Origin of the sequence: Paenibacillus monticola (assembly GCF_009664975.1) — a bacterium.
GTDB lineage: Bacteria > Bacillota > Bacilli > Paenibacillales > Paenibacillaceae > Paenibacillus_AQ > Paenibacillus_AQ monticola.
Window position 1 is genome coordinate 747,849 of the sequence record NZ_WJXB01000001.1, and the last position, 57,069, is coordinate 804,917.

At 46.3% G+C, this 57,069-nt stretch carries 59 protein-coding genes, 1 tRNA gene and 2 pseudogenes (2 of these 62 running past the window's edge); 46 read left to right on the top strand and 16 right to left on the bottom strand.

Annotated features, from left to right (window positions below; genetic code table 11):
* A protein-coding gene (locus GJB61_RS03190; RefSeq protein WP_154116999.1) for a hypothetical protein crosses the window boundary here: on the top strand, window positions 1–729 show its 3' portion. The gene continues 9 nt to the left of window position 1, outside the view; 729 of the gene's 738 nt are visible here — the last part of the coding sequence; the start codon falls outside the window, past its left edge; it ends in the stop codon at window positions 727–729.
* A 26-nt stretch (window positions 730–755) separates the two neighbouring features.
* Window positions 756–974: a hypothetical protein gene (locus GJB61_RS03195; protein ID WP_154117000.1), complete on the top strand. Its 219-nt coding sequence runs from the start codon at window positions 756–758 to the stop codon at window positions 972–974.
* A 35-nt stretch (window positions 975–1,009) separates the two neighbouring features.
* Here the strand turns inward: GJB61_RS03195 and GJB61_RS03200 are convergent, their stop codons facing one another.
* Window positions 1,010–1,837, bottom strand: coding sequence for a TIR domain-containing protein (locus GJB61_RS03200; protein ID WP_154117001.1), 828 nt, complete (start codon window positions 1,835–1,837; stop codon window positions 1,010–1,012).
* A gap of 202 nt (window positions 1,838–2,039) precedes the next feature.
* Between GJB61_RS03200 and GJB61_RS03205 the strand changes: the two genes are divergently transcribed.
* The 4 genes from GJB61_RS03205 to GJB61_RS03220 all read left to right on the top strand — a co-directional run bounded on the left by GJB61_RS03205 (window position 2,040) and on the right by GJB61_RS03220 (window position 3,516).
* Window positions 2,040–2,231 carry a hypothetical protein gene (locus GJB61_RS03205; RefSeq protein WP_229521423.1) on the top strand — a complete coding sequence of 64 codons (192 nt, stop codon included), beginning with the start codon at window positions 2,040–2,042 and terminating at the stop codon, window positions 2,229–2,231.
* A gap of 28 nt (window positions 2,232–2,259) precedes the next feature.
* Entirely contained in the window at window positions 2,260–2,532 is a 273-nt protein-coding gene (locus GJB61_RS03210; RefSeq protein WP_229521424.1) for a hypothetical protein, read from the top strand.
* Between the two features lie 13 nt (window positions 2,533–2,545).
* A complete protein-coding gene (locus GJB61_RS03215; RefSeq protein ID WP_154117004.1) occupies window positions 2,546–2,872 on the top strand; it encodes a YolD-like family protein in 327 nt (108 codons plus the stop codon).
* A gap of 107 nt (window positions 2,873–2,979) precedes the next feature.
* On the top strand, window positions 2,980–3,516 hold the full coding sequence (locus tag GJB61_RS03220; RefSeq protein ID WP_154117005.1) for a hypothetical protein: 537 nt from the start codon (window positions 2,980–2,982) through the stop codon (window positions 3,514–3,516).
* A 149-nt stretch (window positions 3,517–3,665) separates the two neighbouring features.
* Here GJB61_RS03220 and GJB61_RS03225 read toward each other — a convergent pair whose 3' ends face one another.
* The 3 genes from GJB61_RS03225 to GJB61_RS32120 form a co-directional block, all read right to left on the bottom strand.
* Entirely contained in the window at window positions 3,666–3,872 is a 207-nt protein-coding gene (locus GJB61_RS03225) for a hypothetical protein (RefSeq protein WP_154117006.1), read from the bottom strand.
* Window positions 3,869–4,180 carry a DUF7667 family protein gene (locus tag GJB61_RS03230; RefSeq protein WP_195724216.1) on the bottom strand — a complete coding sequence of 104 codons (312 nt, stop codon included), beginning with the start codon at window positions 4,178–4,180 and terminating at the stop codon, window positions 3,869–3,871. The genes GJB61_RS03225 and GJB61_RS03230 overlap by 4 nt, the downstream gene beginning before the upstream one ends.
* A 120-nt stretch (window positions 4,181–4,300) precedes the next feature.
* Window positions 4,301–4,426 carry a hypothetical protein gene (locus GJB61_RS32120; protein ID WP_267490770.1) on the bottom strand — a complete coding sequence of 42 codons (126 nt, stop codon included), beginning with the start codon at window positions 4,424–4,426 and terminating at the stop codon, window positions 4,301–4,303.
* Between the two features lie 116 nt (window positions 4,427–4,542).
* Between GJB61_RS32120 and GJB61_RS03235 the strand changes: the two genes are divergently transcribed.
* Window positions 4,543–4,761, top strand: a complete 219-nt coding sequence (locus GJB61_RS03235; RefSeq protein WP_154117008.1) for a helix-turn-helix domain-containing protein — start codon at window positions 4,543–4,545, stop codon at window positions 4,759–4,761.
* A 119-nt stretch (window positions 4,762–4,880) separates the two neighbouring features.
* Window positions 4,881–4,968: transfer RNA gene (locus GJB61_RS03240), tRNA-Ser, on the top strand.
* A gap of 51 nt (window positions 4,969–5,019) precedes the next feature.
* Here the strand turns inward: GJB61_RS03240 and GJB61_RS03245 are convergent.
* The 3 genes from GJB61_RS03245 to GJB61_RS03255 form a co-directional block, all read right to left on the bottom strand.
* A complete protein-coding gene (locus GJB61_RS03245) occupies window positions 5,020–5,349 on the bottom strand; it encodes a GRAM domain-containing protein (protein WP_195724217.1) in 330 nt (109 codons plus the stop codon).
* Between the two features lie 99 nt (window positions 5,350–5,448).
* A complete protein-coding gene (locus tag GJB61_RS03250; protein WP_154117010.1) occupies window positions 5,449–6,804 on the bottom strand; it encodes a dipeptidase in 1,356 nt (451 codons plus the stop codon).
* Between the two features lie 105 nt (window positions 6,805–6,909).
* The gene (locus GJB61_RS03255; protein WP_154117011.1) at window positions 6,910–7,590 is read right to left on the bottom strand and encodes an SDR family NAD(P)-dependent oxidoreductase; all 681 of its coding nucleotides are present in this window, start codon (window positions 7,588–7,590) and stop codon (window positions 6,910–6,912) included.
* 116 nt (window positions 7,591–7,706) lie between these two features.
* Here GJB61_RS03255 and GJB61_RS03260 point away from each other — a divergent pair, with 116 nt between their 5' ends.
* The 4 genes from GJB61_RS03260 to GJB61_RS31060 all read left to right on the top strand — a co-directional run bounded on the left by GJB61_RS03260 (window position 7,707) and on the right by GJB61_RS31060 (window position 10,112).
* Complete coding sequence (locus GJB61_RS03260; RefSeq protein WP_154117012.1) at window positions 7,707–8,108, top strand: winged helix-turn-helix transcriptional regulator; 402 nt, start codon at window positions 7,707–7,709, stop codon at window positions 8,106–8,108.
* 121 nt (window positions 8,109–8,229) lie between these two features.
* A complete protein-coding gene (locus tag GJB61_RS03265) occupies window positions 8,230–9,108 on the top strand; it encodes a TRM11 family SAM-dependent methyltransferase (protein WP_154117297.1) in 879 nt (292 codons plus the stop codon).
* 31 nt (window positions 9,109–9,139) lie between these two features.
* The gene (locus GJB61_RS03270; RefSeq protein WP_154117013.1) at window positions 9,140–9,757 is read left to right on the top strand and encodes an NUDIX hydrolase; all 618 of its coding nucleotides are present in this window, start codon (window positions 9,140–9,142) and stop codon (window positions 9,755–9,757) included.
* Between the two features lie 202 nt (window positions 9,758–9,959).
* Window positions 9,960–10,112: a hypothetical protein gene (locus GJB61_RS31060; RefSeq protein WP_195724240.1), complete on the top strand. Its 153-nt coding sequence runs from the start codon at window positions 9,960–9,962 to the stop codon at window positions 10,110–10,112.
* Between the two features lie 90 nt (window positions 10,113–10,202).
* Here GJB61_RS31060 and abc-f read toward each other — a convergent pair whose 3' ends face one another.
* The gene (gene abc-f, locus GJB61_RS03275) at window positions 10,203–12,191 is read right to left on the bottom strand and encodes a ribosomal protection-like ABC-F family protein (protein WP_154117014.1); all 1,989 of its coding nucleotides are present in this window, start codon (window positions 12,189–12,191) and stop codon (window positions 10,203–10,205) included.
* Between the two features lie 130 nt (window positions 12,192–12,321).
* Window positions 12,322–12,486 (bottom strand): hypothetical protein, encoded by a 165-nt coding sequence (locus GJB61_RS31065; protein WP_195724218.1) that lies wholly within the window; start codon window positions 12,484–12,486, stop codon window positions 12,322–12,324.
* 200 nt (window positions 12,487–12,686) lie between these two features.
* Here GJB61_RS31065 and GJB61_RS03280 point away from each other — a divergent pair, with 200 nt between their 5' ends.
* Window positions 12,687–13,064, top strand: coding sequence for a PH domain-containing protein (locus GJB61_RS03280; protein WP_154117015.1), 378 nt, complete (start codon window positions 12,687–12,689; stop codon window positions 13,062–13,064).
* Here GJB61_RS03280 and GJB61_RS03285 read toward each other — a convergent pair whose 3' ends face one another.
* Entirely contained in the window at window positions 13,065–13,604 is a 540-nt protein-coding gene (locus GJB61_RS03285) for a chromate efflux transporter ChrA (protein WP_154117016.1), read from the bottom strand.
* A complete protein-coding gene (locus GJB61_RS03290) occupies window positions 13,605–14,183 on the bottom strand; it encodes a chromate efflux transporter ChrB (RefSeq protein ID WP_154117017.1) in 579 nt (192 codons plus the stop codon). It abuts the gene before it with no gap.
* 204 nt (window positions 14,184–14,387) lie between these two features.
* Here GJB61_RS03290 and ggt point away from each other — a divergent pair, with 204 nt between their 5' ends.
* The 17 genes from ggt (at window position 14,388) to GJB61_RS03375 (ending at window position 36,577) form a co-directional block, all read left to right on the top strand.
* A complete protein-coding gene (gene ggt, locus GJB61_RS03295) occupies window positions 14,388–15,965 on the top strand; it encodes a gamma-glutamyltransferase (RefSeq protein ID WP_154117018.1) in 1,578 nt (525 codons plus the stop codon).
* 68 nt (window positions 15,966–16,033) lie between these two features.
* A complete protein-coding gene (locus tag GJB61_RS03300) occupies window positions 16,034–17,203 on the top strand; it encodes an amidase (RefSeq protein ID WP_154117019.1) in 1,170 nt (389 codons plus the stop codon).
* 251 nt (window positions 17,204–17,454) lie between these two features.
* Window positions 17,455–19,029 carry a PucR family transcriptional regulator gene (locus GJB61_RS03305; RefSeq protein ID WP_154117020.1) on the top strand — a complete coding sequence of 525 codons (1,575 nt, stop codon included), beginning with the start codon at window positions 17,455–17,457 and terminating at the stop codon, window positions 19,027–19,029.
* A 66-nt stretch (window positions 19,030–19,095) separates the two neighbouring features.
* Entirely contained in the window at window positions 19,096–19,719 is a 624-nt protein-coding gene (locus GJB61_RS03310; protein ID WP_154117021.1) for an NTP transferase domain-containing protein, read from the top strand.
* Window positions 19,720–19,938: 219 nt separating this feature from the next.
* The gene (locus GJB61_RS03315; protein WP_154117022.1) at window positions 19,939–21,111 is read left to right on the top strand and encodes a BMP family ABC transporter substrate-binding protein; all 1,173 of its coding nucleotides are present in this window, start codon (window positions 19,939–19,941) and stop codon (window positions 21,109–21,111) included.
* Window positions 21,112–21,220: 109 nt separating this feature from the next.
* Window positions 21,221–22,753, top strand: a complete 1,533-nt coding sequence (locus tag GJB61_RS03320; RefSeq protein ID WP_154117023.1) for an ABC transporter ATP-binding protein — start codon at window positions 21,221–21,223, stop codon at window positions 22,751–22,753.
* Window positions 22,750–23,865, top strand: coding sequence for an ABC transporter permease (locus GJB61_RS03325; protein ID WP_154117024.1), 1,116 nt, complete (start codon window positions 22,750–22,752; stop codon window positions 23,863–23,865). Before GJB61_RS03320 ends, GJB61_RS03325 begins: the two co-directional genes overlap by 4 nt.
* Before the next feature lie 28 nt (window positions 23,866–23,893).
* Window positions 23,894–24,823: an ABC transporter permease gene (locus GJB61_RS03330; RefSeq protein ID WP_154117025.1), complete on the top strand. Its 930-nt coding sequence runs from the start codon at window positions 23,894–23,896 to the stop codon at window positions 24,821–24,823.
* Window positions 24,824–24,992: 169 nt separating this feature from the next.
* Window positions 24,993–25,523: a 2-oxo-4-hydroxy-4-carboxy-5-ureidoimidazoline decarboxylase gene (gene uraD / locus GJB61_RS03335; protein ID WP_154117026.1), complete on the top strand. Its 531-nt coding sequence runs from the start codon at window positions 24,993–24,995 to the stop codon at window positions 25,521–25,523.
* Window positions 25,520–25,915, top strand: coding sequence for a hydroxyisourate hydrolase (uraH, locus tag GJB61_RS03340; RefSeq protein WP_154117027.1), 396 nt, complete (start codon window positions 25,520–25,522; stop codon window positions 25,913–25,915). Before uraD ends, uraH begins: the two co-directional genes overlap by 4 nt.
* Window positions 25,916–25,946: 31 nt before the next feature.
* Window positions 25,947–27,335, top strand: coding sequence for an allantoinase AllB (gene allB, locus GJB61_RS03345; RefSeq protein ID WP_154117028.1), 1,389 nt, complete (start codon window positions 25,947–25,949; stop codon window positions 27,333–27,335).
* Window positions 27,336–27,338: 3 nt separating this feature from the next.
* Window positions 27,339–28,613, top strand: coding sequence for a Zn-dependent hydrolase (locus GJB61_RS03350; protein WP_154117029.1), 1,275 nt, complete (start codon window positions 27,339–27,341; stop codon window positions 28,611–28,613).
* Between the two features lie 14 nt (window positions 28,614–28,627).
* Window positions 28,628–29,860 (top strand): pyridoxal-phosphate-dependent aminotransferase family protein, encoded by a 1,233-nt coding sequence (locus GJB61_RS03355; protein WP_154117030.1) that lies wholly within the window; start codon window positions 28,628–28,630, stop codon window positions 29,858–29,860.
* Between the two features lie 179 nt (window positions 29,861–30,039).
* Window positions 30,040–31,866: an adenine deaminase gene (locus GJB61_RS03360; RefSeq protein ID WP_420819723.1), complete on the top strand. Its 1,827-nt coding sequence runs from the start codon at window positions 30,040–30,042 to the stop codon at window positions 31,864–31,866.
* Between the two features lie 340 nt (window positions 31,867–32,206).
* Complete coding sequence (locus GJB61_RS03365; protein ID WP_154117032.1) at window positions 32,207–32,662, top strand: IDEAL domain-containing protein; 456 nt, start codon at window positions 32,207–32,209, stop codon at window positions 32,660–32,662.
* Between the two features lie 518 nt (window positions 32,663–33,180).
* Window positions 33,181–35,430, top strand: coding sequence for an FMN-binding protein (locus GJB61_RS03370; protein ID WP_154117033.1), 2,250 nt, complete (start codon window positions 33,181–33,183; stop codon window positions 35,428–35,430).
* Window positions 35,431–35,620: 190 nt separating this feature from the next.
* Window positions 35,621–36,577 (top strand): 3'-5' exoribonuclease YhaM family protein, encoded by a 957-nt coding sequence (locus tag GJB61_RS03375; protein WP_154117034.1) that lies wholly within the window; start codon window positions 35,621–35,623, stop codon window positions 36,575–36,577.
* Between the two features lie 282 nt (window positions 36,578–36,859).
* Here GJB61_RS03375 and GJB61_RS03380 read toward each other — a convergent pair whose 3' ends face one another.
* A complete protein-coding gene (locus GJB61_RS03380; protein ID WP_154117035.1) occupies window positions 36,860–37,534 on the bottom strand; it encodes a 3'-5' exonuclease in 675 nt (224 codons plus the stop codon).
* A 90-nt stretch (window positions 37,535–37,624) separates the two neighbouring features.
* Here GJB61_RS03380 and GJB61_RS31500 point away from each other — a divergent pair.
* Window positions 37,625–38,140, top strand: a pseudogene (locus tag GJB61_RS31500) (TerD family protein); the annotation flags it as partial.
* A gap of 108 nt (window positions 38,141–38,248) precedes the next feature.
* Window positions 38,249–38,920 (top strand): vWA domain-containing protein, encoded by a 672-nt coding sequence (locus GJB61_RS31505; RefSeq protein ID WP_229521471.1) that lies wholly within the window; start codon window positions 38,249–38,251, stop codon window positions 38,918–38,920.
* 111 nt (window positions 38,921–39,031) lie between these two features.
* Here the strand turns inward: GJB61_RS31505 and GJB61_RS03390 are convergent, their stop codons facing one another.
* The 4 genes from GJB61_RS03390 to GJB61_RS31070 form a co-directional block, all read right to left on the bottom strand.
* Window positions 39,032–39,901: a DUF308 domain-containing protein gene (locus tag GJB61_RS03390; RefSeq protein ID WP_154117037.1), complete on the bottom strand. Its 870-nt coding sequence runs from the start codon at window positions 39,899–39,901 to the stop codon at window positions 39,032–39,034.
* Window positions 39,902–40,092: 191 nt separating this feature from the next.
* Complete coding sequence (locus GJB61_RS03395; protein ID WP_154117038.1) at window positions 40,093–40,803, bottom strand: PspA/IM30 family protein; 711 nt, start codon at window positions 40,801–40,803, stop codon at window positions 40,093–40,095.
* A gap of 22 nt (window positions 40,804–40,825) precedes the next feature.
* On the bottom strand, window positions 40,826–41,044 hold the full coding sequence (locus GJB61_RS03400; RefSeq protein WP_154117298.1) for a PspC domain-containing protein: 219 nt from the start codon (window positions 41,042–41,044) through the stop codon (window positions 40,826–40,828).
* 380 nt (window positions 41,045–41,424) lie between these two features.
* Window positions 41,425–41,562 carry an NADPH-dependent FMN reductase family protein gene (locus GJB61_RS31070; protein ID WP_229521426.1) on the bottom strand — a complete coding sequence of 46 codons (138 nt, stop codon included), beginning with the start codon at window positions 41,560–41,562 and terminating at the stop codon, window positions 41,425–41,427.
* 24 nt (window positions 41,563–41,586) lie between these two features.
* Between GJB61_RS31070 and GJB61_RS03405 the strand changes: the two are divergent.
* The 14 genes and pseudogenes from GJB61_RS03405 to GJB61_RS03470 all read left to right on the top strand — a co-directional run.
* Window positions 41,587–41,862: pseudogene (locus GJB61_RS03405) on the top strand (winged helix-turn-helix transcriptional regulator); the annotation flags it as partial.
* 155 nt (window positions 41,863–42,017) lie between these two features.
* The gene (locus tag GJB61_RS03410) at window positions 42,018–43,007 is read left to right on the top strand and encodes a LacI family DNA-binding transcriptional regulator (RefSeq protein ID WP_154117039.1); all 990 of its coding nucleotides are present in this window, start codon (window positions 42,018–42,020) and stop codon (window positions 43,005–43,007) included.
* 275 nt (window positions 43,008–43,282) lie between these two features.
* Window positions 43,283–43,591, top strand: coding sequence for a substrate-binding domain-containing protein (locus tag GJB61_RS31510; RefSeq protein WP_229521472.1), 309 nt, complete (start codon window positions 43,283–43,285; stop codon window positions 43,589–43,591).
* Window positions 43,592–43,647: 56 nt separating this feature from the next.
* Window positions 43,648–44,580, top strand: a complete 933-nt coding sequence (locus GJB61_RS03420) for an alpha/beta hydrolase (protein WP_154117040.1) — start codon at window positions 43,648–43,650, stop codon at window positions 44,578–44,580.
* 129 nt (window positions 44,581–44,709) lie between these two features.
* Window positions 44,710–45,666 carry a carbohydrate kinase family protein gene (locus GJB61_RS03425; protein WP_338115651.1) on the top strand — a complete coding sequence of 319 codons (957 nt, stop codon included), beginning with the start codon at window positions 44,710–44,712 and terminating at the stop codon, window positions 45,664–45,666.
* Between the two features lie 10 nt (window positions 45,667–45,676).
* Window positions 45,677–47,146 carry a sucrose phosphorylase gene (gtfA, locus tag GJB61_RS03430; RefSeq protein ID WP_154117041.1) on the top strand — a complete coding sequence of 490 codons (1,470 nt, stop codon included), beginning with the start codon at window positions 45,677–45,679 and terminating at the stop codon, window positions 47,144–47,146.
* 18 nt (window positions 47,147–47,164) lie between these two features.
* Window positions 47,165–47,980, top strand: a complete 816-nt coding sequence (locus GJB61_RS03435; RefSeq protein WP_338115652.1) for an alpha/beta hydrolase — start codon at window positions 47,165–47,167, stop codon at window positions 47,978–47,980.
* Window positions 47,981–48,092: 112 nt separating this feature from the next.
* Entirely contained in the window at window positions 48,093–49,796 is a 1,704-nt protein-coding gene (locus GJB61_RS03440) for a sensor histidine kinase (protein ID WP_154117043.1), read from the top strand.
* A gap of 10 nt (window positions 49,797–49,806) precedes the next feature.
* Complete coding sequence (locus GJB61_RS03445; RefSeq protein WP_154117044.1) at window positions 49,807–51,402, top strand: helix-turn-helix domain-containing protein; 1,596 nt, start codon at window positions 49,807–49,809, stop codon at window positions 51,400–51,402.
* 139 nt (window positions 51,403–51,541) lie between these two features.
* On the top strand, window positions 51,542–53,077 hold the full coding sequence (locus tag GJB61_RS03450; RefSeq protein WP_154117045.1) for an ABC transporter substrate-binding protein: 1,536 nt from the start codon (window positions 51,542–51,544) through the stop codon (window positions 53,075–53,077).
* A 72-nt stretch (window positions 53,078–53,149) separates the two neighbouring features.
* Entirely contained in the window at window positions 53,150–54,073 is a 924-nt protein-coding gene (locus GJB61_RS03455; protein WP_154117046.1) for an ABC transporter permease, read from the top strand.
* Window positions 54,074–54,086: 13 nt separating this feature from the next.
* Window positions 54,087–54,980, top strand: a complete 894-nt coding sequence (locus GJB61_RS03460) for a carbohydrate ABC transporter permease (RefSeq protein WP_154117047.1) — start codon at window positions 54,087–54,089, stop codon at window positions 54,978–54,980.
* Window positions 54,981–55,007: 27 nt separating this feature from the next.
* The gene (locus GJB61_RS03465; protein ID WP_154117048.1) at window positions 55,008–55,814 is read left to right on the top strand and encodes a Nif3-like dinuclear metal center hexameric protein; all 807 of its coding nucleotides are present in this window, start codon (window positions 55,008–55,010) and stop codon (window positions 55,812–55,814) included.
* 263 nt (window positions 55,815–56,077) lie between these two features.
* Window positions 56,078–57,069 carry the 5' portion of an ABC transporter substrate-binding protein gene (locus tag GJB61_RS03470; protein ID WP_154117049.1) on the top strand. Its footprint extends 337 nt past the window's final position, so the window shows 992 of its 1,329 coding nt (coding positions 1–992); the start codon lies at window positions 56,078–56,080; its stop codon lies off the right edge, out of view.

Consider the following 57,069-nt stretch of genomic DNA (forward strand, 5'->3'; position numbering starts at 1 on the left):
CTGCTAGGGTATATAACTGGAGATAATATCAAATGGTTATTAGGTGTAATTATACCAATGACTGTTACAGTAACTGGTTGGATTTATGTATATAAATTAGGTCAGAAAAATGTAACTAGGGATAAGCGAATAATTACATATATTAGTGCATTTAATTTTATAAAAGATCCACTTTATAATGCCATTAGAAAAAATTCTGATTTTAGTACTTATCTATTTATTACGAAAACTTATTTGGAAAGATTAGATAAGGAATCGATATTATATAGAGCAGATCTCAATCACTTGTTAAATTCACTTAATGATAAAGAATTTGAAAAATTAAAAAATGTCGCAAGTAGCTCCTATTTAGAGTTTTCATACGCATGGGAACAATATGAGATTGTGTTTCTACCACTTGTAAAGCAAAGACACGCTTTACAAGAAGAATTCAAAGAAATAATCTCAGTTATTAGTGATACTTACATTCAATACACTACGTTCCATTACACCCTTAATCAAGGAATAGAATTTAAAGTGGAACAAAGATCTAAGCTTGTAGAATCTATGAAAAATACACATGACCGATTGCTAGATTTCTTCACATGTTTGATGGACGTGAACGTTAATATGCAAAATTTCGTTTTTAAGGATCTGTTGAATCGGAGCATAGAAGAACGGAAAGTTTTAGATGAGAGATACCTCACGATAAATAAATTGATAGAAAAGCATAATGTCGGCAATCAATAGATAATTATATTTAAGGAGATATATTAGTGGGCACTGGTTATAAAATACTGAAAACTGATATTGATTTTCTTGTGGCGGCTATTTCACAATCCAAGGTATCCGTCTGGTTCCTTTTAGAGGATGATCCTGAAGGTCACCTTATGGACTATGGCGGACTGGTTGAAGGCTATTCCTCAGAGACCATTAAGATCGCAGGGGGCCGGTTCATTCGAGAACGTTTTGAGTTTAGAGCATACATAAAATGACCCGCCAAGCTTATGCCTGACGGGTCTGTTTTTGCTTATACAATACCTTCACGTTTTAAAACTCGTCCAAGATCATAGAAAGTTTGTTCTACTTCATCGTCAGAAAAGCCGATATATTGTAGACCATCAACATTTGAGAAGTCATCTAGCCCGTTTTGTCTTAACAATATTGCTTTTTTAAAGCCGAGCCTCCCTTGAAAAAGACCTGCTTCATGGACTACATTTTGTCGTGCTCTTATCTTTCCTTCTGCTGTTTCATCTTCAGCAGTCAAAATTATAATTGCAAATGATGCTCTATCTAGAAAGCTATCTAAAATTGAGACGATTGATTCTCCAACATGTGTTTCGGATTCAAATGAAAAAGATGTTATTCCATAGTCATCTTGTAGGAAGGTTTTTACTCTGGCCCATAACTTACTACGACCGTGCCCAATAAATACAGACACTGGTTTAACTTCCTTATGTATCTGGGGTAAAGGAGGTACGGACTGCTCATCTTCGGGAATAAGCTCTAATCTTTCAATTATTGATTCAAGCGTGCTTATCTTATAATTTAATTTATCCAATGTTAGTTGGAAACGATCCATCCAATCACCTGGAAGGAGGTATGAAGTTAATCTGGTATATTCTTTCAACAATTCCTCAGTTGTGAAAATACTTTTCACTAACATTCTGTTGAAATCGTCCCACTTGTTAAATCGCTCCAAGAAGCTTTCATACATCTGCTCACTATTGAGTTGAACTGCTTTCAATACCTTACCTTCCTGAATTCTTGTTCTAAGACGTTTTTCTGCATCTTCTTTGGAAGTTTTCAAAAGTAAAGGTTCATCTGGTGATTTTCCGCTGTTCTTTCGCTGCGCCATCTTAATAACTCCTCATTTTTAAAATTTTTGTAACAATATATTGGTAATTATATTAGAAATATACAACAATAGATAGTAACAAAAAGAAGAACCTTAAGTAAGATTCACCTAATATTAAGGTGTTTTTCCCATTGCTTAAAAATCAAAATTCGGCGTATAATACAAACAAACGTTCCTATTTTGGAGGCGATCGGTAATGAAAATGAATATCGGCCAAACCATTGAAATTGTATGCCAAGAGAAAGCGGGGAAGATCACGCAACGGAAGGTTGAGATTGAGGGTATTCGAGACGGTCGAATAAGAGCAACCTGTGCAACTACCGATGCGCCGCGTGTGTTCCTGTCAAGTAGCATACTCGCCTGGCAGCTGGTGCGTGAGAAGCGCCATGCTTAATGATACCGCACGAAAGCTACTAATGATCATGACGCACTCATCTGGCCATCATGGACATATGCCAACGCTGCAGGAGTTGGAGACAAAGAGTGGACGGACACCGGAAAAGATTAGAGTTGGATTGCAGGAACTCGTTGAGAAAAATTATATTGAATGGAAGCCAGGTACTCCAACGGAGAGCACCTTAATTTTGGAGGGATGGGAAAGGGATGATCCCGCAGGCAAGGTATCACAGGCAGGAACACAGAAGCCTCAGCAAATAACTACACCGGGGAATATGGATTACTGGCAGTATTACTAGGAGGGCAGACATCATGACTAAGAAACTAGAAAACATATGGGAATGTAGCAGGCTTGTGTTGCCAGAGCATAAGCAACTCATAATTAATGAGGAGCGTGAGCAGGGTCGGCGTACTCGTCCTGTTCTGGACCCACAGAAAGTGGAGCTGATCGAACGAGCTTTATATAAGTCTATGGAGGACCATAGCGCTATCACGCTCACCTTGTACGATCCATTTGAGCACAGGGTAGCCAAGGGCATCATGATGAAGGTAGACCGGCAGCTGGGTATTAAATTCCGGTGGTCAGAGGATGAATGGGATTGGATTAAAATAGATGATGTTACTTCGGCGACTATATGACATATTCGCAAGCGCTTGGGAATTTGCTCTGCTGACTTCGGTTGGTAGGGCTTTTTTCTTTTATTCCCCCATGGTAAACTTTAGGTAAATTATCAAGGGGGATAAATATGCGACGAAGTATACTAGCTCTATTATTTTTGATTTTATTAACTGCGTGCGGATCGTCAAAGAGCGGTCTTACCGCTGATGATCTTGCTATTGTAAAGGTTGATAATGATAAAGAAATTGTTCGGTATGGGATGAGTCGAGCAAGTGTGGAAAAGGTTCTTGGAGAAGGAGAAAAAAGCGATGTGATTAATATTGTGAGCTATGAGAATGACGTATCCGTTCTATATAGAGACAATGCCGTCGTTGCTATCTTATTAAGCGAAGAATCTAACGGTATTTTCAAAACTTTACAAGGTGCGGAAATTAATATGAACAAAGAAGATCTGGAAAAAATATACGGACATGACAATGTTATAGAGAAAGCTAAAAATTTGGATTACATATATGATTCTATTGAGGGGAAATATTTATCGGATATGCCTGTTGACCCAAAAGATAGAACAAAGATTTATCACGTTTCAGTTATGTTCAATGACAATGGAGAAGCCGAAAATATATCTTTGTTAGACAATAACGCAGCTACACTCGCAAAATAAAGGCAACTACACTTGTTGTCTGTTTTTAATATGTCAAAAGAACATTATATGTGAAGGCCAGCTTTGCAAAGCCAGCTCGGAGCGGGTTCCCACGACACTACCCCAAATATCTAGGGATAGTGTTTCGGCCGGTTCCCATACGGCCATCATCAGGCGGGTAAATCATCTTTATTAAGTCCTTCCGGTTCAAGTACTACAGGCAACACTTCCCCAATGTCCACCAGTGCAGCTATACGCTTGCTGATACCCTCAAATGTTCCGATTGCTTCTACTTTCCCGCGACGCTCACCAAATCCGCTTGTATGGTCTTTTACAATCCGGACGGACATCCATGGTTTTAATTCTTCCCATTTCATAATTTAGGCGCCCTCCCGGTGAGTCGCAGCGCGTCAATTCGTATCCGCAGCTCATCAAACCAGGTATCATCATTCAGCAGAATGGCTATGCCAGATAGCTGCTCCAGCTTAACCACATCCCAGCAATATTGTGCATTGACCTGAAGGCACTGCAGCAGCTCCGGGCCGTGTGCGTGTGTGAGTTTGCCAGCCTTATGCATGTGGAAAAACTCTGCGAGTCTCAGGTGTACAGGCAGCATTAGCGCCGCCCCCGTGTTTTGAATAGCGCGATCACCGAAACAATCAGAGCTGCCCCGATTACAATCCATGTGATTACATTCAGCATTTCAAATCCCTCCCGCGTATGCTCGCCAGCTGATTTATTTTAAAAAGAGTTTATGTTATGATTGGGTGGAGAGCAGGGGGTGTGACCCCTACTCTCCGGGAACCTATTTACGTTTGCCGCCGTGGCTGCGTTTGGTTCCTTTTTTGTTGTCTTCCTGAGTTTTCTTTAGTAGCAAGTATGCCGTGTAACACTGGATACTTGCTGTCAGGAGTATCACCCAATCTTTCATTGTCTTGTTCACCTCCTCTCTACTTCTTTATTATACAACGAATATAGTTGAATGTCAACGATATTCGTTGAACTTAATTATAGTTTATAGTATAGTAATGGTGAGGTGAAAGGGACATGCTGAGACTGAAAATTCAAGAACTAAGAGAATTAGGCAATCTGAGTGTACGCCAATTGAGTGAAGCCACCGGCATACGTTGGAATACTCTAAGTGATATGGAGAGGAACATTGCCAAGCATTGGCCTCCTGAACACTTGGACAAGCTTATGAGTTTTTTTAAGCTGAATGAGATTTCACAACTGATTGAGTATGAAGAAGAGCCGCCTCAGGAGTAATCCTGGACGGCTCTTCTTATGGGGCAAGATGGGGCGAAAATGGGGCATTTATATTCGTACCAATATGATTATGGTTGCTGAATTATAATAGATGATATTTTCAAAATCCCTTTTGTAGAGCGGATTTGAATAGATTCTATAGGTGCTTACAAACCCCCGTATCAGCCTTCCAAGCTGATAGCGTGGGTTCGATTCCCATCACCCGCTTATCCTTTATAATGTGTTGAGACCCTTGTGATGCAAGGGTTTTTTCTTTGTTTATTTTTGGAGTGTAGCAACAATGTTAATTCTATATTTTTCTAGAATATGCTCTCTGTCGAACAGCTTAAACTTATATTCCTGATTAGAATGTAAAGTTATTTTTAATCCATCGGGCACATAACGAAAAGAGTTGAAGGTCTCAACATTTTTAATTTCATTATTCAGGACTTCAATATAGTCCCCTTTCTTGTTGCGAAGCCATTTAGGTGCAAAAATAGTGCGTTGATTGGTCACATGCAAGTCGCCGAAAACCCGATAACTCATGCTTAAATAATAGGTTGCCTGCCTTTTGGTCAGCAAAATTTCATTATTATTTAACTGTAACAAGTGATGTCCCCCCTCCATGATTTTCGAAAATAAGCCAGGCTGCCCAGAAATACTGGGATGCCTGGCTATTATTGTACAACCTAATTCTACGAAAGCTTCCTACACGGTTTTTAGAAACTCAACAATGGTAAGTAATCCCTTATCGAAATTCTCCAGGTTGAAGTGTTCATCCGGGGCATGCAGGTTCTCGTCATTAAGGCCAAAGCCCATCAGAACAACCGGTGCTTTCAGAACGCGGGAAAAGCTTTCCATAATCGGAATGGAGCCACCGTCTTTAGTGAAGAGGGCACGAGAGCCATATACTTTACCGTAAGCATCAGCCGCAGTCTGTAAAATTGGATTCGACGGGTCAATGTTGAAGGCGCGTGCTTTCTCCATCTGTTTAACATGCAGTTGTACTCCGGCTTGAACATTAGCTTTCAGATGAGCTTCGATAACATCAAGAGTATGCTGTGGGTCTTGATCTCCAACCAAACGGCAGGTAATCTTAGCGTGTGCTTCCTTCGGGATAACAGTCTTGCTGCCTTCACCTTGGAATCCGCCATATACACCATTTAGCTCCAGTGTTGGACGTGCACCAACGCGTTCTACGAAGGAATAGCCTTCTTCTCCGTATAAAGCACCAAGTCCCAAGCTCTTACGAATATTCTCTTCATTTACGCCTTGCTTCAAAAATTCTTCGCGCAGCAGTGGAGACAGTTCAGGTACACCCTCATAGAAGCCTTCTACCGCTACACGGCCCTTGTCGTCATGTAAGGAAGCTAACAGAGAAACAAGTGCATGCAGTGCATTCGGAACTCCACCGCCGTAAGATCCGGAGTGAAGGTCAGTTAAAGCGGTATTTATGCTTACTTCAAGGGAACATAGTCCGCGCAGACCGGTACAGATGGCCGGGCGGCCGCGCTCCAGCAGAGAAGTATCCGAGACAAGTACTGCATCTGCAGCCAGTTGCTCCTTGTGAGCTTCCAGGAATGGGGGCAGATTCACACTGCCGATCTCTTCCTCGCCTTCAATACATAGCTTGATGTTGACCGGGAGTGTGCCTTCCTGTTTCAGAATCGCTTCGATAGCCTTGATATGCAGGAATACCTGTCCCTTATCATCTGTTGCTCCACGCGCGTAGAGCTTGCCATCACGTATTTCTGGTTCGAAGGGTGGAGTCGTCCACAGATTCAATGGGTCAACTGGCTGTACATCATAGTGGCCATAGACTAGAATGGTCGGTTTTCCTGGAGCATGAAGATAATCGGCATATATTACGGGATGTCCCGCTGTCGGATAAAGTTCAATGTTCTCCAGACCGGCACGCTTCAGAGTGTCCAGCAGCCAATGCGCTGCTCCTTGGATATCATCCTTGTGAGCGGACAAGGCAGAAATACTGGGAATAGTGAGCCATTGTTTCAGTTCCTCTAATTGTGCTTCCCGTTGCTCCTGAAAATAAGTTTCATATGACATAGTGAGTATGTACCTCCTTGGAGTTTTGCTAAAGCAATTTAGCAATCTATACGCACCATTATACTGGAGAACTCACTATGGATCAAAATGATTAGCGAAGGAGCTTTACCACACGATTGTTTGCGGTGTTACTCCGGCTGGAAAGGTACCCTCAAGTGTACTCTTGCTCAAGTACATGTCATACCAAACATCAGCAATGAGTCCCGGATCTGTCGAGGTACCTGGTTTGATGAATACTCCCAGGGCCAGATGGCCGATATAGATGCCTTTTGGAGCTAGATCGCTATGCAGGTTGTGGGCATAGTTTCTTAATCCGCTGAGTGCAATACCAATATTGCCCATCATGGGTATGGGATAAATGGAGGAAAGGCCGGTTGTGAATAAAATAGCTCCACTATTCTGTTCCAACATCTCTGGTAATACTTGCTCGACGCTTCTGATAGCCGCTACAACCAGACCTTGAAAAGCGTCCAGGGCATGCTCTTCAGTGACTTGTGAGGCGGGAGTGGGCGGGTAATTCCCACTGGTCGGGCTGAATTCAAGCACATCGATAAAGCCATATTTCTCTTTAATCGCATGAAAGGCAGCAACCACTGCTTCTTTATTGTACAAGTCGGCTGGAAAGGCAGCGGCTTCAATATTCAGACCCTGTAGCTCCTCCACCAGAATATTTAATTTCTCTGCATTACGGGAGATTAAAGCGACCTGAAAGCCGTTCGCACCAAATTTTTTGGCGATGGAGAGTCCTAGACCTGGGCCAGCCCCTACAATTACAAGAGTTTTCATTATTTATCAGTTCCCTTCAGGTTGTTGATTACGATCAGTAACCATGATAGACTACAGTGAACTAAAGCAGCAAGAAGGCACTATTACATGCTCAAGTTACTTGGAGGTAACCTCATTTGGACAAAACTTTAGAACAATCGTACGGGCAGCTGTCAATTCTTGAGGATTGTACAATCACCCGCCAGATTCTGGATAGGGTTGGGGATAAGTGGAGCGTGCTTATTATTGTGAATCTGGGTGTGAAGAGTTTACGCTTTAAGGAGCTGCAACGCCGTTCGGGTGGTATTTCACAACGTATGCTGACCCAGACCCTTCGCCATTTGGAGCGGGACGGGTTAGTCTGGCGTAAAGCGACACCGACAGTGCCATTAACCGTCGAATATGGCCTCACAGCACTCGGGGAATCTCTGCTTCATCCGCTACAGGCGCTGGTTGAGTGGGTTAACGGAAATCGAGCAGCAATCGCTGAAGCGCGTACCGGCTATGATAGTAAGCATGAACCGGTAGGAACGGAATAAAGGGCAGCAGCATAGAACATTTTACAAGGATAAGGATGAGATCAAATTGCTTACTGAAGTTATAAAACCCGCATTTATATATACCTACGCCTGTTCGGCGGATGAAGTATCTTTATGTCAGATGGAGCTGCGTTGTCTGTTTGGTCAGGAGGTCTCGTCTTCCATTTTTATTAGTGAGCAAGAGATAGATGTCAGCCGCAGCCCCTTTATCAAGGAACGGATTGACGTGTGGTATACAGGAGATAACCTGTCCGAGATTTATACGCAAGTGGAGCAGGTGGAAGTGAACGGCATGACGTTCAAGGCTATTTTTGTGAAGACAAATGACCTGAGCCCTGCAGATAAAATAGAATATGATGAGCGCAGAGTGATTGAGCGGGAAATTGGCCTGCATATCGAAGGGGCTGCTGATGTGAACCATCCGCAGCTTGTCTATGGTATTGTAACGCTGGGTGGCCGTTGGTACTTCGGAGCTTATCACAAGAATAAGGCGACCTGGTTCAGACATATGAAAAAACCGCGCAGCTACTCCATCGCACTTAGTACACGTGTTGCGCGGGCTGCCGCCAATATTGCCATTCCCCGGGCAATGGGTATTCGGGCTATTGATCCCTGCTGCGGAATTGGGACAGTGATGGTAGAAGCGCTTTCGATGGAGATGGATATAGTGGGTCGTGATATCAATCCACAGATTGCCGCCGGGGCGCGGACGAATATCGAGCATTTTGGGTTCACAGCCGAGGTAACGCTTGGTGATATTGCCGACATCACGGAGCATTATGACGCAGCAATTGTGGATATGCCCTATAATTTATACTCCCGAATTACACCTGAGGAGCAGCTCTCTATTCTAGTTAATGCCCGCCGGATTACGGATCGGATTGTAATTGTGGCGATTGAAGCTATAGATGAGATGATTGCAGAAGCGGGATTTACGATTATTGACCGCTGTGTGGCCAAGAAAGGCTTATTCTCACGTCATTTAATGCTTTGCCAGTAGACCTTAGGATATTTAATAGAGGGGTGCAGTTATGGAGCAGAAATGGTTATCTTGGGCCAAAGAGATTCAGGCGATTGCGCAGACTGGGCTTGCCTATGCCAAGGATGTATATGATATAGAGCGTTACCAGGCTTTGCGCGAGCTGAGTGTGGATATCCTGGCGAATTATACGTTTGAAAGCAAGGAGAAAATCAGACTAGCTTTTGCAGGTGAAGAGGGTTATGCCACTCCTAAGGTAGACGTTCGCGGAGTTGTTTTTCAGGGTGACAAGATTCTGTTGGTACGTGAGAAATTAGATGGAAAATGGGCGCTCCCGGGTGGCTGGGGGGATATCGGGCTTTCGCCGAGTGAGGTGGTCGTAAAGGAAATTACCGAGGAATCCGGGTTTCAGACGGAGGCTATTCGCCTGCTCGCCTTGCTAGATAAGAAATTCCATAATCATCCTCCAGAGCCCTATCATATCTACAAGCTCTTCATTCTATGCCGGATTGTGGGTGGAGCGGCTATGGAAGGTGTGGAGACGAGCGCAGTTTCTTTTTTTGCAGAGGATGAACTGCCTGAGCTTTCGGAGGAGCGAAACACGAAGGAGCAATTACTTACAATGTTTCACTATTTACACAATCCTGATAAATCGGTTATATTGGACTAGAGATAGTACATATAATATATGACTTCTCTAAGTGAATTGTTTCTATTGATACAGAATATGGTTAAATAGTAAAACGAAAGCACTTACATCAATAACCGCTGAGCCTTTATATCTAAAAAAATATTAATTTCTATTTTTTTTGGGTCAGGCGGTCTACATTTTTTCCTCTAAAGTGTCGATACATATTTTAGGAGGGGATCGCATGGAACAAGAAGAGTTGAGACTTCCATTACAAAAGGAAGGTGTAGTGCGTCCTGCAGAGGGCAATATTGCCACTGGGCTGGTATGGGGCATCTTAATCAGCATTCCCTTATGGATCTCGTTAATAGGTTGGGTTATGGGTATTTGGCGCTAAACTACCGAATAATACTATAAATTATGAACAGAATTATAAAATAAAGCTGCCTCTTCGTATAGAAGAAGCAGCTTTTGCGTTATTTCACCTTCATTCCTCATTCTCGCTGGCGATTAACCAGCTTGTGTAAAGCTCATCAAGCTTTGCCTGCGCCGCATCGCGCTGCTGCTGAAGTTGGATCAGCCCTTCAGCATCGCTGCTAATTAGGGGATCAAGCATATTAGCATCAATCATTCCCAGAAGCTGCTCGGCTTCTGCGATATCCTGCTCCCAAGAGGTCTGGGAGCGTGACTTGCGGGATGCAGGGGAAGAGGCTCGTGCAGAACTACTTCTCTGTGCTCGCTCCCTACGTGCAGAGTTATCGGCCTGAGCTATAAGTTGACTCGCCGACTGAGAAGCAGTCTTGCTATATCCAGCTTCTTTTAGATATTCGGAAGCTGCAGCTTTCTCTGCTTGTTTTTCCTTATAATACTCATAATTCCCAGAGAACGCGGTAAACTTACCTTCTTCAATGGACCAGAGCTTATGGAAAAGACGATTAATGAAATAACGGTCATGGGACACAGCCAGCACGGTGCCGGGGAAATCCTCCAATGCTTCCTCAAGCGCCTCTCGAGAATCAATATCCAAATGGTTAGTCGGCTCATCAAGGATCAGCAGATTTGGGCGGCGATGCATCAATATTGCAAAGCGCAGCCGGGTCCATTCTCCACCGGAGAGATTCGTAATATCTTTGAATACATCACTGCCATAGAAGAGAAACCGAGCTAGCTGTCCCCGGGCTTCACCCTCTTCAAGTCCTGCTTCCTCGCGGAAATAGCGCAATACGGATTGTCCGCTATCGTCCGGAACAGCTTCTTGAGCGAGATAACCAATGACGGCTCGTGAACCAAGTGTGCAGGTCCCATTGTCCGGAGTTTCCTGACCAAGAATAATGCGCAGCAGTGTACTCTTGCCAGCACCGTTTCCGCCAATGAGCGCAGTTGTCTCCCCGTATCGCAGCACTTCACTAGCTCCCTGAAACAGGCAACGATCACCATAAGATTTAGCAATTCGATCTAATATAACAGCCTGATTGCCGGAACGGTCCTTCTGCTCCAGCTGCAAATCCATGGATTTGCGCTCCAGAATAGGACGCTTGACCTTGACCATCCGGTCTAGTGCCTTCTGCATCGATGCGGCTCGGCGATGGAAGGATGGGTTGGGCGGATTGGAACGGTTTCCCCATTCAATCAGCCGTTTGATGCTCTCCTGCATTTGCTTAATTTTCTTCTGCTGCTCTTGATAGTCAGCGAACTGCAGCAGCAACCGGGTTTCCTTCTCGACTTGATAACCGCTGTAATTCGTATGAAAAGTAATAGCCTCTCCGTCTTCAATCTCGATGATTTTTTTGACTACTGCATCCAGAAAGTAGCGGTCATGGGAGATGGCCAGCACGGTACCCTCATAGCTCTGCAGAAATTGCTCCAGCCATTCGATAGCGTTCATATCGAGATGATTGGTTGGTTCATCCAACAGTAGGACATCTGGCTTGCGCAGCAGCAGCTCTGCAAGTCCTACTTTCGTCTTCTCACCGCCGGAGAGGGAGGCGAAGCTGCGGCCGTACTGCCCGCTTCCAATCCCGAGACCTGCAGATATACGCTGGATGGAGGATTCAATCTCATAACCTCCGGCAGTTTCGAATTTATCCTGTAGGCTGCCGTATTCCTGCAATAGCTTGTTCCAGATTTGTTGGTCATTTTCCACATTCGAGACGGACATTTCTTGCTCTAGCTCCCGCAGACGGCTTTGCCATTGCAGGGGTTCAGCGAAGCTACGCTGTAAGACACTATATACAGTTTCTTGCCCACTAACCTCCTGGATCTGCGACAGCAGTCCGATTACACTACCCCGGCGTAGCGAGATTTGTCCTTGATCAGGTCGTTCTTCCCCATTCAGCAGATGGAAGAGGGTAGTTTTGCCGCAGCCGTTGCGGCCGATGAGACCGATTTTTTCGCCTTGGCGAATATCGAAGGTAATATCGTTCAGTACGAGCTGGGCTCCGTGGTATTTTTGTACATTTTGACATTGAATAATCATTAGGATTCTCCTTTAGGAATACCCTTTCACCGCTGACTGTTCCTCATAGTAGAAATATTGCTCTATCCCGTAATTGAATATAAAAAAGACCGTAGGGAAATTTCCCCACGGCCTGATCATTCTCCGGTTATTAGATCCGTCGAGGTGAAGGCAGGAAAGGCATTTCACAATTGTTTAGTATTATTGGGTTCTTGAAAATGGACAGATTTCTCCCGTTAACGCCATTTACATGAACGATGCCAGCCATAGCAATAGGCAGCCGGCTAATAACACTGTTGGTCCAATTATGATCCATTCCTCCACACCTCCTTCTTAGTAAATTTATATTCATATTATTCAATTATTACAGAATAAGCAAGGGGCAAAGCTGGAAATGGCTTAGTTCCTTGTGTAAATAATGATGATTTTCATTGCATATTCTAATATTATTACAATAATATGGTTCTATGGCGGAGGACAACCCGCTAAATCTATTATACGAAAAGAGGATAACTTATGGCACTTTTTGACGGGTTGCTCGGTAACGCTTCTCAGGTGGATATTGCTGCTGTACAACAGGAATATGCACAGATTCTTGCCCCTCAGGAGAAGATTGAACGAGCTTATAAGCTGATTAGAGATATGTTTATTTTTACGGATAAGCGGCTTATTCTAGTAGATAAACAAGGAATAACCGGGAAGAAGACGGAGTATCATTCCATCCCTTACAAAAGTATCTCGCACTATTCAGTCGAGACTGCCGGGCACTTTGACCTGGATGCAGAGTTATGTCTCTATATTTCCAGCAGTGCAGTGCCGGTAAAGAAGACGTTCAACAAATCTGTGAATATCTATGAGGTACAGGCTGTGCTATCGCATTATATATTGAAATAATTATACAGTATAACGGAGCACAAGCCCGCCATAGGCAAAAGCAGCAAGGATCACTATGGCAGGGTGAAGCTTGAGATGCTTCATGGCCCAAAAAGCAATCGCAGCGATAATCAGGGTCTGCCAAATTCCGATGGAGTCCGCGGGACCCTTGGCCATTTTCCAAGTTAGCACAGCCATCATCACGGCAATAACGGGTTGTACCAGCAATGTCATTCCCTTAACTACAGGCGATTGCTTGTATTTCTGCATCACCTCAAGCAGGATGATAAGCGCCGTGGCGGAAGGAACGATGGTAGCCAACAAAGCGACGACCAGCCCGATCCAACCATAAACATCATAGCCCACATAAGTGGCGATTTTGGTAGCGATCGGACCGGGCAGGGCGTTGCCCAGTGCCAGCATATTGGAGAATTGCTCATTGGTGAGCCAACCATAATGTGGAACGATTTCCTGATACATCAGAGGAATGGAGGAAGGTCCGCCACCATAACCTAGCAGATTAGCCATAAAAAATCCGTAAATCAGTTTTAGCCATTCCATCTAGGGTGTCCCTCCTTGATTCTTCCTGGCGAGTATTCGAAAATGGACCGTTCCGTAAGCGAGATAGAGCAGAATGACAATTGCCGGATGCACGTGCAGCACTTCAAGTAAGAGCAAGGCCAGCAGGAATAAGGCTACGCCCATAATCTTCCCCAAGCCTTTATAGGCTTTTTGCGCAAATTCGTAAGCCATCAATCCAAGCATCACCGCGATTACAGGAGATACCCCCGCAATCATCCCGGCCACCACTTTAGAGCCACTTAAATAATTGACAGCTGACAGCAATGCGATCATTGCAATACAACTGGGCAGGATATGGGCCAGGACAGACAGGATAGCGCCCCTTACACCCCGGAGTTTATAGCCTAAGTAAGCGGCCATTTTGGTAGCGATAGGGCCCGGAAGTGCATTGGCTATCGCCAGTGTATCGCCAAATTCATCATCATTTAACCAGTTGTAACGGGTAACGGCATCATGTCGGATCAGAGGAATTACGGAGGGTCCTCCACCGTAGCCGAGTATCCCGGTTCTGAACATAGCCACTGTTAATTCTACATAATCATTATGAATCGATTTCATGTGAGACCTCCCCTACTTTAGAGCTATTCTATACAAATCGTATGATTCTAACTAGCAATTACAATACATAGAACGTAATCTTTGTGCATGGATCACAAAAAGCGCTGCTAGAATTTACGTTCTTTCCTAACCGATTGACAGATGAATTTCATGTAATGTTAAATAGCACTAACTAGGCGACATGTTTAGAGGGGGATGGGAAGCATGACGAAGAGACCTGTAATAGGCACGAAGACAATGGTAGTCAGCCCCCATTATTTAGCTTCTGCAGCAGGTGCCCGCATTTTGCAGCTAGGGGGTAATGCCTTTGATGCAGCGGTAGCTGTCAGTGCCACACTGGCTGTTGTGTATCCGCATATGACTGGGCTTGGAGGCGACTCCTTCTGGTTAACCTATAGCGCCGTTGAAGGGCGTGTCCGGGCTTACAATGGCAGTGGACGCTCAGGCTATGGAGTCAACAGAGGCCGTTATGCTGGTGAATCCTCTATCCCAAGACGGGGAATCAAGAGCGCCATTACGGTGCCTGGGATGGTGGACAGCTGGGAGGCTATGCTGCATCAATATGGTCGCCTCAGCTGGGCAGAGGTGCTGGAGCCAGCGATCAGCTACGCTTCCGAAGGTTTTCCACTATCGCCGGACCAACGGAACAATACGCTTCTCGCAGGTGCTGCACTGTCAGTGGAAGCGTCTGCGATCTACATTCCGGGTGGAGTAATTCCAGCGACGGGAGACCGATTTGTCCAGAGGCAGCTGGCGGCAACGCTGCGGAGCCTGGCGGCCGGTGGCAGGGATGTATTTTATAAGGGCAAGATCGCGGAGGATATTTGTGATTATATGCTGGCTGCGGGCGGGTATCTTACACGGGATGATTTCGCGGATCACCAGGGAAACTGGGCTGAGCCAATCTCAACGGAATATCATGGTCATACGGTTTATCAAGTCCCCCCGAATTCGCAGGGGTTTGCCGGGTTGATGAGCCTGAATATACTGGAAAACTTCAATTTTGGTGCAATCAAGCATGGTTCCTATGAATACTATCATCTGCTGATTGAGGCGCTGAAGCTAAGCTTTCGCGATCGAGATAAGGTGCTTACCGATCCGGAGTTCAGCCACATTCCGCTGGATCATTTGCTGGATAAGAGCTATGCAGCTGAGCTGGCTGCTACAATTTCGCTGAAAAAAGCGGCAAACCTAAGCAGTGAGCCGATTGGCCGGGATACGGCTTATGCGGCAGTGGTGGATGCGGAGGGAAATTCGGTCTCTTTTATCCAGAGCCTGTATTTTGAATTCGGATCAGGAGTCGTGGCAGGAGATACGGGAATCCTGCTGCAGAATAGAGGGTCATTCTTCTCGCTTGATCCTGGATCTATCAATACGTTGGAGCCGCACAAGCGCAGCTTCCATACACTGATGCCTGCCATGGCGTGCCGGGATGGCAAGCCTGCTATTCTATACGGCACTCAAGGTGGCGAAGGACAGCCACAGACCCAAACTTTGCTGCTTACACGGATGCTGCATTATGGCATGAACCCGCAAGCAGCTGTGGATGAACCGCGATTTGTGTGGGGCAGAACCTGGGGCGAGCCTACGCAAGAGCTAAAGGTAGAAAGTAGGGTAGCTGACGAGGTGCTTTCAGAGCTTACGGAAGCTGGACATCTGGTACGTGAGGTAGACGAATATGATGGGATAGTCGGCCACGCCCATGTCATCTCCATTGATAGCAACGGTTACCGCAGCGGTGGAACTGACCCGCGTTGTGACGGGGCGGCGATTGGATGGTAGGTATGATGGAGAGATACAAAAGGACGGGTCCCCGGGCTTACGGGAGATATGGAGGGGAACAGAGGCTTATGAACAATCGGTATGGTGCTTATATTGCACCAGAGCTTGCGGTTTCGAAGCTCGGACACGGGACACTGGATGGACTGATCTTCGCGGTAAAAGATGTATTCGCAGTTGCTGGTCACAGCTCTTCTGCCGGTAATCCAGACTGGTTGCGCAGCCATGAACCGTCATCAAACCATGCTACTGCGGTACGGAAGTTGCTGTTGTCAGGAGCATCCTTGAAGGGAGCTACACATACAGATGAACTGATGTACAGCCTCGGAGGCGAGAACTATCATTATGGCACACCGGTAAATCCCCGCGCACTGGACCGTATACCCGGCGGCTCCTCCAGCGGTTCGGCAGTGGCCGTAGCCGCTGGGAGCGTGGATTTCGCTCTAGGTACAGATACCGGGGGTTCCACTCGTGTTCCCTCAGCCTATTGCGGAGTATACGGCTTTCGTCCAACACATGGAGTAGTAGCGATGGATGGGGTGATCCCGCTCGCTCCGAGCTTTGATACGGTGGGTTGGATAGCAGATAGTGTTAATGTTCTGCAGAAGGTAGGCACAGTGTTGCTAGGTTCAGAAGAAAAAAGGAAGAGCACGATGGCGAAGGTTTATGTTGCTACGGATTGTTGGGCACTTGCTGAGCAGGAAAGTGCAAGAGGATTAATGGAGAGTCTGCGGCAACTCCAGGCTGGAGCAGACAGCACAAGCGAAATGGAAATAGCGACAGAAGGACTTAGGAGCTGGATGGATATCTTCCGAGAGCTGCAAGGCGATGAAATATGGGCGACTCATGGTGCCTGGATTGAGAAGATGAAGCCCACCTTCGGGCCGGATATTGCCGCTCGCTTCGCTTGGGCGGGTAGCCTGTCGGGAAAGGATCATAGTCTGGCGCAGACGATACGCCAGACTATATCAGCGAGGCTGAGGCTACTGCTTGGGGAGGAGAACTGTCTCGTGATTCCGACTGTACCCGGGCCTGCACCGCTGCTCGGTGGAGATTTGCAGCAGCTCGAGCAGAACCGCAGCGGAGCGATGATGCTCAGCTGCATCGCAGGGTTGGCGGATCTACCACAGATCACACTGCCGGTGATCTCGGATTGCGGTCTGCCGCTGGGACTCTCTGTGATTGGAGGACATGGTCAGGATCTGCGATTGTTGTCCTGGGTTAATAATATCTGGCAATAATCTAAAAGAAAACTTCAATAGAACTTCCGGAACCGCTATTTTAGTGGGCTTGGGAGTTTTTTTGCGTGAATAAATATCAACTTACCAAAGGGAATATTCTAATATTGTGTGTCATACGTAATATTATCTAACATAATTTAGTGATAATTTCAACTTTCTCTTTTCAATAGGATTCATTTTCTCTATAATGTTACATAAAGTAACATTGTGGATCGTATAATTGAAAATGATTTTATATAAGGAGGGGTGGCATGCATCTTACAGTTGAAGAAGCGTTGTCCATTTATCCTTTATCCGAAGCAAAACTTATTGCCGGATCCAAAGGGAAACACCGGATTATCAAGTCGATTAATGTGATGGATGCTCCCGACATTTCAGATTGGATCAAGGAAGGAGAAATGCTGCTTACGACAGCGTATTTGATTAAAGATAATTTGGAAGATGCGTCAGCTCTGTTACAGACACTGAATCGAAGAGGGTCCGCGGGTCTAGGCATCAAACTGGGACGCTTTTGGGATGCTGTGCCGGAGAAGCTGATTGCCGAGGCGGAAATGCTGAATTTCCCTTTGATCGAGCTGCCCTTCCAGTTTACCTTTTCCGATCAGATGAATGGTCTGTTCCGTGCTGAGCATGCGCGCAGCACAAATGTTCTGCAGAGCATTATGGAGAAACAGAGAAAGCTGATGCGGTTCGCCCTGCGTTCTGGCCGGAACCGTCCGTTGTTTGAATCCGTGTCTGAGGTGATCGAACATCCGCTTGCTATAATTAGCGCCAGGGGTGGCGTTGTCTATAATAATTCTGAGTATACGGAGCCACAGTTGCTGGAAGGCTGGCCTTGGCAGAAGCGGAATCAGCGCTTTCGTATTGGCGACAAGCCGGGTTTTCGCATACCGTTTCTACAGGGGGATGAATGCTCCGGTTATCTAATCTATTGTTCTATTGATCCATTGCTGCTCCCAGTAGAAGAAAGCCTGTTCGTTCAAGGTGCCGAGCTTATATCATTTCATATTCAATCCGGGTATGAGGATTATTTTGAGCAGGCAGAGCATCGTGAATTCAGTGGATTGCTGCGGCGTTGTCTGAACGGTGGTATGTCCTGCGGGGAATTGGCAGAGGCGGCAGTCAAGCTGGAGGTTGAGTTGCTATTATCACCCTTTCAGTTTGTGCTGACCGATACGATTGCTACCGGAGAAGCACGCCAAAGTGAGCTGCTTAGATTAAAGGAAGAGTATATCGAACATCCTGTATTGCTGGAGATGAAGGCGATACATGTTATTGTCGATGAAGGCCTCTTGTCGCTATACCCTGGAGATCGGCATAGTCCAGAACAGTTTCGGGAACTGATAAATGCTTGTCTTCATAACCTGAAGTTTGATAATGGGTATGTTCCGCGGGCGGCGGTCAGTAGCTGCAAGACAAAGCCTGAAGGTCTGAAGGAAGCTTTTGCTGAGGTCAAAGAATGTATGGAAATGGTCCAAAAGTGGGGTGGGCACGGGAATGTTGTCCATTATCGGCAGCTTGAACTTGACCTACTTCTGGGTCAACTGCCTTCGGAAGTGATGGAGAAATACATCAATGGAAGTCTGCGGGGTTTGCTTAGCCGGGAGCCGGAGTATGTAAAAGAAATGCTGCACACGCTGGAAGTCTATCTGGAGAACGACGGTCATGTGAATGAGACCGCCAAAAAGCTGTTTATCCATCGTAATACAGCTACCTACCGGATTGAGAAGCTCAGCGAATTGCTGGATGTCGATTTCAAAAAAATAAGTGACTTAATGAGATTGAAGTTAGTGTTTATGTTCCGCAGAATGCTGGGACGGGGCTGAAAAATCGCCGGAATGATCTGAGTTAGAAGGGCGGATCACATAAGGTTATAAAAAGGAGGGGGAAAGATGAAAATAGCAGGAATATACCTGGCGGCAGGGCAGAACAGGCGGACGAGAGAGTCGAAGGTCTCTCTCCAGCTGTCGCAGGAGGCTTCTCTCAGAAGCGTCATCCTTAGTGAACTGGATCGTTGTAATTTGGAACCACTGATTGTTGTAGTGCGGGCCGATGATACACTGGCATGGCTTCCTCCTACTGCGAGCGATATGGGGGCTAGACGTATTGAAACTTGTCTAACTGCGCACTTGGGATTGTCTTTCTCGCTGCGCTGTGGACTTAATGCGGTACTGCCTATGCAGCCAGATGGAGTTGTTGTAGTGCGAGCAGATCAGCCTTTTATTACCACGTCTTTAGTGAATCAATTAATAGAAACGTTTGAACATTCACCGGAGCTGGATTTTGTAGCAAGTTCAAATCAAGGTTCAGGCATGCCCCCAACATTGTTCTCCAGTGCTCTGTTTCCTGTGCTTCAGGGATTGGATGGGGATAATGGAGCAGTTGGAATTCTGCATTCGCCTGATTACAAAGGGATTACTCTGGAGGCGAATTCTAATCACTCTTTTATGGATGCTGACCTGCAACGGCAATTCAGTGAAACTTGTGAAGAAGGGAATCTGAGGAACTGGAAATAGGGTAGATCCTCTAGATTTCCAGATTAATGTTATAAAATATCACATATTTTAAGTAGTTTTTCGCCGTCTTTCGTGCATAAAGCACAAGAAAAGTGATTTTTTTTATAGTATGATACAAACGTATGTTATATAAATTTACGTAGCGACTATGCATAAGTATAGTAGAGATACATTATTGGCTGTAGCCATTATGAGAGATTGCATTGGAGGAGGAGAATTATGATACAAAGGGGTCGGGTATTTTCTTTCAGTTTCGTATTAATATTCCTATTGGCGGTGGTTCTAGCAGGTTGTGGCGGTAATAATAACGCTGCGTCTAATGCTAATGCGACCGAAGCGCCTGCAGCAAATGCAGGAACAGCAACAGAGGCGCCGGCAGCAACAACTGAGCCAGCGGCTAAGAAGCCAACCGTTGCTTTTGTCTATATCGGTCCTCCAGGTGACGGCGGTTATACGTATCAGCATGATCAAGGCCGACTGTATATGGAGAAGGAGCTTGGCATTAAAGCAGACTTCGTAGAGAACGTTCCGGAAAGTGCCGATGCTGAACGCATGATCACGGAGCTTGCACAATCCCACGATATCGTATTTACAACAAGCTTTGGATATATGGACTATACACTTAATGTAGCCAAGAAGTTTCCAAATGTGAAATTCTTGCATGCTTCCGGTTACAAAACTTCTGAAAACATGGGTACTTATTTCGGTAAGAACTATGAAGCCAGTTACTTAACCGGTATTGCTGCAGGTAAAATGACTAAGAACAATCAGCTCGGTTATGTTGGAGCTTTTCCAATCAGCGAGGTTATTTATAATCTTAACGCTTATACACTTGGTGCACAAAGCGTTAATCCTGACGTTAAAGTCAGCGTAGTATGGACAAATACCTGGTATGATCCAACGACAGAGCGTCAGGCAGCAATCAGCTTGCTGGATAAAGGCGCAGACGTGCTTCTGGCCTATCAGGATTCACCTGCTACTCTGCAGGCTGCTGCAGAACGTGGTGCTTTTGCTGGGGGTAATGACTCTGACATGAGCAAATACGCTCCAGACAATTACTTGACTAACCCAGTATGGAATTGGGGCCCTTATTACGTGAAAGCTGTGCAATCTGTAATGGATGGAACATGGAAGAGCGAACAGTATTCCGGAGATATGATTGACGGGATGATCGAGCTTGCTCCTTTTGGTAACAAGGTTCCGGATGATGTGAAGAAGTTGGTAGAGGATGCCAAAGCCAAAATTATCAGTGGCGATCTCGATGTCTTCACAGGTCCAATCTCTGACATTGCAGGCAATGTTAAGGTTCAAGAAGGCCAAAAGCTGACACTTGAAGAAGTGCTTGCGATGAACTGGCTTGTCAAGGGCGTAGAAGGAACCATCCCGCAATAATCGTTCCAAATCATATATTCATGCACACCTACGGGTGGGGCGGGTTCCTGTTTGTGAGGGATCTTCCCCACCCGTACTACAACTAGAGTGGGAAAGGAGGCGTTCATTGATGCAGGAACATTCGGTTGAACTGCAAGGGATTGTGAAGAAATTCGGTTCAGTGACGGCAAGCGATCAAGTCGACTTTTCGGCAAATGCGGGTGAGATCCACGCGCTGCTTGGTGAGAACGGTGCAGGTAAGAGCACGGTCATGAGCATGCTGTCAGGCGTATACAGAGCAGATGAAGGAGAAATTCTCATTCACGGTAAAATTGCCAAAATCCGTTCCCCCAAGGATGCGGCACAGCTCGGCGTTGGCATGGTGTTTCAGAACTTCAGACTGGTGCAAAGTCTCACGGCAGCGGAAAATATCGTGCTTGGCGAAAAGTCGTCTTTCTGGCGCGGAAGCAAATGGATCAAGAACAAACATCAAGAGATTGAGGCGCTGGCAGAGCGTTTTGGGCTGAAATTCCCGGTAGATCGTCCTATCTGGCAATTATCTGTAGGAGAACAGCAGCGTGTGGAAATTGTGAAGACGTTGTACCGCGGCGCTGATATTATTATTTTGGATGAACCGACCTCTGTTCTAACTCCAGGCGAGGCGGAACAGCTATTCGAAACACTACAGGTAATGAAGCGTGAAGGTAAGACTGTGATCATGACCACCCATAAAATGAAAGAGGTCATGGCCTCTTCAGACCGTATTTCCGTCATGCGCAAAGGGAAAATGATCGCCACACTAACAACAGCAGATACCGATGAGCTGGAGTTGGCCCGCCTTATGGTGGGTAGAGAAGTAACGATCACCCGGCAGGAGCGGGAGATCACGGAAGGTGAAACACTGCTTGTTGTGAAGGACCTTGATGTATTCGCCGATCATGGCCGCAAGGCTCTGGATGGCTTGTCTCTGACTGTACGCAATGGAGAAATTGTAGGTGTAGCCGGTGTAGCTGGCAATGGGCAGAAGGAGCTGGCAGAAGTGTTGACGGGGCTTAGGACGTGGAAGAACGGAGAGATTACGTTTGATGGCAATACGGTAAAATCAGCTTCGGTACGGGGCGCAATTGATTCTGGTATTTCCCATGTGCCAGAGAACCGGATGAAGAGTGGTTTAGCTGGACGTCTAGGCTCTGTTGATAACCTGTTGTTCAAGTCCTACCGCAGTGAAGAGCATTCCAGGTTCGGATTTCTGAAGGCAGCCAAGAATCGGATATGGTCTCAAGAACTGGTCGAACGCTTCAACGTCAAAACAGCAGAGCTGGATACACCAGTGCAGCAGATGTCAGGCGGTAACCAGCAAAAGCTGCTGTTCGCCCGTGAAATTAGTCATCGGCCGAAGCTGATGGTCGCTGTTCACCCGACTCAGGGTCTGGACGTAGGCGCTACGGCTGGTGTTCATGATCTGTTGATGGAACTGCGTAGCTCGGGCAGCGGTGTGCTGCTGATCTCGGAGGATCTGGATGAGCTGCTCCAGCTTTCCGACCGGATATTGGTTATTTATAATGGCTCGATTATTGGTGAAGAAACTCACGAAGACGCGGATAGACAGACCATTGGTTTATTAATGGCTGGTATTAAGGGCAGAGAGGGGAGTGCAGTATGAGTCCGAAGGATGTAAGCAATGCTGCAGTGATTGAGCCGACTCCCTCTAAACCCGCTAAACGGATGTCTTTTCGCCTCGAATATGATTCAAGCCGGATTCGCTCCCCTTGGTGGACACCGATTCTCTCAGTAATCCTGGCCTTGCTGCTGTGTGCCATATTTATTGCTGCGAATGGCATGAGTCCAGTTACCGTATATCAGAAAATGTTCCATGGCGCTTTCGGGACTGCCTACGGCTTCACCGAAACAATGGTTAAAGCGATCCCCTTGCTCCTATGCGGTCTTGGTATTGCAGTGGCCTACCGAATATCGGTCTGGAACATTGGAGCTGAAGGTCAGCTCACAGTGGGTGCGATGGCTGCGACGGCAGTAACGATTTATTTTCCGGATCTGCCTTCATTCTGGGCCATTACGCTGATGCTGGTGTTTGGTTTTGCCGCTGGGGCGTTCTGGGGTCTGCTGACTGCGGTTCCACGGACGCATTTTGGAGTCAATGAGCTGATCACTTCGCTGATGTTGAATTATGTGGCTCTGTTGGCACTTGATTATGTAGTGTTTGGACCCTGGAAAGATCCAAAGGGCTTTAATTTCCCGGGGTCCCCGATGTTCACGGATGCCCAGTCGCTACCTGTTCTCGGAACGTCGAGACTGCATATTGGTCTGTTGTTTGGTCTTGTTGCCGTGGTTATTTATTATTTGATGATCAAATTTACCAAGTGGGGCTACGAGCTTAAATTGATTGGAGCCAATCCCACGGCTGCCCGTTATGCAGGTATTCATATCAAACGCCATATTATTATCGTAATGCTAATCAGCGGTGGATTGGCAGGTATAGCTGGAATGGCTGAAGTATCTGGTGTTACCCATAAGCTAATGCAGGGCATATCGCCGGGTTACGGATACACGGCCATTATAGTCGCATGGCTCGCCAAACTGAATCCCGTTGGCTTAATCGTAACATCCATCCTGTTCGGTGGCCTGATCGTTGGCGGTTTCAGTGTACAGACCATAGGATTGCCTTCGTCCATTTCGGAAATGCTGCAGGGCTCCATCCTGTTTTTCCTGATTGCCGGCGATATGATTCACCGTTTCCGCATACGCCGGAACGCATAGTTTGAATTAATAGGAAGGAGTTTAACCCATGGATTTTACTACACAGTTATTAATAGCTGCTATTTCCGCAGGAACGCCGCTGTTGCTGGCGACACTGGGCGGAATTCTGAATGAACGTGCTGGAATTATCCAGTTGGGTGCCGAAGGGCTGATGCTAATGGGGGCGGTAATCACTTGTATCGTCTATATCCGCTCTGGTAGTCTGATAGTCGCTCTACTGGCCACGGTGGCGGTGACCGCTGTTCTGGGTCTGCTGCATTCATTCTTATGTGTCACGCTCCGAGCGAACCAGACGATGTCGGGACTTGCCATGACCTTGTTTGGCAGTGGGCTGAGCGCCTATCTGGGTAAGCCGATCAGTGGTATTCCGCTGCCGGGAACATCGCCTAAGCTGCACATGAGCTGGTTGGAGCCGATTCCTGTAATCGGTAAAATATTCAGCAATATGGATTACTTGACATGGTTCAGCCTGTTGTTAGTATTAGTACTGCATCTGCTAATTCACCGTACGTCATGGGGCCTGCATTTGCGGGCGGTGGGGGATAGCCCCGCGACGGCAGACGTTATGGGAATTCGCGTACAGTTGATCCGCTACAGTTATGTGATAGCTGGTGCGGCATTAATTGGTCTTGCTGGTGCCGATATGGTGCTGGCTTACGCACCGACCTGGAATGAAGGGCTTACTGCGGGTCGTGGCTGGATCGCGGTTGGGTTGGTTATTTTCGCCAGATGGAATCCACTGCGTGCCTTGTTCTGCGCTTATTTCTTCGGTGCCTTGGACTCACTGGGCTTCCGTATCCAACTGTTAGGAAGTGTGGTGCCGTCTTATTTCCTCAAAATGATTCCGTATATCGTAACTATATTGGTATTAATGTACCTTGGTTACCGCAACCGCAATAAGCCTTCCGGAACACCGGAAGCGCTGGGAGTACCTTATATTCGCGAACAACGGTTTTAAACTCAACAATCCAGTAATTGTATTTCGTACATCTAAAAGCAGGGCAGGCTAACGGAATTTAGGCAGCGATACTGATAGATGTTTGAATACAAGAAGCTGGATTTTTCTTTAAATAATCAGGAATATAATTGCATATTTTCAATAATATGTTCGGAAAAGGTGGGTTAATATGGGGATGTCTATATTTTCCTTAACACTGGAAAAGATTAATAGTATGAGCAGGATGGAGTTTGTGGAGAGTCTTGGCGGGATTTTTGAGCATTCGCCCTGGGTAGCAGAAAGAGCTTTCCAGCAAAGCCCCTTTCGATCAGTGGACCAATTGCATAGCACCATGTTGGAAATAGCAAGGACTGCTGAGCAGAGCCAAATTGAAGCACTGCTGAGGGCCCACCCGGATCTGGCTACCAAACTGCAGGTTACCCCACTGTCTGCGGCGGAGCAACAGGGAGCCGGACTAGATCGACTGTTACCTGAAGAATTCATACTATTGAATGATTTGAATAAAAAGTACACGGATAAATTCCATTTCCCTTTCATTTTAGCTGTAAGAGGTAAAAATAAAGAGGATATTATGAATGCTATATCAAAGAGGGTAAACCGTTCGCTACAGGAGGAATGGGAGCAGGCGCTTGATGAAATCGGCACAATCACCAAGTTCCGCCTGCGGGATCTGATAATGGACGGAGGAACCTTATTATGAGCGGACGGCTGACTACGCATGTGCTTGACTTGTCACAGGGGCTTCCCGCAACGGGTATGGTGCTGCAACTATGGAGGCTTGAGGGCAGACAGGGAAAACTCCTGCTTGAAGCAGTAACCAACGCGGATGGCAGACTCAATGCACCACTGCTGGAAGGTGCGCAAATGGAAGCTGGAAGCTATGAACTATTGTTTATGGCTGGCGATTACTTTCGCAGCATCCAGTCAAGATTGGGTGTGGATGCAACGAGTTCTGAAGATGTGATGGAGTCTGAAACTCCTTTTTTTCTCGAACAAATACCCATTCGTTTTAAAATAACTAACGTTACGGACCATTACCATGTGCCCCTTCTTGTTGCTCCCGGAGGGTACAGTACATATCGGGGCAGCTAGAGGATACTTGAAGAAGGAGATGACCACTTCTATGAAGGATATGTATGAGCTTGTAATCAAGAATGGGAATGTAGTGCTGCCTGATGAAGTGCTGGGTTTGGATGTGGGAGTGATTGCTGGGAAGATCGTCGCATTAGGCGAACAGCTCCATATTTCCCCGGATACCAAGGTCATCGACGCAACAGGATTATATGTGCTGCCAGGTATGATAGATATGCATGTTCATTTTAATGAACCGAATTTTGGGCATTGGGAAGGCTTTCGCAGCGGTTCGGCGGCGCTGGCGGCCGGTGGTTGTACGACTTATGCGGATATGCCGCTAAATGGGAATCCACCTACGGTGAACAAGGCGGCGCTCATCCTCAAAGCAGAAGCTGCAGCCGGAAACTCTGCTGTCGATTATGTGTTATGGGGCGGTCTAGTGCCTGGTAATCTGGAAGATCTGAAGGAGTTGTCAGCGGCAGGAGTTACGGGGTTTAAGGCTTTTTTGTCCAATCCTGGGGGTGAGGGTGAGGGGCGTTTCCGTGAGGTGGATGATGATACCCTATATCAGGGGATGAAGAAAATCGCCTCGCTTGGTGGCATTCTAGCCCTGCATGCGGAGAGTGAGGATATCACTGCTGCGTTGTCGGCAGATGCCCTGCGCAACGGCCTAAACAGCGCACGCGACTTCGCTGCTACTCGTCCGCCTGAAGCGGAATGGGAAGCCGTGGCTAGAGCGCTGCTATATAGTGAACGAACAGGGTGCAGGCTCCATTTTGTCCATATCAGCACTGCTGCTGCCATCGGAATGATTTATGATGCCAAGCAACGCGGGCTAGATGTTTCGGCAGAAACCTGTCCCCATTATCTGATCTTAAATGAAACGCATATGGAAGATCTCGGACCCGTAGCCAAATGCGCACCGCCACTGAGAAGTGTGGAGGAACAAGAGAAGTTATGGGAGGTATTGGCCCAAGGCAAAATTGACCTGATCGCATCGGACCATTCCCCTTGCCCAACAGAGCTTAAGGTTGCTCATGGGCTCTCTTTTGCTGAAGCCTGGGGTGGTATTTCCGGTGCGCAGAGCAGTCTGGAGCTGATGTTCCATGAAGGAGTGAACGTACGCGGGCTGCCGATAACGCTAATTTCACAACTGCTCTCTGGGTTGCCAGCTAAGCGCTTTGGATTACAGGATCGCAAGGGCTCCATAGCCCTCGGTCTTGATGCAGATTTGGTTCTGCTGAACCCTCAACATTCATATACGCTTGCTGCAGAGGACCTGAAGTATCGCCATAAGCATAGTCCCTATATGGGTATGACTCTTTCCTGCAAGGTGGCTGCTACAATCTGCCGGGGCACTGTTGTCTATACTGCTGAAGATGGAGTGGTATCAGCGGATAGTGGACAATGGCTGCAAGTACGGGGAGGGATTAAATAACGTATGAATGCTCCTATAATTCAGGCACCGACCATAGAAATGTTGAAGCTGTTAGAAGAGATGACAGCCTTCAGCGCTCCGGGACCAGGGGTTACGAGATTGCTGTATACACCGGAGTGGAGCCAGGCCCAAGCTTTTTTGCAGGAGCGAATGGCCCGGATCGGGTTGGAGGTTAGGACTGACAAGGTTGGCAATGTGTACGGACGGCTAAAGGGCAGTAAGTCAGAGGAAAAGGTGATCTTAACCGGCTCTCATATCGATACTGTTGTGAATGGCGGAGATTATGATGGGAGTTATGGAATAGCTGCCGCTATGACCGCGCTTCATTATCTGCAGCGAACCTTCGGACAGCCGTTGCGGTCGCTGGAGGTGGTATCCTTTTGCGAGGAAGAGGGCAGTCGTTTTCCGCTTACTTACTGGGGTTCTGGTTATGTTAACGGGATGTATAACGGAAGTGAGGCGGAGGATAACGCCGATGCTGATGGAATAACGATGAAGACTGCAATGGCAGAGTGCGGCTTGGAAAGCGACACAGTGGTTGATGCTGATAAGGATACGGACGGGAGTTCGGGTGTCAGAGATGATATCGGTGCTTTTGTGGAGCTGCATATTGAACAGGGGATTTTACTGGAAAAGACTTCCACAGAGATCGGCGTTGTGCAGGCGATTGTCGGACAAAGACGTTATGTAGTCAAGGTTGGCGGTACCGCAAATCACGCGGGTACGACACCCATGACAATGCGCCAGGATGCACTTGCCGGTGTAGCTGAAATGCTGGTTGAGCTGGAACGCTCAGCAGCAGAAACGGGAGCTCCTCTCGTGGCTACAACGGGCAGGCTGGAGGTATTTCCGAATACACCAAATGTCATACCGGGCGAGGTTCTGTTTACCTTGGATATTCGCCATAGTGAAGCAATTGAACTGGAGAACTTTTGCATCTACATTCTAGCAACCCTTAACGGGATTGCTGTAAGACGTGGCTTGGAGATAGATATTACTACAAGGCTTAATACAATCCCGGCTCCTATGGACCTCGGGCTGTGTGGTGTATTGGAGGACATTTGCCAGAGCCAGGGCAGTTCATACTGCAATATGGTAAGTGGTGCAGGGCATGATGCCCAGCTCTTCGCCCCACGGTGTCCGACTGCGATGATATTTGTGCCAAGCCGGAATGGCATCAGCCATTCACCGGAGGAGTATTCATCACCGGAACAGCTCGCTGCTGGGCTCAATGTACTGACAGCACTTTTATATGATTTGGCCTATTTGGAGAATTGAAAGGGAGAGATATCATGAAGCGGTACGAAGATTTGTCGCCGTCACTGCGGTGTATTATGACCCCAGGACCGGTGGAGGTTGATCCGCGTGTACTGCGGGCGATGTCATTTCCAATCTTGGGACAATTTGATCCGGAGTTTACTAGTATCATGAACGAAACGATGGAAATGCTGCGGGAATTGTTCGCTACAGGCAACCAGTGGGCTTATCCCGTAGATGGGACTTCACGCTCCGGCATCGAAGCGGTCATGGTCAGCCTTATTGCACCGGGGGATCGCGTGCTGATTCCGATCTTTGGCCGGTTTGGACATCTGTTGCATGAGATTGCTGAGCGCTGCGGCGCAGAGGTATTCGTCATAGAGAAAACCTGGGGCAGTGTATTTGAACCGGGTGAGGTTATCGCGGCCATGCATAGCTTCAAGCCAAATGTGGTAGCGATGGTCCATGGCGAGACTTCTACAGGTCGTGTGCAGCCGCTGGCAGAGATCGGGCGGGCTTGCCGTGAGTTGGACGCTTTGTTCATTGTGGATGCTGTAGCCACGATTGGAGGTGTTCCTGTAGAGACGGATGCCTGGATGTTGGATGCGGTTATTGGGGGTACGCAGAAATGCTTATCCGTCCCCTCGGGAATGGCACCGATTACGTATAATGAGCGTGCTGAAGCCAAGCTATTAACCCGCAAACGGGTGGAACGTGGACTTAGAACCAGCGAAGTTCAACCGGGAGAGCTTTCTTTTGTGCGTAGCAATTATTTCGATTTAAGTATGCTGCAGGATTACTGGAGCCCTTTGCGATTGAATCATCATACAGAGATGACCTCTATGCTCTATGCGCTGAGGGAAGGTTTGCGGCTCACTCTTGAGGAAGGCCTTGAGGAGAGATTTGCCAGACATGTGCTGAATGAGAAGGCGCTTGTAGCCGGCTTAACGGCGATGGGGCTTGAATTGTATGGAGACCCTTCCTGCAAGCTAACGGTTGTCACCTGTGTAATCATCCCAGAGGGAGTGGACGGGGAATCGGTACGTTCCATGCTGTTGGAGCGGTTTGGGATAGAAATTGCCAGTTCTTTCGGACCCTTAAAAGGTTTAATCTGGCGCATTGGTACAATGGGCTTCAGCTGCCGTGAGAATAACGTGTTGCGGGTGCTAGGCGCACTCGAAGCCACTCTGCTGCGTCATGGAGTTTCACTACCCTGCGGCCTTGCCGTTCAGGCGGCACTTGACGTATATGAGGCAAACATAAGATAATCGGTGGAATACACTAGCCGATGGAAGAGTTGGAATCGGGCAGTACCGCAGTAAGGAACTGTCTCACTTTAGCACAGAAACGGCTTTCGTCCCGTGAGGGACGTTGAAGCCGTTTTTCTTGAAATATAAGGATTTATATGTTGCATAATATTATGGAGAATAACGAAGGAGGAATGGATATGACATTTAAAAGAAAACCTTTAGCAGACTGTGTGCCCGAGCTCGTGGCTACAGCTCGTGGCGATCAGGCGGCAACGCTGGTTATAACAGGTGGCAAGCTGGTCAATGTCTGTTCCGGTGAAATTCTGGCAGGGATGTCTGTCGGCATTCAGGGCGGACGAATCGCTTATGTCGGCAAGGATGTCTCACATATGATAGGCGAAGGAACACAGGTGATTGATGCGAGTGGTAAATATATCGCTCCAGGATTGTTGGACGGACATTGTCATATAGAGAGCACACAGCTGACTGTGACTGAATTTGCCCGCGCAGTGCTGCCGCTTGGCACCACTGGCGGCTTCTTCGATGCCCATGAGATTGCGAACGTCTTTGGTCTAAAGGGAATTAAGCTGATGCTGGATGAGATGCGCGGCACACCGTTGGCCGCTTATATGCAGGTAGCCTCTTGCGTACCGTCTGCAGGTGCGGAATTCGAAACGACCGGAGCTTCCATTGGACCGGCAGAAGTGGCGGAAGCCTATACCTGGGGCGAAGATGTGATCGGTCTGGGTGAAGTGATGAACTTCCCCGGAGTTGTGTATGGTGATGAGAAAATGCTTGGTGAAATTCAGGCCACGCTGCGTGCAGGCAGATATGCAGATGGTCACTTTACCTGGCCCTCCAGTGACTGGAGACTTCCGGTATATGCAGCGGCTGGGGTGACCGGCGATCATGAGTGTGTTACGGCGGAGGATGTAATTGAGCGTGTCCGGCTAGGAATGTATGCCAAAATGCGCCGTGGCTCCGCCTGGCATGATGTAGCGAAGACGATTACAGCTCACACAGAGCATGGACTTGATTCGCGGCGGATGATGCTGGTCACTGATGATCGCAGCTCGGAATCACTGCGGGATGAAGGGCACATGGACTTTGTAGTTCGCCATGCCATTTCACAAGGCGTAAAGCCTGTCACCGCCTTTCAGATGGCGACGATTAATACGGCTGAACGTTTCGGTTTAAGCCGGGATATCGGCTCGATTACGCCCGGCTCCTGTGCCGATATTATTTTGCTGGACGGAAATTTGGCAGATGTCAACGTTGTACTCACGATTGCGGCGGGTATTGTTGTTGCTGAGAATGGCGTGATGACGGTCGCTCTGCCTTCGTTCCAATATCCAGCCGAGGTGTTGGCTTCTGTTCATCTGCCGACACGTCCAACTGCAGAAGATTTTGTAATACATGCCCCCATTGTTTCTGGTTCTCTCGCTACTCGGGTTATTAAAGTCTTGGAGAATCATGTGGAGACCCTCGAATTGATTGTGAACCTTCCAGTGATCGAGAGTAAGCTGCAGGTGGGCGCGGGTAATGGCCTCTGTAAAATCGCTGTTTTGGAACGTCATAAAGGTACCGGTAACAAATCGGTGGGTGTAGTTGAGGGGATTGGTTTCCATGAACGGGCGGCTATTGCCATGACCGTGGCCCATGACAGTCATAATGTGCTCGTAATCGGGAATGATGATGAGCTGATGGCCCAGGCTGCTAACGCTGTAGCAGATGCACAAGGTGGTGTTGCTGTTATTACAGCAACCGGGGTAACCTTATTCCCGTTAATTATTGCCGGACTCATGTCTGCGGAGCCCTTTGAAATTGTGGCGGCTCAGTCGGCTGCGATCAGTAAGGCACTGTATGAAGCAGGTTGCACCTTGAATTATGCATTTATGACGTTGTCCCTCCTGGCGCTGGCGGTTATACCAACCTTGCGCTTATCTGACAAAGGTCTGGTACGAATTTCCCCGGAAGAGGGAATACAGTTAGTTCCTTTATTTTGCGAAGAGTTACCCTCTTAGGATTGGACTGCTGGATACCTTCATCAAAATCTGACCTTTCATATAGGAAACGGAGTGTTCCGGCATCAGCAATAGCTGCGGGGAACACCCCGTTTTTTTATACTTTCTTCCCTGCTGAAAGCTACTTCTTCTGGAATTACTAGACAAATGATTAGAAAATGCAGAAAAATGATAGAAAATTAACCACTTCAACATAATTTGAAACATTTTTTATGAAAATCATTAACAAACTGCTGCAAAGTGACGATATTAATGTTAAATTAATTAAAATTATTATTAAATTGCGAATGGGCAGAGAAGTTACTGAAAGTCCAAATAAGAGAGATGGGGTGCATGAGAGATGATCAAATTAGAAACGCAGGACATCGTGAATGTTACAAAGAAGCAGATTGCCGGTATTTTTAAAATGGAGCCGCTGGAGTTGAGATTTGTTAATGATTTTCAGGGTGAGAAATATCTCTTGACGAATGATAAGCTACACCTCAGCAATCAGCATTATTGGGCAAAGGTTATGGAATGTGTCTTCGCTGATAATCATATTAGACCTGTTCTGATGTGTGAGGTATTGTATTTCCTTCGCAACGAATTTCTGGAGAGCGACATTAAGCTGAGCTTCTCTTTTGATTTCGCAGACGGTGCCAATGGTGAAGCCAATGCTATGGCTGAGGTGAGCTTTCATGATTCACCGGAATTACAGCCTGGCGAGATCGCGGAGTTGATTGATTTCGCACTGGCCCTGCAGGATAAACAGTGGTTTCAAGAGCTGACTGAGAAATACAAACTATTGACTGCCTAGGACCATACTTGTTGCTATATAGAGCTCATTCCATTCCAATAAGCCGTCTATACCCCGCAAGAAACAATAGGTATAGCCGGCTCACTCGCTTATCAATATACAAAAAATGTATCTCTCTTAATTTCATAAGAAGGAGGATATGGGAGAATCTGAGCGATAATTAATATGTGCATTTAATGTTAACAGCAAATAGTGATGTTTCTTATAGGGTATGTGATTTTATATACAGAGAAAAGTTGGATGAGTTTGATAACATCAAGCCAGAAATTACCGAAAGATGACGTAAATCTTCTTATGTGAATTAATTCACCTTTAAAGAAATTTGATGAAATAGATGCATTCTTTTTTATTTGTGGGATGGGTCTAGCAAGAGCGTGAGAGGGGGGATGACCTCTTATGAAGAGTATATGTTTCTTCATAAGAAGGGGCGGAACATCATAAAGGTGCTACATCATAAATGGTAGAGTTTTATTAGAAAAGCTACATATTACTGGGGATTTGGTAAAGGAGAATAAGCATTGAAAAAACTAATTACATTAACTATCAGCGCGGCATTATTGTTGTCGCCAATCGCTTACACGATTAACGCACCTGCTCTTAACTTAAAGGTGGATGCCGTATCAGCAGCTTCGGAAGAAGCACCGGCTGCAACAGCAAAACCAGCAGCAACACCAAAAGCAACAGCAAAACCAAAACCAACAGCAAAACCAACAGCAAAACCAACGCCAAAAGCAACAGCAAAACCTGTAGCAACACCAAAAGCAACAGTAAAACCAGCAACAACACCAAAAGCAACAGCAAAACCGGCAGCAACGGCAAAGGCAACAGCAACGCCAAAAGCGACGGCTAAACCAGCAGCAACGGCTAAACCAGTTACTGTAAAAGAAAGCGTATACCAAGATGGAGTTTACGTAGCTTATGGCAATGCCTACTCCAAAGGTACTGAAGGTGCCAAAATCGCAATCAAAGACGGAAAGATCATAAGCATTGAGCTGTTGAGAACAAGTCCTAAGATAATCGACAGAGACGCCCGTAACAATTACAGTGGCATATGGCCTGCTTATTCATTAATGAAAGACAGACTGCTCGGCAAGACAAGAGACGGAGCAGCAGCAGTAGATGCAGTTTCCGGTGCAACTCGCTCTAGTACAGGTTGGAAATTAGCGGTTGATAGAGCGTTTGAAAGAGCGCTTCAAGTTAAACCAGCAGATGCAACTTATTTCGAAGGCGATCACATGGGTGTAGATCCTGAAGGCAAATATGCTGTATTTGCATCTTACGATGCCAATAAGCTTACAGCTGTTAAGGTATACCCTTTGAATAGCGCTGGAGATTTCGTTGATGAGAAAACTTACACAGCTGAACAAAAAGCAGCGATCGCAGCGATAACTCCTGCATTGCTTGCTAATGGTACAGCTGCACAACCTACAGCAGGCCTTGAAGCTGACTTCAAAGCTGCGGTTAATGCATTCTGGGATGCTGAGCAGAACGCAATAATTAACAATACTTCGGCTTACGTAGATGGTTTCTATTCCTCTTACGGTACTGCTAGAAGTGTAGGCGTAGAGAGAGCTGACGTTGTGATTCGCAATGGCAAGCTGGTTGATGTGAAATTGTTCAGACTAGGAAATAATCTGATCGACAGAGGCGCTACTGCGTATGCTGAAGTGGTAAAGGCAAATGCTCCAATGACAGCTAAATTGCTGGCAAATGGCTCTTATTTTGCTAATTATGAAGAGAAGGTAGACGGAATTTCCGGTGCTACTGAAAGTAGTCATGGTTGGAACCAGGCTGTAGAAAGAGCATTCGAGAAAGCGCTTAAGGTTCCTACAGCAGGTCAATATTTTGATGGTAAATTTGCCGGTGTAGATAACCAATCAAATATTTTGTTACTGGTTGATATTGTTTCAGACCAAGTAACAGCTGTTAAAGTAAGCTTGTTCGGGGCTGATAAGAAGCTGATCGCTGATGATAAGCTGACTCCTGAGCAAAAAACACTGGTTGAGCAATTAACTGCGGGCCTGACTGAAAAAGGCGTTCAATTAGCTGATATCACGGGTCAGGAAGCGTTGTCTGCAGCGGCTAGAGCAGCACTGACAGATGCTTTAACAAATGCTTCTAAGTTGCAAGGTACTTATAAAGATGGTACTTTCACCGCTTTTGGTGATGCTTATGATAAAGGAACCAACAGAGCGGATGTTACACTCCGTAATGGAGTAATTGTTAATGTTTCACTATCTCGTGTAGGTATGAACCTTGTAGATTTAGGAAAGGCAGCTTATGCTGAAGTTCAAAAGGCTATTCCTCAGCTAACTACAAATTTCCTTGCTGCAGGTACAAGAGATGCAGTACAAAAGGTAGACGCAATATCAGGCGCAACCAGCAGCAGTAATGCGTTAAAGTCTGCAGTTGATAGAGCTTACGGAAAAGCTGAACTAGTAGAAGCGAACAAAGCGGCTTACTTCGATGGAACTTTCATCGGTGCAAGTAACGACAAGACCGTTAACGTTATGGTTACGGTTGAATATGGTGTTCCTGTTAAAATGCTCGTCTATTATCTTGATAATAACGGCAAGGTAAGAGCATTAAATCAGTTGACACCTGCTGAACTCGCAGTGAAGAGCGAGATCGAGTCGACTTCGCTTGGTAACAGCTTGCACAAATACGGCTACCGTGCGGCAGCATTCGGAAATAATGACGCTGAGAAGGCTGTTTCTGCTAAGATAGTAGAGGCAATCAAATTCGCACTTGAAACAGCTGGTAAATAAGTCGTTTCATTAGAAATGAAGGGGTTGTCCCAATAGCCATCAAAAATGGCTGGGGATAACCCCTTTTTTCTGCTTGCACATCATTCTGGGAAGTGATCGTATAGTAATTTAAAGGGATTTTGGAGGTGCGTGTCAAAGGTTTAATATACACAGCAGGTTCAAAGCCTGTTATTAATGGGAGGCTTCAAAAATGACACTTATTAATCAGCTATCTCCGCAAGATGAATTTGTCGGCTTTTATCTATTACGAGAGCTGACACTCAAACAAACTAACGGTACTCCTCCAAAGGATTACTTTGACCTTATTCTGGGTGATTCCAGCGGGCAGCTGTCCGCGAAATATTGGGATGTCAGCACGACCGATAAAGAAACCTTTTTCCCTATGGCACTTGTTAAGGTTAGCGGCATAGCACATACGTATCGTGAAAAGCTCCAAATTAAGGTTAATAAAATTAGACTGGCTAATGATACCGATGGAGTTGCCATAACGGATTTTATCCGCTCCGCTCCTGTTCGTCCTGTTGACCTTGTTCATACCATTAAGATGGCGATGGCCAGTATTACAGATCAGGAAATCGCAACGATCGTCGCATTCTGTGTGGGCAAAGTGGAAGAGAAACTGATGCATTACCCGGCGGCTAAGACACATCATCATGCTTATTTTGCCGGGCTTGCTTATCATATGGTACGTATGCTGGAGATTGGCGAATTCCTGTGCAAGCAACGCCCGTTTCTCAATTCAGACCTTATGACGGCAGGTATCATTCTGCATGATATCGCCAAGCCTGAAGAGATGATCTCGCAGCTTGGAATTGTTTCGGATTATAGCGTGCAAGGCAAGCTGATAGGCCACATCTCTATGGCTTCCAGTTGGATTACAGAAGCAGCTATTCGCTCAAATATTGACCTGAATTCGGAAAAAGTACTCGGCTTGCAACACTTGGTCTTGTCTCATCATAATTTGGGGGAATGGGGCAGTCCTGTTCAGCCACAAACGGCTGAGGCAGTAGCTTTGCATCATATTGATGCGATGGATGCCAAATTGCAGATGGTAGAGGATGCACTGGATACAACACCAGAGACAGAGGAATGGACTCCTTTTATCAGGGGGTTGGAGAATAAGGCGGTTTACCGTTTGAAGATTTAAGTACGACTTAGGTAGGTGCTCTTAGGCGGACGCTCCGCGAACGGACCGTTGCTCCAATCGCTGTTGTCTCCAAGTTTCCTGATTGAACCGCTAAGCGGTTGAAACTCGGAGACAAAGGCGAACGCTATCGCTTTTCCGCAATCGTTCCGTCCTCTCCGCTGTTTTGAGCATAATCCATTTTAAAAATACGAAGTACACAAAGAAACCTTTCCTTAGTAAGATGGGAGTGTGAGTGACCCATTACAATGAAGAGGTTTCTTTGTGTTCAATATACTATGAAGGTTAAAACTCATAAGTGTTATGCGGTACTGTTGTTGAAGTTCTCTTAATGACCGGAGTTTTCGCTTTAGCAGACTGTTTTTTGAGAGGTTTCTTGGCCGGAGCCGAGAATGCGCTGTATCCGCCTGCGTACATCTTGCCGCTCTTATAACCTTGGCTGCCAGCTAGGAGCAGGGGATCATTTTGCTGTTCCTGCTCCATAAGTTTTAGTAGAATAGCAGCAGAAGCGCGGGCGTCATCCAGGGCGTCGTGATGCTTCAAGGTGATGCCGAAATGAGCGGAGATTACATTTAATTTATGCGAGGGCAGGTCTTGCAGTATTTTTTTGCCTAGCAAATAGGTGCAGAGGTATTGGAAGTTAGGGTAGGTCAAAGATGCACCATCCAGGCAATAACGCAGGACGCTCATATCAAAGGAGGCGTTATGTGCCACGACAATTTCACCTTGCAACAAGGGTTCAATAGTTGGCCATAGTTCGTGAAAAGTAGGCTTGCCACGCACCATTGAGGGAGTAATGCCGTGTATAGCGATGTTCATGCCATCAAAGCGCTGTTGTGGATCGATTAGCCAGTCATGCTCTGCCGTAATTATCCCCGCTCTAACTTGAACAAGGCCCAAGGCACACGCACTGGAGCGGCTGGAATTAGCGGTCTCAAAATCTATTGCTGTAAAGTCCATAGTAAAGCCCCTTATCTATCATATATATGTTTATATTAAAGGAGTGGGGTGCTAAACACAATCTAGTGAATATACAAAGGAGATGACAAATTGCAGCTCTTAAAAGGACAGAAGGTTGATATTACTAGAGGGAGAAAGGTAGCAAGCCTTTCCTTAAATTTCGGTTGGGCGACTGCAAGTGCTGAGATCGGCATTGATGTAGCTGCTTTTCTACTGACAGAGCAGAATCGCTGTGAACGGGATGAGGATTTTATATTTTACGGAAATCCGTTATCCTCGAATGGAGCAGTGGCACACTCTGCCTTAACGCAAGGGGATAAAGAAGCTGTCACCATTTCACTGTACAAACTTCCCGCAGATGTAACCAAGATAGCACTATCAGTGACGATTTATGAAGGAGAGAAATTGGGCCATTCCATGAAGGATTTGGTTGCCCCTTATCTGCGGATTATGGATCATGACAGTGGGGAAGAATTGTTCCGTTTTGAGTATGGATTGGATTTATCAGCAGAAACGGCTATCGTGGTGGGGGAATTATACCGACATGCCGGTGAGTGGAAGTTTACCGCCATTGGCAGTGGATTTAATGGAGGTCTAGCTGCATTATGTACCCACTATGGACTTGAGCTTGAAGAAGCGGCTACACTTGAAGTCGCTGCCACCGCCGAAACGGTAGAAGTTGTGCCGGAAGCAAAGGCTATGGCGAAGAACGTTTTGTCCTCTATTGATCTACGTAAAAAGATTGTCGAGTTCACACTGGAAAAGAAGCAGTTGACTGGGGTATCTGCCAGGGTTGGTATTGTGCTGGACATCACCGGGTCGATGAAAACCTTATACAATAATGGAACGGTGCAGGAAGTGGTTGAACGTATTTTAGCAGTTGCCAGTAAATTTGACGATAACGGTTCGCTGGATGTATGGGTATATGATACCGAATTTAGCCGTTTGCCACCGGTCACTGAACAGGAGTTTGGCCGATATGTATTCACACATATTTTAAACAATAATGCCATTCATAAGTTCGGACGTAATAATGAGCCACCGGTGATGGAGGATATCATTCACAAGTATACCGTGGAAGAAAAGGACCCAACACCAGTATTTATTATCTTCATCAATGATGGTGGTGTGGTGAGGCCCACTAAAAAAGTGATTATGTCTTCTTCCGTCCAGCCTATCTTCTGGCAGTTTGTGGGGATTGGTGATTCAGACTTTGAGGTGTTGAAGCAGCTCGATACGATGACAGGCCGGCTGGTCGATAACGCCAGCTTTATACATCTGGACCGGATTGAGGAAGTGTCTGATGAGGAGCTCTATGATCAGCTGCTGAATGAATTTCCGCAGTGGCTTAAGGCGGCGAAGGGAAAAGGGATTATCCAGGCATGAGGAAGTAACTTAAACGAATTATACAAAATCCATGGCTTTCTACGTTTGTAGAATAGCCATGGATTTTCTGTTGTTAGTTAGGAGTAGCGCAGCCTAGTTCTAACGCGGCTTCTAAACTTCGCCTCCGGCAGCTATGTAGGCATCGAGTACCCGTTTGAGTGCAGCTTTTTGCGTGACGCTGATTGTTCTATCTTCATTACTTTGTTGTCCTTCCAGACGCATAATTGTTTTCTGAGAATTGATTAGCAATGTCAGCATTTCAATTTGAGATTTATTCAGGGTTTCATCATGATATTCCCAAATTCCTGGCGAGTTTATGTCTGTACTCATATTTCTATCCGCGCCCATGATGCCAGGGTCTATTTCGTATTTTTGTCCGTCGATATTGAAGACATAATTCTGAATAAAGAGCCAGGTATCGGCAGTGTATTGAATCTTTAGATGCAGACCAGAGGAGACTTGACCATCCTTGATTCCGAAGTAAGCATAGATTCCATTTTCGTTGATAAATTTCGGAGCAGCTTTATCCTGGTACCAGGTAATCCCTTCGACCTCATCCACGGTTTTTACCATTTGTGCTAAGGCAGCCGCTTGTTTGGCTTTGAGCGCAGCTTCTTCCTTAGCTTTTGCATCCGCCTGAGCTTTCGCTGCAGCATCAGCTTTCTTCTGAACTTCAGCATCCAGAGCTGCCTGGGCGTCTGCCCCTGCTTTTGCATTATCGGAAGTGCTTTGAGTTTGTTCAAAAGATACTGCCTTAGATTCGTTGTTAGATGAATTATTAGTAGGGATATTAGCTGTTTCTTTGGGTTCGTTCGAGTCTGAACTGCTGCCAACTACAACGAACACAATCATCAAGGCGATGGAAACCAGAGAGAGAAGAAAATTCCGTTTGAGTGTAGGTTTTTTGCGGATAGCCGCTACAATACCTAGAATACCAAAAATAATAAATGCGAGAAAAAAGATGACTACCAAAAATGCCATTTTACAAGTCCCCCCACGAAGTAATATTTAGTTGTTATATCCTATCACTTCGGCCGAAAGATGGATAAGTATGGTACGTCGGATTTCGCAAAAGGATTCATATTCAGCGGATAATGTTGAATTGACCTTTGGAAAGCACCAAAAAACCACCAGCTTTATGAAAGCCTGGTGGCAGATGGACCATGCATCGCTTATTTGCTATCGTTGCTCTTCCGGGCGCGAATGCGTTCCAACTCGGCATCCACTACACTGTTCAAAGCTGAATCTGCGTTTACATTTTTACTCTCTGCAGTTGTATCGGAAGGGTGGAAAAAATTAGCTGCCGCAGCTTCCCATTCCGTTATTTTATCCTCCATCCGCTCGAAGCCTCGCGAGGCTGCACTGGTATTCAGGTTCTGTACGTAGCCTCTGACGTTATGGCCTTGTCCATGACTTGCGGCGGGACGGCTTGCCTTGCCTGCTGCTTTGCGGGCGCGGGCGGCCAATTCGTTTCTTTTCGCTTTCAGCCGGGTATGCTCTTCTTTGGCGCTATGGATATTTGCTTCCAAAGTTGCTAGTCTATGACGGGTTTCTTCCAGACCAGTGGCACATTCCTGTACACTCTCCATATATTTTAGCTTGGCTAATACAGCAAATCTGGCTGCATCTTCATTTCCTATCCCCATCGACGTAACGGCTTCAGCTTCGCTACGATCCGCCAGCAGTTGATATTCCTGCTTACGCTGCTCAAGTACTGCTGCTGCTGCTTTAAGGTCGCGCTCGTCGCGTTCCAAGGCAATGATGCCTTCCTCCAGATCACGCAGATATTGTCCGGTCAACAGTACCGGGTCCTCTAATTTGTTCAGGCCTTCATTGATTGCTGCTTTAGTCAGGGTGGCGATTCTTTCGAATATACTCATCATAATCTCTCCTTTAGAATGTTTTTTAATAGAAGTCGGGTCCGCCAGTGAAACCACTATAGTTCTCTTTTGGAACAATAATACTAGCAATGATATAGAGAACAACTGCTGTGCCAAGACTGAACAGGGCAACAACCACGGTTAGAAGTCTTATAACGGTTGCATCAATGCCGAGCCATGTAGCTAGGCCTCCACACAAACCGCTGATTTTTTTGTCTCCTTGGGAACGGTATAATTTTTTCATCAATAAATCGCTTCCTCTCATTGGGTTGAACCAGAATGTATTCTGTAAGCCTCCGGTGTTTATGTATTCATTGTACGGCTTTATGATATAAACCAAAACGGTCTTGAGACGGTTTTGTAGTCTCGACCTGAGGCGGGGACCGCTTCCGTAATAAGGCGGGGAAGAGGCAAGCCCTGGTTAATGGGAATTCGTATACGGTGCTCTCCTCGACATGAACAAGCTGTCAGCAAAGCCGCTGCGATCCAAGTGATCGCAGCGGCTTGATTTGCAAATATATAGCAGATAACCTTTGATTATCGCCTTCTGTTAACCAGAGTTAGCCTTGCTTCTGGTGCCATTTGCTAATTGTTCCCACCGGATCTTTTCGCCAGGTTAACATGTTAATCCTGACGGTATGCCTGACCCAGTTCATAAGCATGATCCAGTAGACTCGCAATGTACTCGCTCGACTTCGAAAGTGTGTCATAGAAGAATTCAACCTTGGATTCCTGCAGTTTGGCATAACCAGCAATCGCCACATTCAGGTAATTTGGAAGTGAAGTATCCTATATCATCTATCTACCGGAAGAAAGCGTACCTTTGAGCTGCGCAAGCTTATTCCAGATATCACCCAAAAAGTTCTGACCCAGCAGCTGCGTGAACTTGAAGATGACGGGATTATTCTTCGGATTCTGCACATTCAGAACCCTCCCATGGTGGAATATGAGCTTAGTGAATACGCCTGGAAGCTTGGAGATATTCTTGAAACTCTGTGCTTATGGGGAGAAGAGCATTTGGATAAGAAATACGGGGACAAAACAAAGATGCTGGAAGATTAGATACATAGGATAATTCCATTCCATAAAAGCATTTTACAGAATCAATTATTTTCTATATAATAACCGATTGACACAAAAATGTTAACCGGTTATCATAAAGTTGCATCAGTAATGAATACGTATTCAAAACAATCGAAAGTAACAAGGTGGTTTTTATGCCAAAACTTAAAGACGTTGCAGAACAAGCTGGCCTTTCGATTAACACTGTTTCTCGCGTGCTTAACAATAGAGGTTATATCAGTCAGAAGACGAAGGACAAAGTAAATCAGGTTATGAAGGAGCTGAATTATCAGCCGAACGAAATGGCTCGGGCTTTGTTCAGAAAAAGATCAAATATGATCGGTCTGATTGTACCAACGGTCGCGCATCCCTTTTTTGCAGAACTGGCCTATTATCTTGAATATTACGCGGATCAACAAGGCTATAAACTGTTACTATGCAATTCCAACCGTAACGTTTCCAAAGAAGTGGATTACATCGACATGCTGAAGAAGAATCAAGTGGATGCCATTATCATGGGCAGTTCCGTACTGGATGTCCAGCATTTTCTTCACTTGAATCTACCCATTGTCTCATTCGATCGCGTTATATCGGAAGATATTCCTGTTGTCAGCTCGGACAATTTTGAAGGCGGTAAACTTGCTGCGAGATTATTAATCGACAAAGGTTGCCTTCATCCCGTTTACATATATCGTGGAATAGATGGCCCCCATCATCGAGCTATGTTAGCTGGCGATAGAGGGCAAGGGTATGAAGCAGAGATGTGGAGTGCAGGAATGGAACCGTTACAATTGCAATTGGATACTGAAGGGATCAATTGCAGCGAGAACAACGCTGCAATTATTCTTTTCTTACAAGAGCATCCTGAAATAGACGGTGTGTTCGCCAGCAACGATGTGATTGCCGCCGAGGTCATTCATGCTTGTTATCAACTGAAGAAAGATATTCCAGCAGAAATCAAAATTGTGGGTTACGACGACGTCCAGATCGCATCATTGATTTCGCCGCGTCTTAGCACGGTCAGACAGCCGATTCGGGATATGAGCGATTCTATAATTCAGTTGGTGGTTAAGCAAATCGAAGGCGGAGAAGTTCCTATGGTTAACACGTTCCCGGTTACTCTTATTGAACGAGGCACGACATAAAAAAACCGATACTGGATTTCCTGCCAAAGGATGAGACTTCACAAGATTTAGGTGGCAGGAGTAAGGGTATAAACTCATGCTTTGTAATTCCTTGCACCACAAGAAAAAAGAGAAAGAGTATATTGATTTGCTGAGAGCCAGTCAGGTCGATGGCATTATTTGTCAATCAACCTTCCGCTGGTTACTTTGGATCGGCAAATTTCAAAATCCATTCCTTTTATTGCCTCCAATAATTATCAAGGGGGAGTATTGGCTACCAAAGGAATGACGCCTTTCTGGAACAAGTAAGCGACTTATTTCAGGAACATCCCGATCTCGACGGTGTATTTGCGAGCAGTGATATGCTGGCACTGCAAGTTTTGAAGCAATGCAGAAGGCTTGGCAAAGCCGTTCCAGATCAAGTCAAAGTCATAGGATACGATGGAATTTCGGTCGGGGATATGGAGGATTTGACTACGATCGTGCATCCGATCAAGAAGATGGGTGAATTGGCCGTCCGGTACCTGCTTCTGCAGATCGCGGGCGAACAGGTACCACTTGAGACCATTCTTCCGGTCAGATTATCTGAAAAGAGAACGACTTGATTAATCACGATGAAGGCAGACTCATTCACAAAGAAATCATAGTGGAGGAAACATAGATGGATTTTATTAACCGAGTGGCTCCGGAATTAAAACAAGGAGCAATAGAATTGCCACCATTTCATTTGCCCGATGATCTGGATTCTGCCAGGCAGAATATTCAATTATCAGAAGAAAATTCGCAGTTCGTTCGCATTACGGAACGATATCTCTCCGTTGCCGATGCTAACAAAATGTTGGTCAGAATCTATGAACCGGCTCAGAGAAATGAAGATGCGCTACCCGCTCTGCTTTGGACCCATGGCGGCGGATATGTGCTTGGCCATCCGAGAGCCGATGATGCGCTATGTGAAAGCTTTGTACTAGCAGCCAACTGCGTCGTCGTTTCGCCCGACTACCGTCTTGCACCCGAGCATCCGTTCCCTGCCGCCATAGAGGACAGTTACGCAGCGTTAGTGTGGCTGGCTGATACCCATAACGATCTCAATGTCGATTTGGCCCGGATTGCAGTCGGAGGGGCGAGCGCAGGAGGAGGACTGGCAGCTGCCCTGGCGCTAATGGCCAGGGATAGGGGAGGGCCTTCCCTCTGCTTCCAATTGCCGCTGTATCCGATGCTTGACGATCGCAATCTTACATTCTCCAGTCATGAGATTACGTATCCTGCGGTTTGGAACCGGGCCAACAACCTGGTCGCATGGGAGATGTATCTTGGCAGACCTGCCGGCGGAGATACTTCTCCTTACGCTGCCCCCAGCCGCGCGGATAATCTGGCTGATCTGCCTCCCACTTATACTTGCGTCGGACAGCTTGATCCGTTTCGCGACGAGACGATCGAATATGTTGCCCGGTTGGCTCAGGCCGGCGTCGATGTGGAATTTCATCTCTATCCCGGCGGCTATCATGGCTTTGAGCACGCCGTTCCGACAGCCGAGGTTAGCCGGCGTGCCAGAACGGACTATATCAACGCTATGGCAAGAGCCTTGAATCCGTGAGCTCTGGCTCTGTTCCCGTGATGTGCCGTTGAATTGAAAAAAGAGAACGTTTTTTTTGAAGTATTGCATATACAGAAGCAATAGAATGGTATATGACGAAAGGATATTGGAGTTTTAGGGGGAGAACGGGTGTTTAATCTCGGTAAGGCAATACCATTTGAAGATAAACCGAACGATCTGTTAACAGTTGGAGAACTGCTCGTTGACATGATTTCCAACGAGTATGGCGATGCTTTTGAATGCGACGGATATACCAGATATTTTGGAGGGTCGCCTTCCAATATTGCCATCAATGTCAATAAGCTTGGCATTCGGTCTTATGTTGCTTCGGCAGTTGGAAGGGATGGCCTGGGAACGTTTCTGGAAAAAGGATTGCAAAATGCAGGAATGGATACAAGCGGGATCCAGCGGGTGGAGGAGTCTACCAGCATGGTGGTTATCACGAAGAGTCAGGAAACGCCTATTCCAATCTTCTACCGCGGAGCGGATAGCGAATTGGCGTACAATGACTCCTTGGAGCAAGCCTTGATTCGTTCGAAAATCGTTCATTTTTCTTGCTGGCCGATCTCGAGAGTTCCATCGCGCTATACGGTTGAACGTGTCATCGAAAAGGCAAGAGAGCATAAGTTGCTGATTGGCTTCGATCCTAATTATCATCCCTTGATTTGGCAGAAGGGTGAAGATGGCGTATCCTATGTCAAATCTATCATACCAAAAGTTGATATTATCAAACCTTCGGAAGATGATGCAGAGCGTCTGTTTGGGCCAGGCACACCGGCGGAGCAAGTCGAGCGGTTTTTGGAGCTTGGCGCAAAGCTGGTTGTGATGACCTTGGGCAAAGAAGGGGCGATGGTTTCGAACGGCATGGAAATCTTGACGTTTGATACTAAAGCTACCGAGATCGAAGATACGACCGGAGCAGGAGATGCCTTTTGGTCCGGATTCTATGCGGCTGTGGTCAAAGGGTATACCATCAAAGAGGCGCTCGAGCTTGGCTTTGCCGTCAGCGCGTACAAATTAAAATTTACAGGTGCGGTGGTGAATCTGCCAACTCTGGAAGTATTAAAAAAACAATTTGACCTTTAGGAGGTTTCGGATGTCACTAAAGAATCAAGTACAGTTGATTACGTATCCCGATTCGATGGGAGGAGACCTAAAAAGACTGCTTCAAGTTCTCCGCAAGCACTTCGTTGATATATTCGAAGGCGGTATTCACATTCTCCCACCCTTCCCTTCCTCCGGGGACAGAGGGTTTGCTCCACTCACCTACCTGGAAATTGAGCCAGAGTTCGGCACATGGGAGGACATTCGGGCAATCGGAGAGCAGTTTGATATCCTGGTTGATCTTATGGTCAATCACATCTCCAGGCAATCGCCGTATTTTCAGGACTTCCTTGAGAAAGGCCGCGCTTCGGAATCTGCCGATTTATTTATAACTCTGGATAAAATCTGGGAGAACGGGGAGCCTGTGCAGGCGGATATAGAAAAAATGTTTTTGCGTAGACCCTTGCCGTATTCGAGCTTTCCCGTCAGCGGGAGCGGCGGAGTTGAGAAGGTCTGGACGACCTTTGGCAAAACGGAGCCCTCGGAGCAAATTGATCTGGATGTCCATTCCTCACTGACCCGGCAGCTCCTGCAGTCCTTTTTTGAGAATTTCAAGAAACATAACGTCAAAATTGTAAGACTCGATGCGGTCGGATATGTCATTAAGAAGCTGGGAACCAGTTGTTTTTTTGTGGAGCCGGACATATATGAATTTCTGGACTGGATCAAAGAATTGGCGGATTCGCTGGAGCTTGAGCTGCTGCCAGAGGTGCATGCGCATTATAGCACCCAATACAAATTGTCAGAATACGGGTGCTGGATATACGACTTCATCCTGCCCTACCGGGTGCTAGAGGCACTTACCGGTAAGTCCAATACGGAGCTCTATTCTTACCTGCAGACCCGTCCGCATAAGCAGTTCACTATGCTCGATTGTCACGATGGTATTCCTGTCATGCCGGATCTTGATGATCTGATCGACACGAAGGAAGCCCGGAAGCTGGTTGATCTTTGTGTGGAAAGAGGGGCGAATCTGAGCCTTATTCTGTCGGAGGAGCATAAGGCTGCAGACGGATTCGATGTCCATCAGATTCGCTGTACGTATTATAGCGCCTTGAATGAAGACGACGATGCTTATCTCGCTGCAAGAGCGATTCAATTCTTCACGCCAGGTATTCCGCAGGTGTATTATGTAGGCTTATTAGCCGGCATGAATGACGTGGAGCAGGTAAAAGCTACGGGTGAAGGACGCGAAATCAATCGGCACAACTACACTGTAGAGGAAATTGAGCAAGGCCTTGAACAAGAAGTCGTGAAGCGACTAATGAAGCTGATTCGCTTCCGCAATAGTTACAGTGCCTTCGGCGGAGTGTTTCACGTGCTGGATGCGGCAAAGGATGAGATCCGGTTGTTGTGGGAACAAGGCGAGAAATATTGTAAGTTATACATCAACCTGCAGACCTATCAGACTGTTATTGAATATGTAGATGAGAATGGAATTGCTGTTACTTATCTGGTTTAATGCTAATCCTGTTAAGGAGTGGTTATTTTGGCTACGCTACAAATAAGCTTTCAATCGAAATGTCTGAGAAGAGAAGTCACATTCAATGCATTATTGCCAGTCGATCTGCCTGAAGGATTTGGACAACCGGTAGGGTCGGGAGAACCTTTGAGGGCGGTTTATCTGCTGCACGGCTTTTCCGGAAGCCATAATGATTGGATGAACTTCTCACGGATCAGAGAACTGTCGGACAGATACCAGATTGCGGTTTTTATGCCGGCAGGCGAGAATCATTTCTATCTGGATGATGAGAACAGGGGCGAATGGTTCAGCGAATACATCGGTAAGGAACTTGTTGAGTTTACACGACGGATGTTCCCGCTGTCTGCGAAACGGGAGGATACCTATATTGGCGGCTTATCCATGGGAGGCTATGGAGCGATCCGCAACGGTCTAAAATATGCAGAACTATTCGGTCGAATTATTGCCTTGTCATCGGCGCTGATTCCTTATAAAATTGCGAATGCGGCCCCAGATTACGATGACGGTATCGCCAGCTATAAATACTACACAAGCGTCTTTGGTGATCTAAGCCAGCTGCTTGGCAGTGATAAAGACCCGGAAAGGCTTGTCCTTGACTTGAAGGCGAAGGGACTTAAGCTGCCGAAGCTTTATATGGCCTGCGGGACAGAAGATTCTCTGCTGGACGTGAACCGCCGGTTCCATGATTTTCTTGAACGGGAAAAGGTCGGACATCTCTATGAGGAAAGCGCGGGAGCACACACCTGGGAATTCTGGGATAAGCAGATTGAAGGTGCGCTGAAGTGGGCGGCAGAAGACAACGACTCTATTTAAAGGCTTGTTAGATTAACTAACTGAAAATCGTATACTTGTACGCCCCTGGGCTCCGATCAAGATGGTATCGGCTCAGGGGCTTGCTGAATTCTGGGGAGGAAGAAGTTCTGGTATGATTCGAACAAACAGTATCGTGTTCAAGTTTTCTGTGCAGATGACAGTTATTCTTGGGATCCTTCTGTCCATCCTTGTTCTGAGTAATATTTACTCCCTAGAGGTTGTACGAAGCAATGTCCTTACAAGTGCGCATAATACGCTTGCCATCTATCAGGCTAACATTCATAGTAACTTCAATAATTACTCCAAAGATTTAATCGAGGTGTTCGATAATAATATTGATGCCGCAGTAAATTATGCCAACATGGATGAGAGCAGCCGATACTTCAAAGTTCAGCAGCTCAAAAATAATCTGCTGGCGAAAATGGCCAACGATTATTCTAGTGATGGCATGTTTATCAGACTTTCCGGAGAACTCGTGCTGGAACAATTCAGCAGCCGGATTCAATCCGGGGATAAGCTCGCTCTGGTCGATTTCCTCAATATGCACAAGTTCAGCTCCGGTCCAGCAGGTGAAAGCGATGAATGGAAGGTGTTCCAGATTCAGGGTGATTATTATTTATTTAAGTACATCACTTATTCACAAGTCAGTTTTGGAACGTTAGTCAAAGCGGATACCCTATTATCGATGGTAAACAGGGGGAGCAACGATCAAAACCGGTATGTATTGAGTAATACAGAGGGGATCATCTTATCTGCTAATAATATCGTCCTGAAAGAGGCAGACACCACTTTGGACAACTTAACCAACGAGCATCAGCGTAACTTTTTGATCATTTCCGAACCGATAGCAGAGTTTGGTCAAATCACAAATATGGTTGCCAAGGAAAGTCTTTTCTCGGGATTGAAGCTTATTCAATGGGGCATTGCCTTATTAGCAGTTCTTTCGGCTATCGTTGTACCGCTCGTACTGAGGTTCTTAACAAGGGATGTGTTGAAGCCGATCCTAGAGTTGGTGAAGGCAGCCAAAGTGGTTGAGCAGGGGCAACTAGAGTATCAGGTTCCCAGCGGGGTCCCCTATTCCCTGGAGTTTATGAAGTTATTCCATGCGTTTCAATCTATGGTTAGCGAAATCAAGGATTTAAAGATTCAATCTTATGAAGAACAGATCGAAAGAAGCCGGGCAGAGATCAAATATCTGCAGATGCAAATCAGGCCGCACTTCTTTCTGAATGCGATCTCAACGATCACCAGTTTGACTTATCAGAATAAGAATGAAGAAATCCGACTTCTGATTCAGCGTTTGTCTGAGCATCTTCGATATATGTTTAAGGGAGGGCTTGTGGAAGTCACGATGGAGGATGAGATCAAACATGCTGAAAATTATATCCGGATGCAAGAGATCCGTTATCCCGATCAAGTGTTCTTCATGACGGAGATCAATGATGAAGCCCGGCGAGTACTCATCCCACAATTTATGATTCAAACGTTTGTAGAGAATGCATTCAAGCACGCGATATTTTATAAAGAGATGCTTTCGATATTCATCCGCGCCCGCTCGGAGACAAGAGATGGATGTCCGTTTGTCAAAATTGTAATCGAGGATAACGGAGAAGGTTTCTCTTCCGAGTGGCTGAAGAGCACGGAATTCGAGGATGTGACGGAGGATGGAGGCCAGGTCGGGATTGCCAACATTCAAAAAACACTCCGACTGCTGTACAAACGCGATGACTTGTTGAAGCTGTCAAATGCTGAGCAGTCTGGCGCAAGAGTAGAATTGTGGATACCCATACAAGAAGCCGACCAGCAGACGTTGTAGGAGGTAAGATATGCGTTGCATGTTGATTGATGATGATATACCTACGGTTAAGGCCCTACTCAGTATTGTGAACTGGGAAGAATTTGGAATTACCGAAGTGCTGACCGCTTATAACATACAGGATGCGAAACAAATGTTTGGCAGTGGTGAGCCCGATCTGATCATATGCGATATTGAAATGCCGAGAGGTTCTGGTATCGATATGATCAAGTGGGCCAGAGAGCGCCAATATGAAGGAGGGTTTATATTTTTAACCTGTCATGAGAGCTTCAGCTTTGCGTCCAAAGCAATCTCGTACAATGTCGACTCCTATTTGGTCAAGCCTCTGGACAAGCAGGAGTTGGAAGCGGCACTGCAAAAGTCCATGGAGACGCTCAAGAAAAAGATGATGATGGGTGAATACAGCAAGATGGGTCTTGCGTGGCTGAAAAATATAGATCTAGTCGAAAGGGGATTCTGGAGTGATGTGCTGACGGCCACCCTTTCTCCTAGAATCAACCTGATTCAAAGTGAAGTGCAGAAACGGGAGTTAGCCTTGTCCGTCCATACCGACTATATTCTGTTTCTCGTAAGCGTTCCGCGCTCCCAGATTGAGAGAGAGTGGGACGAAAGCATATTCCATTATGCGCTCTCTAACCTAATTTCCGAAATTCTCATCAGCCAGGTGAGTGCTGGCCGGATTATCGCCTATCAAGTCGATAACGTGTTCTACAATGCCATTCTTGTCGAGAGTAAGATCGATATGAAGTGGCTGCAAGGCAGCGCAGAGAATATCATTCTGATGTGCAGGCAATATTTGAAGTGTTCGGCTACCTGTTACTTCAGTGAGAAGGTCGCTGTTTCGGAACTCTCGCAGGTCAAAACGAAACTGGAGCAACTGGATGAGTCGAATATCATTTTCAGAGGTAAAGTACATTTTCAGAATGAGCCATTTCATTATGATACTACGGAACGATTCTCTCTTGATATTGAGCTTTTCACTATGCTGTTCGTTCAGAAGGAGAAAGTCCAGATTGTTAATCGGCTAAAGAAAGAGCTGGAATTGTTGACAAGTCTGAATAAGCTGGATTCTGCGACACTTCATTCGATCCGGGAGGACCTCCTTCAAGTCGTCTATTCCCTTCTCTCGCGGCAGCATATACAGGCGCATCGGCTCTTTGCTGCTGATGTGACCCAGCAATTGTTCCAAAATGCAGAAAGCAGTGTGTTTGACTTCATGAAGTGGGCGCAGGCTCTTACAGACAAAACGGTGGATTCCATTAAAGAAGTGCTGCAGTCCGAAGGGGTTGTCGAGAGAGCGAAGCGTTTTATCCATGAAAACTACAGACAAGACATCAGTCGTGAGGATGTCGCAGCAAGCGTATATCTGACTGCGGATTACCTGGCCAAGGTCTTCAAGAATGAGACAGGCCAAACTGTCAAGGAGTATCTGAACGACTACCGAATAAAAGCGGCCAAGCATATGCTGATTGAGAGCACGGCAAGCATAAGCGAGATTGCTATGGAAACCGGATTTGATACGATATCATATTTCTCAACAGTATTCAAAAAGCTGGCAGGAGAAACACCCATTGCCTATCGTTCGAAACATAAGTCGATTAGATAACTAGAAACTCCGCTTTCACTCCAAAAGCGGAGTTTTTGCTGTAGTACTGTTTTTCGAAAAAACATACCGTCTTATTGAAAGCTTGGAGTATTTCTTAGAAGTACAATGAAAGCGAAAACATAGAACAGGAGGCATCATAATGAAAAGTAAAAAGGGGATAAGCGCACTGCTGTTGTCAACGGTATTATTCGGTTCACTCCTTTCAGCCTGCGGGAACAATTCTTCAGCAACAGATTCGAAGGGGACGACGGCAGATGCTAAAGTTGATGAAATCGTGTTTGCTCTGCCGTCCTTTAACCGGATTCCCGATGATCTGAGCAAGGTCACGGCTGCAATCAATGAAATCACAACAAAGAAAATCGGGGTGAAGGTGGACTTCCGTTTATATGGTCCGTCCGATTATGCCCAGAAAGTCAACCTCGCACTTCAGAGTGGAGAGAAAATGGATATCTTCACGACGTTGGGCCAATTCTCCAACTATGCTTCGAAGAGCCAGATTTCTCCGCTTGAAGACCTGCTGCCGGAATATGGAAAAGAAATGACGGCCATTCTTGAGAAGGATTTCGGATTGGACATCCTCAAAGCTACAACGATGGATGGACATATCTATGGCATTCCGGTAAATAAAGGAATGGCTTTGCCTACCAATATTATTTATAACAGCGATATGCTGAAGGAAGCTGGCTTAACGGCTGACGATATTCAAACCGTGGAGGATCTGCCGGCAGTCTTCGCGGCCGTTAAGAAGAAGTCTCCCGATGTGGTACCTTTTGGAACGATTAATGTCAATCCGACGGATACAGGACTTATTAATCTGCTAAAAGGAGCGAGCAAGGTGGACTATCTGATGGACACAACCGGAGTCGGTGTTGTTATCGGCGATAGCGGAAAGGTCGTCAATTTCTACGAAACAGATAGTTTCAAAGAAGGTATTCAGATGATGAGAGACTGGTTCAATGCAGGTTATTTACAGAAGGATACCGCAACGACGACGATTACAGCTATGGAGATGATTTCTTCCGGACGTGGCTTCTCCTTCCTTGGAGGTTACAGTGGTATGGAGGTAGGCAAAACACTGAGTGCCCAAGCGGGGAAAAAGCTTGAGACTAAACGAATTGCTCCTTTCTATTTCGATACGAGTGCCGTTAATGCCGTGACATGGATGGTGTCAAGCACCTCTAAGGAACAGGTGGCGGCCGTCAAGTTCCTGAACCTGCTCTATACCGATACTGACTTGATTAATACCATTCTGTATGGGATTGAGGGGGAAGACTACTTGAAGGTCGACGAACATCATGTGAAATTCCCGGAAGGAAAAGACGCCAATACGGTGCCGTACACTGCAATGCTGAGTTCGGGGATTGTAGGCTCGGAATCTCTTCAGTATCAGTTTGAAGGAACCAACTGGTCGGATATTGAGTTAAAGCTGAAGGAAAACAAGGATACAGAAAGATCGCCCTATTTTGGATTTATCTTTGATCAAAACCAAGTGAAGACGCAGATGAGCGCTGTGAACAACGTAGTGAATCAATTCCTTCCAGCTCTTGTAAGCGGATCAGTAGATCCAGCGACGATTATTCCAAAATTCATTAACGCACTGAAAGATGCAGGTGCTCAAGCGATTATTGACAGCAAGCAGGAGCAGCTGGATCAGTGGATTGCTGCGCAAAAATAATAATTCAAATGAACCTACTGAAAGTAGAGTAGCACTCAGGCTCTATTTTCAGTAATGGAGGTGAGGTCCGACATGATAGCCAACCCTAAATCTAAGCCGCTCAAAAAAACACTTCCTCTTTTGCTGTTAGCAGCTCCAGGCTTACTCTACTTTTTTATTAATAGCTATATTCCCATGTTCGGGGTGTTTATCGCTTTCAAGGATGTAAATTACGCTAAAGGCATCTTCGGAAGCGACTGGATCGGGTTTAAAAACTTTACGTTTCTGTTCCAGACAAACGATGCCTGGATTATGACGAGAAATACGCTTCTCTACAACCTGGTCTTTATTGGGCTCGGGACGATCGTTTCAATCATTATCGCAATCCTAATGTCGGAACTGCTGAATAAAATGTACTCAAAGCTCTTTATGTCAGGCTTAATACTTCCGAACTTGATCTCTATGGTTGTTCTTTCCTTGCTCGTCTTCGCGTTTCTTAACGCAGACAGCGGCTTTGTTAATCATTCCATTCTTCGTCCGCTTGGTCTTCAGGAGATCAACTGGTATTCGGAGCCGAAGTACTGGCCTTATCTGCTGGTTTTGTTTCAGATTTGGAAAACGGCAGGTTATGGCTCCATTATCTATTTTGCTTCCATCGCAGGAATCGATAAGAGTATCTACGAGGCAGCTAAAATTGATGGCGCAGGGAAGCTGAAGCAGATTCGCATGATTACTTTGCCACTGCTGAAGCCTACAGTCATTGTGCTGGTGCTTATGTCCATGGGACGAATTTTCAACTCCGACTTTGGTTTGTTCTATCAAGTTCCCCTGAACTCGGGAGCGCTGTATAGCACCACTCAAACCATTGATACGTATGTTTATCGCGCCTTAATGCAGCTTAATGATATCGGAATGTCAGCGGCAGCCGGCTTATATCAATCTGTGGTCGGATTTGTACTTGTTCTTACTGTAAATACCATCGTCAAGAAAGTTAATTCGGAAAACGCTTTGTTCTAGGGGGGAAATGCTTATGATACAAACAAGAGGGGAACGATCGTTTACTATTTTCTCTGCGATCGTGATGATCTTGCTGACGATTTTTGCTTTTTTACCCTTTCTTCTCATTGTTATTGCATCGTTCACTGATGAAACGACTTTGATCCGAAACGGTTACAGCTTTTTTCCAGAAAAGACAAGTCTTGAAGCGTACTTGTACATCAAATCTTCAGCATATACCTTTATAAGAGCCTATGGAGTTTCATTTGTGGTCACGATAATGGGCACCGGATCGGGTCTGCTGATTACAAGCATGCTTGCTTACCCCATGTCCCGAACCGATTTCAAATACCACAATGTGCTGGCTTTTATCGTATTTTTCACGATGCTGTTCAGCGGTGGTATCGTTCCTTCCTATATTATGTGGACGCAATATTTTCATATTAAAGATACACTTTGGGCACTTATAGTTCCAAATCTGCTGTCCAACGGCTTTAATGTGCTGCTGGTTCGGAACTATTTTAAAAACAACGTACCCTTAGAAATTATTGAGGCAGCCGGGATTGACGGCGCGTCGGAGATACGCACATTTTTTCGAATCATGCTTCCGTTGTCCATGCCGGTTATGGCAACCGTGGGTCTGTTCATGGGACTCGCCTATTGGAACGACTGGATCAACGCACTTTATTTTGTTTCGAAACCGCAATTTTATGGTATTCAAAATCTGCTGATCCAGCTGATGAACAACATTCAATTCCTCAACTCCGGTCAGGCCAGCAGTGTGCTCGGGGCAGAAGCTGTACAGCTACCAAGCACAGCCGTACGGATGGCTATGGCGGTTCTGGGAATTGTGCCGGTTTTGTTCGTGCTGCCCTTTATGCAGAAATACTTGACCCGCGGAGTTATAATTGGTGCGGTTAAAGGCTGATGACAGAATGAAAAGGAGATATAGTTTATGAATGTACAAGAGGTTATTGATCGGATTCTGCTGGATTGCTGTGGCGGTCACAAGCTGGAGCAGACATGCGATGTGTTTGCGAGCGGTCATCCCGGTATGGAAGTAACCGGAATCGTCACAACATTTATGGCAACAGTAGATGTCATCAAAGAAGCGATTACTCTCGGAGCGAATCTGATTATTACCCATGAGCCTACTTATTTTACGGGAATGGACACGCTGGACTGGCTTCAGGAAGATCCTGTATATCTGGCCAAGAAAAAGCTGATTGAGGATCATGGGATTGCCATCTGGAGATTTCACGATCATATGCATTTGGCCGACACGGACCGAATTTATGACGGTCTTCTCAAGCAGTTGGGATGGGAGGACAAGCAGCTGGACGAAAAATCTCCCTGGGGATATCTTATCGATGAGACGACTGTCGGAGCACTGGGCGGCTTCTTGAAGCAGAGACTCGGCATGGAAGTGATTCAAATCGTCGGCAATCCGGAGACACCTTGTTCCCGCATCGGGATATTGGTCGGAGGTGGAAGCCTCGGTCTGGGCAGAGAGCAAATGCCTATGGAGCTGATGACAGAGAAGAATCTCGATGTCATGATCTGTGGCGATATTACTGAGTGGACACTATGCGCTTATATAAATGACGCTTCTATGCTTGGTATGAACAAAGCAATGATTGTTATTGGCCATGAACGGTCCGAGGAGTGGGGCATGAAGTATATGGCCGAATGGCTGAGACCTCTGGTGAATGGCTTCCCGGTTACCTTTGTGGATGCGAAGGAGCCATTTATTTATCTGTGATTGTATGGTAATGTGCAATATAGCTGAAGTAGGTTATGAGGTTACAGACAGAAACAGCCGAGCGAATCCGCACGGCTGTTTCTGTCTGTAAACCCCAACATTTTGAATGAGAAGGGAAGGGGAGTTGTGAAATTAGATTCTCCCAAATCTTATTTCCGTAAGATTTTAAAATAAATCGTGCATCGCTCTCATATGAACTTCTATTTATAATTGTTACTATAACGGTGTAGCAAGACAATACAGATTAAATTGGAGGGTTAAAGATGTTGAAATGGAAGCGTTCTCTTACAGTTTTGGCCATGACAGCCTTGCTGGGGACGATGGCAGCATGCGGCGGCGGCGGGACAAAAAACAATGCGGAAACTACTGCTGAACCTGCCGGCAATACTACTGCCGCAACGGCTGCACCAAGCAATGAACCTGTCAAGCTGCGTATTATGTGGTGGGGATCCCAGCCGCGCCACGAGGCTACCCTGGCTGCACTGGACTTGTACACAAAGAACAACCCGAATGTTACGTTTGAACCGGAATATTCCGGTATGGATGGATACTTGGACAAATTATCTACTCAAGCCGCAGCTAATAATGCACCGGATATCGTTCAGCTTGATCCGGGCTGGATGCCGGACTGGATGTCCCGTAAACAATTAGCTGAGCTGGCTCCTGAGGTTGATGTAAGCAAATTCGATGAAAAATTACTGGCAGGTGGCCAGCTTGACGGTAAGCAATATGCTGTTCCTCTGGGTTCGGTAGCGTTCGGTATGGTCTATGACAAAGCCGCTATGGATAAGCTCGGGATTGCGAATCCTGCTAATGGTTGGACATGGGATGATTTCTTCGCCTTAGCCAAGGAATCTAAATCCAAACTGCCAAGCGGACAATATTTCACATTGGACTATGCAGGCAACTATTTTATGTATTCGGCCTATCAGTACGCTAAAGGTAAAGGTCAGGTTATCACTGATGATGGTCACTTCAACGTAGATCAAGCTAGCTACTTGGAATGGACCAAAAAATTCGAAGAGCTGCGCAAGGAAAAACTGGTTCCACCAGCGGACGTAAACGCTTCCGACAAGGAAAATGATCCGCAAATGGACTTAATGGCAGCGGGTAAAGTGTTGTTTCGGTATAGCTTCTCTAATAACCTAGGTACTTGGGATAGTATTAAACCCGGTGCTTATGCACTTGTAACTATGCCGCGTGCAGAAGAAGCAGGTGGATGGTTGAAACCATCCATGTACCTGTCCGTCTCTAA

What these genes read in the sequence shown, in the direction of transcription:
- GJB61_RS03445 (WP_154117044.1), top strand. Translation starts at nt 49,807, where the DNA reads ATGCGTTGCATGTTGATTGATGATGATATACCTACGGTTAAGGCCCTA.
- GJB61_RS31065 (WP_195724218.1), bottom strand. Translation starts at nt 12,486, where the DNA reads ATGGATCATAATTGGACCAACAGTGTTATTAGCCGGCTGCCTATTGCT.
- GJB61_RS03455 (WP_154117046.1), top strand. Translation starts at nt 53,150, where the DNA reads ATGATAGCCAACCCTAAATCTAAGCCGCTCAAAAAAACACTTCCTCTT.
- GJB61_RS03310 (WP_154117021.1), top strand. Translation starts at nt 19,096, where the DNA reads ATGAAAATAGCAGGAATATACCTGGCGGCAGGGCAGAACAGGCGGACG.
- GJB61_RS03380 (WP_154117035.1), bottom strand. Translation starts at nt 37,534, where the DNA reads ATGGACTTTACAGCAATAGATTTTGAGACCGCTAATTCCAGCCGCTCC.
- GJB61_RS03390 (WP_154117037.1), bottom strand. Translation starts at nt 39,901, where the DNA reads ATGGCATTTTTGGTAGTCATCTTTTTTCTCGCATTTATTATTTTTGGT.
- GJB61_RS03220 (WP_154117005.1), top strand. Translation starts at nt 2,980, where the DNA reads ATGCGACGAAGTATACTAGCTCTATTATTTTTGATTTTATTAACTGCG.
- GJB61_RS31060 (WP_195724240.1), top strand. Translation starts at nt 9,960, where the DNA reads ATGGAACAAGAAGAGTTGAGACTTCCATTACAAAAGGAAGGTGTAGTG.
- GJB61_RS03215 (WP_154117004.1), top strand. Translation starts at nt 2,546, where the DNA reads ATGACTAAGAAACTAGAAAACATATGGGAATGTAGCAGGCTTGTGTTG.
- GJB61_RS03450 (WP_154117045.1), top strand. Translation starts at nt 51,542, where the DNA reads ATGAAAAGTAAAAAGGGGATAAGCGCACTGCTGTTGTCAACGGTATTA.
- GJB61_RS03360 (WP_420819723.1), top strand. Translation starts at nt 30,040, where the DNA reads ATGACATTTAAAAGAAAACCTTTAGCAGACTGTGTGCCCGAGCTCGTG.
- GJB61_RS03290 (WP_154117017.1), bottom strand. Translation starts at nt 14,183, where the DNA reads ATGAAATCGATTCATAATGATTATGTAGAATTAACAGTGGCTATGTTC.
- GJB61_RS03200 (WP_154117001.1), bottom strand. Translation starts at nt 1,837, where the DNA reads ATGGCGCAGCGAAAGAACAGCGGAAAATCACCAGATGAACCTTTACTT.
- uraD (WP_154117026.1), top strand. Translation starts at nt 24,993, where the DNA reads ATGGGGATGTCTATATTTTCCTTAACACTGGAAAAGATTAATAGTATG.
- GJB61_RS03440 (WP_154117043.1), top strand. Translation starts at nt 48,093, where the DNA reads ATGATTCGAACAAACAGTATCGTGTTCAAGTTTTCTGTGCAGATGACA.
- GJB61_RS03410 (WP_154117039.1), top strand. Translation starts at nt 42,018, where the DNA reads ATGCCAAAACTTAAAGACGTTGCAGAACAAGCTGGCCTTTCGATTAAC.
- GJB61_RS03420 (WP_154117040.1), top strand. Translation starts at nt 43,648, where the DNA reads ATGGATTTTATTAACCGAGTGGCTCCGGAATTAAAACAAGGAGCAATA.
- GJB61_RS03210 (WP_229521424.1), top strand. Translation starts at nt 2,260, where the DNA reads ATGACGCACTCATCTGGCCATCATGGACATATGCCAACGCTGCAGGAG.
- GJB61_RS03355 (WP_154117030.1), top strand. Translation starts at nt 28,628, where the DNA reads ATGAAGCGGTACGAAGATTTGTCGCCGTCACTGCGGTGTATTATGACC.
- GJB61_RS03300 (WP_154117019.1), top strand. Translation starts at nt 16,034, where the DNA reads ATGAACAATCGGTATGGTGCTTATATTGCACCAGAGCTTGCGGTTTCG.
- GJB61_RS03205 (WP_229521423.1), top strand. Translation starts at nt 2,040, where the DNA reads ATGAATATCGGCCAAACCATTGAAATTGTATGCCAAGAGAAAGCGGGG.
- GJB61_RS03400 (WP_154117298.1), bottom strand. Translation starts at nt 41,044, where the DNA reads ATGAAAAAATTATACCGTTCCCAAGGAGACAAAAAAATCAGCGGTTTG.
- GJB61_RS03330 (WP_154117025.1), top strand. Translation starts at nt 23,894, where the DNA reads ATGGATTTTACTACACAGTTATTAATAGCTGCTATTTCCGCAGGAACG.
- GJB61_RS03350 (WP_154117029.1), top strand. Translation starts at nt 27,339, where the DNA reads ATGAATGCTCCTATAATTCAGGCACCGACCATAGAAATGTTGAAGCTG.
- ggt (WP_154117018.1), top strand. Translation starts at nt 14,388, where the DNA reads ATGACGAAGAGACCTGTAATAGGCACGAAGACAATGGTAGTCAGCCCC.
- GJB61_RS03305 (WP_154117020.1), top strand. Translation starts at nt 17,455, where the DNA reads ATGCATCTTACAGTTGAAGAAGCGTTGTCCATTTATCCTTTATCCGAA.
- GJB61_RS03230 (WP_195724216.1), bottom strand. Translation starts at nt 4,180, where the DNA reads ATGGATTGTAATCGGGGCAGCTCTGATTGTTTCGGTGATCGCGCTATT.
- abc-f (WP_154117014.1), bottom strand. Translation starts at nt 12,191, where the DNA reads ATGATTATTCAATGTCAAAATGTACAAAAATACCACGGAGCCCAGCTC.
- GJB61_RS03395 (WP_154117038.1), bottom strand. Translation starts at nt 40,803, where the DNA reads ATGATGAGTATATTCGAAAGAATCGCCACCCTGACTAAAGCAGCAATC.
- GJB61_RS03325 (WP_154117024.1), top strand. Translation starts at nt 22,750, where the DNA reads ATGAGTCCGAAGGATGTAAGCAATGCTGCAGTGATTGAGCCGACTCCC.
- GJB61_RS03320 (WP_154117023.1), top strand. Translation starts at nt 21,221, where the DNA reads ATGCAGGAACATTCGGTTGAACTGCAAGGGATTGTGAAGAAATTCGGT.
- GJB61_RS03280 (WP_154117015.1), top strand. Translation starts at nt 12,687, where the DNA reads ATGGCACTTTTTGACGGGTTGCTCGGTAACGCTTCTCAGGTGGATATT.
- GJB61_RS32120 (WP_267490770.1), bottom strand. Translation starts at nt 4,426, where the DNA reads ATGAAAGATTGGGTGATACTCCTGACAGCAAGTATCCAGTGTTACACG.
- GJB61_RS03250 (WP_154117010.1), bottom strand. Translation starts at nt 6,804, where the DNA reads ATGTCATATGAAACTTATTTTCAGGAGCAACGGGAAGCACAATTAGAG.
- GJB61_RS03365 (WP_154117032.1), top strand. Translation starts at nt 32,207, where the DNA reads ATGATCAAATTAGAAACGCAGGACATCGTGAATGTTACAAAGAAGCAG.
- GJB61_RS03375 (WP_154117034.1), top strand. Translation starts at nt 35,621, where the DNA reads ATGACACTTATTAATCAGCTATCTCCGCAAGATGAATTTGTCGGCTTT.
- GJB61_RS03465 (WP_154117048.1), top strand. Translation starts at nt 55,008, where the DNA reads ATGAATGTACAAGAGGTTATTGATCGGATTCTGCTGGATTGCTGTGGC.
- GJB61_RS03235 (WP_154117008.1), top strand. Translation starts at nt 4,543, where the DNA reads ATGCTGAGACTGAAAATTCAAGAACTAAGAGAATTAGGCAATCTGAGT.
- GJB61_RS03255 (WP_154117011.1), bottom strand. Translation starts at nt 7,590, where the DNA reads ATGAAAACTCTTGTAATTGTAGGGGCTGGCCCAGGTCTAGGACTCTCC.
- allB (WP_154117028.1), top strand. Translation starts at nt 25,947, where the DNA reads ATGAAGGATATGTATGAGCTTGTAATCAAGAATGGGAATGTAGTGCTG.
- GJB61_RS03225 (WP_154117006.1), bottom strand. Translation starts at nt 3,872, where the DNA reads ATGAAATGGGAAGAATTAAAACCATGGATGTCCGTCCGGATTGTAAAA.
- GJB61_RS03285 (WP_154117016.1), bottom strand. Translation starts at nt 13,604, where the DNA reads ATGGAATGGCTAAAACTGATTTACGGATTTTTTATGGCTAATCTGCTA.
- GJB61_RS03460 (WP_154117047.1), top strand. Translation starts at nt 54,087, where the DNA reads ATGATACAAACAAGAGGGGAACGATCGTTTACTATTTTCTCTGCGATC.
- uraH (WP_154117027.1), top strand. Translation starts at nt 25,520, where the DNA reads ATGAGCGGACGGCTGACTACGCATGTGCTTGACTTGTCACAGGGGCTT.
- GJB61_RS03315 (WP_154117022.1), top strand. Translation starts at nt 19,939, where the DNA reads ATGATACAAAGGGGTCGGGTATTTTCTTTCAGTTTCGTATTAATATTC.
- GJB61_RS03265 (WP_154117297.1), top strand. Translation starts at nt 8,230, where the DNA reads ATGGAGCTGCGTTGTCTGTTTGGTCAGGAGGTCTCGTCTTCCATTTTT.
- gtfA (WP_154117041.1), top strand. Translation starts at nt 45,677, where the DNA reads ATGTCACTAAAGAATCAAGTACAGTTGATTACGTATCCCGATTCGATG.
- GJB61_RS03270 (WP_154117013.1), top strand. Translation starts at nt 9,140, where the DNA reads ATGGAGCAGAAATGGTTATCTTGGGCCAAAGAGATTCAGGCGATTGCG.